At 43.8% G+C, this 57,671-nt stretch carries 56 protein-coding genes (2 of these 56 cut by a window edge); 25 read left to right on the plus strand and 31 right to left on the minus strand.

Annotated features, from left to right (window positions below; translation table 11 throughout):
- Positions 1 to 529, plus strand: the 3' end of a protein-coding gene (locus BMX56_RS00265) for a serine hydrolase domain-containing protein (RefSeq protein WP_177183672.1). 533 nt of this gene lie to the left of the window's left edge; only the last 529 of its 1,062 coding nucleotides appear in the window; the start codon falls outside the window, past its left edge; its stop codon occupies positions 527 to 529.
- Between the two features lie 23 nt (positions 530 to 552).
- Here the strand turns inward: BMX56_RS00265 and BMX56_RS00270 are convergent, their stop codons facing one another.
- The 7 genes from BMX56_RS00270 to BMX56_RS00300 are packed head-to-tail and all read right to left on the minus strand — an operon-like array spanning position 553 to position 6,554.
- Positions 553 to 1,326, minus strand: a complete 774-nt coding sequence (locus BMX56_RS00270; RefSeq protein ID WP_090638026.1) for a polysaccharide deacetylase family protein — start codon at positions 1,324 to 1,326, stop codon at positions 553 to 555.
- Positions 1,320 to 2,363 (minus strand): beta-ketoacyl synthase chain length factor, encoded by a 1,044-nt coding sequence (locus tag BMX56_RS00275; protein ID WP_090638030.1) that lies wholly within the window; start codon positions 2,361 to 2,363, stop codon positions 1,320 to 1,322. The genes BMX56_RS00270 and BMX56_RS00275 overlap by 7 nt, the downstream gene beginning before the upstream one ends.
- Position 2,364: 1 nt before the next feature.
- Positions 2,365 to 3,570, minus strand: coding sequence for a beta-ketoacyl-[acyl-carrier-protein] synthase family protein (locus BMX56_RS00280; RefSeq protein WP_090638034.1), 1,206 nt, complete (start codon positions 3,568 to 3,570; stop codon positions 2,365 to 2,367).
- Between the two features lie 22 nt (positions 3,571 to 3,592).
- Positions 3,593 to 4,213 (minus strand): beta-ketoacyl synthase N-terminal-like domain-containing protein, encoded by a 621-nt coding sequence (locus tag BMX56_RS00285; RefSeq protein WP_090638038.1) that lies wholly within the window; start codon positions 4,211 to 4,213, stop codon positions 3,593 to 3,595.
- Between the two features lie 42 nt (positions 4,214 to 4,255).
- Complete coding sequence (locus tag BMX56_RS00290; RefSeq protein WP_090638048.1) at positions 4,256 to 5,386, minus strand: beta-ketoacyl synthase N-terminal-like domain-containing protein; 1,131 nt, start codon at positions 5,384 to 5,386, stop codon at positions 4,256 to 4,258.
- Positions 5,387 to 5,417: 31 nt separating this feature from the next.
- On the minus strand, positions 5,418 to 6,296 hold the full coding sequence (locus BMX56_RS00295; RefSeq protein ID WP_090638052.1) for an LpxL/LpxP family acyltransferase: 879 nt from the start codon (positions 6,294 to 6,296) through the stop codon (positions 5,418 to 5,420).
- The gene (locus BMX56_RS00300; RefSeq protein ID WP_090638057.1) at positions 6,297 to 6,554 is read right to left on the minus strand and encodes an acyl carrier protein; all 258 of its coding nucleotides are present in this window, start codon (positions 6,552 to 6,554) and stop codon (positions 6,297 to 6,299) included. It lies immediately after the preceding gene.
- 565 nt (positions 6,555 to 7,119) lie between these two features.
- Here BMX56_RS00300 and acpS point away from each other — a divergent pair.
- Both acpS and BMX56_RS00310 read left to right on the plus strand, forming a co-directional pair.
- Positions 7,120 to 7,494 carry a holo-ACP synthase gene (gene acpS / locus BMX56_RS00305; protein ID WP_090638061.1) on the plus strand — a complete coding sequence of 125 codons (375 nt, stop codon included), beginning with the start codon at positions 7,120 to 7,122 and terminating at the stop codon, positions 7,492 to 7,494.
- A complete protein-coding gene (locus BMX56_RS00310) occupies positions 7,491 to 8,780 on the plus strand; it encodes a flexirubin biosynthesis putative acyl-CoA ligase FlxY (protein ID WP_255369732.1) in 1,290 nt (429 codons plus the stop codon). Before acpS ends, BMX56_RS00310 begins: the two co-directional genes overlap by 4 nt.
- Here BMX56_RS00310 and BMX56_RS00315 read toward each other — a convergent pair.
- The 13 genes from BMX56_RS00315 to hutH all read right to left on the minus strand — a co-directional run bounded on the left by BMX56_RS00315 (position 8,761) and on the right by hutH (position 19,465).
- Positions 8,761 to 10,221 carry a cation:proton antiporter domain-containing protein gene (locus tag BMX56_RS00315; protein WP_090638068.1) on the minus strand — a complete coding sequence of 487 codons (1,461 nt, stop codon included), beginning with the start codon at positions 10,219 to 10,221 and terminating at the stop codon, positions 8,761 to 8,763. The genes BMX56_RS00310 and BMX56_RS00315 overlap by 20 nt on opposite strands.
- Positions 10,218 to 10,583: an ApeI family dehydratase gene (locus tag BMX56_RS00320; RefSeq protein ID WP_090638072.1), complete on the minus strand. Its 366-nt coding sequence runs from the start codon at positions 10,581 to 10,583 to the stop codon at positions 10,218 to 10,220. Before BMX56_RS00320 ends, BMX56_RS00315 begins: the two co-directional genes overlap by 4 nt.
- Positions 10,584 to 10,729: 146 nt before the next feature.
- A complete protein-coding gene (locus BMX56_RS00325) occupies positions 10,730 to 11,362 on the minus strand; it encodes a flexirubin biosynthesis protein LolB2 (protein ID WP_090638076.1) in 633 nt (210 codons plus the stop codon).
- Positions 11,325 to 11,966 (minus strand): flexirubin biosynthesis/transport protein LolA2, encoded by a 642-nt coding sequence (locus BMX56_RS00330; RefSeq protein ID WP_218152356.1) that lies wholly within the window; start codon positions 11,964 to 11,966, stop codon positions 11,325 to 11,327. The genes BMX56_RS00325 and BMX56_RS00330 overlap by 38 nt, the downstream gene beginning before the upstream one ends.
- Positions 11,967 to 12,100: 134 nt before the next feature.
- On the minus strand, positions 12,101 to 12,358 hold the full coding sequence (locus BMX56_RS00335) for a phosphopantetheine-binding protein (RefSeq protein WP_090638092.1): 258 nt from the start codon (positions 12,356 to 12,358) through the stop codon (positions 12,101 to 12,103).
- Positions 12,359 to 12,365: 7 nt separating this feature from the next.
- The gene (locus BMX56_RS00340) at positions 12,366 to 13,616 is read right to left on the minus strand and encodes an NAD(P)/FAD-dependent oxidoreductase (protein WP_090638095.1); all 1,251 of its coding nucleotides are present in this window, start codon (positions 13,614 to 13,616) and stop codon (positions 12,366 to 12,368) included.
- A gap of 196 nt (positions 13,617 to 13,812) precedes the next feature.
- A complete protein-coding gene (locus BMX56_RS00345; protein WP_218152357.1) occupies positions 13,813 to 14,238 on the minus strand; it encodes an acyl-CoA thioesterase in 426 nt (141 codons plus the stop codon).
- Between the two features lie 101 nt (positions 14,239 to 14,339).
- On the minus strand, positions 14,340 to 15,002 hold the full coding sequence (locus BMX56_RS00350) for a hypothetical protein (RefSeq protein WP_090638102.1): 663 nt from the start codon (positions 15,000 to 15,002) through the stop codon (positions 14,340 to 14,342).
- A gap of 17 nt (positions 15,003 to 15,019) precedes the next feature.
- Positions 15,020 to 15,442, minus strand: a complete 423-nt coding sequence (locus tag BMX56_RS00355) for a hotdog family protein (RefSeq protein ID WP_090638107.1) — start codon at positions 15,440 to 15,442, stop codon at positions 15,020 to 15,022.
- Positions 15,443 to 15,527: 85 nt separating this feature from the next.
- Complete coding sequence (locus BMX56_RS00360; protein ID WP_090638111.1) at positions 15,528 to 15,785, minus strand: phosphopantetheine-binding protein; 258 nt, start codon at positions 15,783 to 15,785, stop codon at positions 15,528 to 15,530.
- Between the two features lie 20 nt (positions 15,786 to 15,805).
- Positions 15,806 to 17,023: a beta-ketoacyl-[acyl-carrier-protein] synthase family protein gene (locus tag BMX56_RS00365; RefSeq protein WP_090638116.1), complete on the minus strand. Its 1,218-nt coding sequence runs from the start codon at positions 17,021 to 17,023 to the stop codon at positions 15,806 to 15,808.
- Positions 17,024 to 17,124: 101 nt separating this feature from the next.
- Positions 17,125 to 17,853: a flexirubin biosynthesis SDR family reductase FlxB gene (gene fabG, locus BMX56_RS00370; protein ID WP_090638121.1), complete on the minus strand. Its 729-nt coding sequence runs from the start codon at positions 17,851 to 17,853 to the stop codon at positions 17,125 to 17,127.
- A gap of 43 nt (positions 17,854 to 17,896) precedes the next feature.
- Entirely contained in the window at positions 17,897 to 19,465 is a 1,569-nt protein-coding gene (gene hutH / locus BMX56_RS00375) for a flexirubin biosynthesis tyrosine ammonia-lyase FlxA (RefSeq protein WP_090638125.1), read from the minus strand.
- Between the two features lie 381 nt (positions 19,466 to 19,846).
- Between hutH and BMX56_RS00380 the strand changes: the two genes are divergently transcribed.
- Positions 19,847 to 21,199 (plus strand): BamA/TamA family outer membrane protein, encoded by a 1,353-nt coding sequence (locus tag BMX56_RS00380; protein WP_090638128.1) that lies wholly within the window; start codon positions 19,847 to 19,849, stop codon positions 21,197 to 21,199.
- A 538-nt stretch (positions 21,200 to 21,737) separates the two neighbouring features.
- Here the strand turns inward: BMX56_RS00380 and BMX56_RS00385 are convergent.
- Positions 21,738 to 22,874 (minus strand): acyltransferase family protein, encoded by a 1,137-nt coding sequence (locus tag BMX56_RS00385; RefSeq protein WP_090641526.1) that lies wholly within the window; start codon positions 22,872 to 22,874, stop codon positions 21,738 to 21,740.
- Positions 22,875 to 23,093: 219 nt separating this feature from the next.
- On the opposite strand from BMX56_RS00385, the gene BMX56_RS00390 reads away from it, so the two are divergent.
- Positions 23,094 to 23,546 (plus strand): 3-oxoacyl-ACP synthase, encoded by a 453-nt coding sequence (locus BMX56_RS00390; RefSeq protein WP_090638133.1) that lies wholly within the window; start codon positions 23,094 to 23,096, stop codon positions 23,544 to 23,546.
- Positions 23,547 to 24,095: 549 nt separating this feature from the next.
- Complete coding sequence (locus tag BMX56_RS00395; RefSeq protein WP_090638138.1) at positions 24,096 to 24,479, plus strand: RNA recognition motif domain-containing protein; 384 nt, start codon at positions 24,096 to 24,098, stop codon at positions 24,477 to 24,479.
- Between the two features lie 141 nt (positions 24,480 to 24,620).
- Here the strand turns inward: BMX56_RS00395 and BMX56_RS00400 are convergent, their stop codons facing one another.
- Positions 24,621 to 25,841: a GAF domain-containing sensor histidine kinase gene (locus tag BMX56_RS00400; RefSeq protein WP_090638143.1), complete on the minus strand. Its 1,221-nt coding sequence runs from the start codon at positions 25,839 to 25,841 to the stop codon at positions 24,621 to 24,623.
- 164 nt (positions 25,842 to 26,005) lie between these two features.
- Between BMX56_RS00400 and BMX56_RS00405 the strand changes: the two genes are divergently transcribed.
- The 12 genes from BMX56_RS00405 (at position 26,006) to BMX56_RS00460 (ending at position 39,758) form a co-directional block, all read left to right on the plus strand.
- Positions 26,006 to 26,650 carry a (2Fe-2S)-binding protein gene (locus BMX56_RS00405; protein ID WP_090638148.1) on the plus strand — a complete coding sequence of 215 codons (645 nt, stop codon included), beginning with the start codon at positions 26,006 to 26,008 and terminating at the stop codon, positions 26,648 to 26,650.
- On the plus strand, positions 26,647 to 27,627 hold the full coding sequence (locus BMX56_RS00410) for an FAD binding domain-containing protein (RefSeq protein WP_090638152.1): 981 nt from the start codon (positions 26,647 to 26,649) through the stop codon (positions 27,625 to 27,627). Before BMX56_RS00405 ends, BMX56_RS00410 begins: the two co-directional genes overlap by 4 nt.
- 7 nt (positions 27,628 to 27,634) lie before the next feature.
- Positions 27,635 to 29,785 carry a xanthine dehydrogenase family protein molybdopterin-binding subunit gene (locus tag BMX56_RS00415; protein WP_090638157.1) on the plus strand — a complete coding sequence of 717 codons (2,151 nt, stop codon included), beginning with the start codon at positions 27,635 to 27,637 and terminating at the stop codon, positions 29,783 to 29,785.
- A gap of 138 nt (positions 29,786 to 29,923) precedes the next feature.
- Positions 29,924 to 30,772: a dienelactone hydrolase family protein gene (locus tag BMX56_RS00420; protein WP_090638162.1), complete on the plus strand. Its 849-nt coding sequence runs from the start codon at positions 29,924 to 29,926 to the stop codon at positions 30,770 to 30,772.
- Between the two features lie 82 nt (positions 30,773 to 30,854).
- Positions 30,855 to 31,829 carry a lysylphosphatidylglycerol synthase domain-containing protein gene (locus BMX56_RS00425; protein ID WP_090638165.1) on the plus strand — a complete coding sequence of 325 codons (975 nt, stop codon included), beginning with the start codon at positions 30,855 to 30,857 and terminating at the stop codon, positions 31,827 to 31,829.
- 85 nt (positions 31,830 to 31,914) lie between these two features.
- Complete coding sequence (locus BMX56_RS00430; protein ID WP_255369733.1) at positions 31,915 to 32,946, plus strand: glycosyltransferase family 2 protein; 1,032 nt, start codon at positions 31,915 to 31,917, stop codon at positions 32,944 to 32,946.
- Between the two features lie 267 nt (positions 32,947 to 33,213).
- Positions 33,214 to 34,413 (plus strand): ABC transporter permease, encoded by a 1,200-nt coding sequence (locus BMX56_RS00435; protein ID WP_255369734.1) that lies wholly within the window; start codon positions 33,214 to 33,216, stop codon positions 34,411 to 34,413.
- 38 nt (positions 34,414 to 34,451) lie between these two features.
- Positions 34,452 to 35,690: a PP2C family protein-serine/threonine phosphatase gene (locus tag BMX56_RS00440; protein ID WP_090638168.1), complete on the plus strand. Its 1,239-nt coding sequence runs from the start codon at positions 34,452 to 34,454 to the stop codon at positions 35,688 to 35,690.
- Positions 35,691 to 35,881: 191 nt separating this feature from the next.
- Entirely contained in the window at positions 35,882 to 36,478 is a 597-nt protein-coding gene (locus tag BMX56_RS00445) for a ribonuclease HII (protein ID WP_090638172.1), read from the plus strand.
- A gap of 69 nt (positions 36,479 to 36,547) precedes the next feature.
- Entirely contained in the window at positions 36,548 to 37,765 is a 1,218-nt protein-coding gene (locus BMX56_RS00450) for a glycosyltransferase family 4 protein (RefSeq protein ID WP_090638176.1), read from the plus strand.
- 101 nt (positions 37,766 to 37,866) lie between these two features.
- Positions 37,867 to 38,952 (plus strand): glycine cleavage system aminomethyltransferase GcvT, encoded by a 1,086-nt coding sequence (gene gcvT / locus BMX56_RS00455; protein ID WP_090638179.1) that lies wholly within the window; start codon positions 37,867 to 37,869, stop codon positions 38,950 to 38,952.
- 50 nt (positions 38,953 to 39,002) lie between these two features.
- Positions 39,003 to 39,758 (plus strand): 2-phosphosulfolactate phosphatase, encoded by a 756-nt coding sequence (locus tag BMX56_RS00460; RefSeq protein WP_090638183.1) that lies wholly within the window; start codon positions 39,003 to 39,005, stop codon positions 39,756 to 39,758.
- A 24-nt stretch (positions 39,759 to 39,782) separates the two neighbouring features.
- Here BMX56_RS00460 and BMX56_RS00465 read toward each other — a convergent pair whose 3' ends face one another.
- The 4 genes from BMX56_RS00465 to dtd all read right to left on the minus strand — a co-directional run bounded on the left by BMX56_RS00465 (position 39,783) and on the right by dtd (position 42,237).
- On the minus strand, positions 39,783 to 40,661 hold the full coding sequence (locus tag BMX56_RS00465) for a DUF4349 domain-containing protein (protein WP_090638187.1): 879 nt from the start codon (positions 40,659 to 40,661) through the stop codon (positions 39,783 to 39,785).
- A 119-nt stretch (positions 40,662 to 40,780) separates the two neighbouring features.
- Entirely contained in the window at positions 40,781 to 41,107 is a 327-nt protein-coding gene (locus tag BMX56_RS00470) for a nucleotide pyrophosphohydrolase (protein WP_090638190.1), read from the minus strand.
- Between the two features lie 130 nt (positions 41,108 to 41,237).
- Entirely contained in the window at positions 41,238 to 41,612 is a 375-nt protein-coding gene (locus BMX56_RS00475) for a GxxExxY protein (RefSeq protein ID WP_090638194.1), read from the minus strand.
- Between the two features lie 166 nt (positions 41,613 to 41,778).
- Positions 41,779 to 42,237: a D-aminoacyl-tRNA deacylase gene (gene dtd / locus BMX56_RS00480; protein ID WP_090638198.1), complete on the minus strand. Its 459-nt coding sequence runs from the start codon at positions 42,235 to 42,237 to the stop codon at positions 41,779 to 41,781.
- Positions 42,238 to 42,524: 287 nt separating this feature from the next.
- Here dtd and BMX56_RS00485 point away from each other — a divergent pair, with 287 nt between their 5' ends.
- Positions 42,525 to 43,763 carry a cystathionine gamma-synthase family protein gene (locus BMX56_RS00485; RefSeq protein WP_090638205.1) on the plus strand — a complete coding sequence of 413 codons (1,239 nt, stop codon included), beginning with the start codon at positions 42,525 to 42,527 and terminating at the stop codon, positions 43,761 to 43,763.
- Between the two features lie 90 nt (positions 43,764 to 43,853).
- Positions 43,854 to 45,059, plus strand: a complete 1,206-nt coding sequence (locus BMX56_RS00490) for a serine hydrolase domain-containing protein (RefSeq protein WP_090638209.1) — start codon at positions 43,854 to 43,856, stop codon at positions 45,057 to 45,059.
- 41 nt (positions 45,060 to 45,100) lie between these two features.
- On the opposite strand, the gene rsgA is transcribed toward BMX56_RS00490, so the two are convergent.
- Positions 45,101 to 46,021 carry a ribosome small subunit-dependent GTPase A gene (gene rsgA, locus BMX56_RS00495; protein WP_090638213.1) on the minus strand — a complete coding sequence of 307 codons (921 nt, stop codon included), beginning with the start codon at positions 46,019 to 46,021 and terminating at the stop codon, positions 45,101 to 45,103.
- Between the two features lie 620 nt (positions 46,022 to 46,641).
- On the opposite strand from rsgA, the gene thrA reads away from it, so the two are divergent.
- The 5 genes from thrA to BMX56_RS00520 all read left to right on the plus strand — a co-directional run bounded on the left by thrA (position 46,642) and on the right by BMX56_RS00520 (position 52,692).
- Complete coding sequence (gene thrA / locus BMX56_RS00500; protein WP_090638217.1) at positions 46,642 to 49,092, plus strand: bifunctional aspartate kinase/homoserine dehydrogenase I; 2,451 nt, start codon at positions 46,642 to 46,644, stop codon at positions 49,090 to 49,092.
- Positions 49,093 to 49,152: 60 nt separating this feature from the next.
- Positions 49,153 to 50,142: a homoserine kinase gene (locus tag BMX56_RS00505; protein WP_090638220.1), complete on the plus strand. Its 990-nt coding sequence runs from the start codon at positions 49,153 to 49,155 to the stop codon at positions 50,140 to 50,142.
- A gap of 180 nt (positions 50,143 to 50,322) precedes the next feature.
- Entirely contained in the window at positions 50,323 to 51,633 is a 1,311-nt protein-coding gene (thrC, locus tag BMX56_RS00510; protein ID WP_090641534.1) for a threonine synthase, read from the plus strand.
- A 100-nt stretch (positions 51,634 to 51,733) separates the two neighbouring features.
- Positions 51,734 to 52,090: a hypothetical protein gene (locus BMX56_RS00515; protein WP_090638224.1), complete on the plus strand. Its 357-nt coding sequence runs from the start codon at positions 51,734 to 51,736 to the stop codon at positions 52,088 to 52,090.
- Positions 52,087 to 52,692, plus strand: coding sequence for an HAD family hydrolase (locus BMX56_RS00520; RefSeq protein ID WP_090638228.1), 606 nt, complete (start codon positions 52,087 to 52,089; stop codon positions 52,690 to 52,692). The genes BMX56_RS00515 and BMX56_RS00520 overlap by 4 nt, the downstream gene beginning before the upstream one ends.
- A gap of 26 nt (positions 52,693 to 52,718) precedes the next feature.
- Here BMX56_RS00520 and BMX56_RS00525 read toward each other — a convergent pair whose 3' ends face one another.
- The 4 genes from BMX56_RS00525 to bshA all read right to left on the minus strand — a co-directional run.
- A complete protein-coding gene (locus BMX56_RS00525) occupies positions 52,719 to 54,104 on the minus strand; it encodes a LutB/LldF family L-lactate oxidation iron-sulfur protein (RefSeq protein ID WP_090638233.1) in 1,386 nt (461 codons plus the stop codon).
- Positions 54,105 to 54,287: 183 nt separating this feature from the next.
- A complete protein-coding gene (locus BMX56_RS00530) occupies positions 54,288 to 55,835 on the minus strand; it encodes a M28 family peptidase (RefSeq protein WP_090638237.1) in 1,548 nt (515 codons plus the stop codon).
- Between the two features lie 157 nt (positions 55,836 to 55,992).
- Positions 55,993 to 56,427: a ribose 5-phosphate isomerase B gene (gene rpiB, locus BMX56_RS00535; RefSeq protein ID WP_090638242.1), complete on the minus strand. Its 435-nt coding sequence runs from the start codon at positions 56,425 to 56,427 to the stop codon at positions 55,993 to 55,995.
- 266 nt (positions 56,428 to 56,693) lie between these two features.
- A protein-coding gene (gene bshA / locus BMX56_RS00545; protein WP_090638252.1) for an N-acetyl-alpha-D-glucosaminyl L-malate synthase BshA crosses the window boundary here: on the minus strand, positions 56,694 to 57,671 show its 3' portion. 165 nt of this gene lie beyond the right edge of the window; the window shows 978 of its 1,143 coding nt (coding positions 166-1,143); its start codon lies beyond the right edge, outside the window; it ends in the stop codon at positions 56,694 to 56,696.

Genomic DNA, 57,671 nt, shown 5'->3' on the forward strand with positions numbered 1-57,671 from the left:
CATTAGTGGTATTATCAGCAATGCCTCCCATATGCCTGTTATGGCCTTTGCTAAAAAATATTTGTTTGATCCGTTGGGGATTACCAACTACCACTGGACAGTTGATCCTGCCGGGCACGGCGCCACTGCCGGATCCTTTTTCCTGTTGCCAAAGGATATGATTAAAATGGGGCTGTTGGTAAAAAACAATGGCGTTTGGCAGGGTAAACGGATAGTATCGGCACAATGGCTCAGGGCGTCAACCACAGCCACTATTTCAATTCCCGATTTTTCGTTTGTTAAATTGAGCAGGAATAAAATGGCCACTCCGCAGCCTGCTTGTTACGGCTATTACTGGTACAATGAGAAGGTAAAAACCCAGGGTTATACAGAAGACGTTGTTTTTGCCTCGGGCAATGGCGGCCAGTACATTATGATTATTAAAGATTTAGATTTGGTAGTTGTATTTACCCAGGGCAATTACAATAACTGGAAGGCCAAACGGGCTTTTGATTTGTTGGTAAAGTATATAATTCCGGGGTGTAAGTGAGTTTTTAACTAATAAATTCGAGATTACTGGTAGGCCGGGAGCCCAAGCATCTTATCAACCCGAACAACCCGGTAACCCTTCGCCTTTACCTCCCCCAAAAAGTTTGGCAACATAGCCACCGTAACCGGGCATCTGTCGTGAAATAAAAGGATTGCTCCCGGTTTCATTTGGAGGGTTACTTTTTGCAAAAGCGCATCAGCATCGGTAGCCATAGTATCATATGACCGAACACTCCAGCCTATGGGCAAATAGCCGCCTTTAATAATCGCGTTTTTTAGGTTGGGGTTCATCACCCCGTAAGGCGGCCGGAAGAGTTTTGTTTTTTTACTGATGACTTTATCTAATTCGTTGTCCAGCTGCTGCATCTCGGTAAGCATTTTTTTTGAGGGGAAGAGATCGAACAAGGCAGCGTGTGTATAACTATGGTTGCCGATGATATGGCCTTCGGCATCCAGTTGCCTGATGATGGTTTCATTGCCGGCAATACGTTCGCCAATGCAAAAAAAAGCGGCTTCAACGTTGGCATCTTTCAAAATTTGTAAAACCTGCGGAGTCCCTTCTGATACCGGACCATCGTCAAAAGTTATGGCTATTACTTTGTCGGTTGTTTTTGCCGCGCAGTATATCGGCATAAAAAAACCGGAGCTTACAAAATAGCAACCATAGGCAACAATAAGCGAGTATATAAATATGATTGCCCCGTATGCCAGCCAGCTTACACCATATGTTTTGTCGGCCCAGATGGTAAAACCCAACAGGATTAGGAACGCGATATTGGTGTTTCTGAATGTTAGCACGCTGATAGCAACATTAACGAATGACTGGTGTTTTGGTAATGGTTATAAACCAATATTTTTTTAATCGGGGTAATGGGTTCCGACCCCGGAATAGTATTTGTTTTGACAATTTGTGCAGCATACCACAACGCGAAGGCCGATGATGTGGGGTACTCGCCACATAGGTGTTTATACCTGGCAACATTACAGTAGTTAAATAACGATCCCTCCAGGTAGTCGTAAACTTCATCATTGTGAGCATCCCCGTTATCACCTGCTAACACCAGGCTGATATCATACATGCTGAGGTCCTGTGCTGCCAGGAAAGATTCAATTTGCTGTTCAACAGCTGCATGACTGCCGGGTTTATAAAACGTGGCTACTGCGTCCAGCTTAGCCAGGTCGTTTCCCGATGCTTCATTGGTTAACAGGAAAAATGCCGCACCTTCACCTGCAATGGTGCCTTTTGAATCGGCATTATAAAGGTTAGTATTGGAGATGGCGCCCCGTTTATACAGGCCAAGCCTGCTCAGTATGCTGTGGCTGATATCGGTTATCTCGTCAATACCGCCTACCAGTACGTTTTGGGCTTCGCCTTCCTGCAATAGCATCTGCGCGTCGAGCAGGGAGCTCTCAAACGATGAGCCACCATTTACAAACGTGTTGTTGTAATTGTTACAATGCAGCAGCAAAGCCACCTGCGCGCCAATGGTATTATGGGTTGATTGGATAAATGATGTTGGAGTAAGCAGTTCTTCGTCGCGCTCAACCATTTTACTTAAAAATACGCCGGTATCTTCCAGGCAACCATAGGCTGTACCTGTAATAATGGCATCGGGATTGGTTACGCCTCCATCCTGCAAACAGGCCATGGCAGATGCCACGCCCATTTTAATAACCCGGCTCATGCGGCGGATAAGCTTTGGATCGATGAGCTCTTTATAATCGGGCGTAACACAGTTGAGCCGGTTACCTTCATAAATCACTATTTCGTCAAGGAACGGGACCTTTCCGAATGTTTTTTGGGGCGATATGTTTGCTGTTGAACGTATATACATATCAGGCCGGTAGTTTTGAAAATATTAATGACGAACAGTTACCCCCAAAACCAAAGGAGTTGGAAAGCACGTGCTTTAAATCTGCGTGTTGTGTAAAACTTGTTTCGGGCGCAAAAGGATGATCAGGAATCTGTGTCTCAAATCGCAGGTTGGGGTAAATAAATCCCTGTTGCGCCGAGAGCACCGAAAACACAGCTTCGATACCCGCGCTTGCACCCAGCGTATGCCCGGTGAATGATTTGGTCGAACTCATTTTAGGGAAGTGCGGATCGAATAATCGTTTAATCGCCGTTCCCTCGGAGTTGTCATTGTTTTGGGTACCGGTACCGTGCAGGTTAATGTAGCCGATATCCTCCGGCTTTAACCCGCTCATTTTTAAAGCGCCCTCCATCGCCATGTATGAGCCTGTGCCATCGGGCGATGAAGCCGTTTGATGGTAAGCGTCGTTGGCGTTGCAATAGCCGCTCAGCGTGCAGTAAGGGGCTTTTTGAAGCCCTGTCGCAACCCGTTCAGATACCAAAGTAATGTACCCGGCACCCTCGCCAAGGTTTAAGCCACGGCGGTTGGCGTCAAAAGGCTGGCAATATTGGGTATCCAATATCATGAGCGTATTAAAGCCGTTTAGCGTAAAGCGGGTAAGCGCATCGGTGCCACCGGCTATAACCACATCAAGTATGTTGTTTTTGATGAGCCTTGCGCCGTACATAATGGCATTGGCTGATGATGAGCAGGCTGTACTGATGGTACTTATATAATTTTTTATCCCCAATTCATCGGCTACCAATTCGGTTACCTTGCCGCATTCGTGGTTAACCACATTACGCAATTTACCTTTTGCCGGGTTGGCCATAAATTCTACAAAAAAATCTTCTGTTTTATCCATACCGCCTACCGTGTTGGCCGATATAAAACCAGTGCGTAGCGAGGCGAAATTTTGGATGCCTGCATCATTTTTTGCCTCCCTTGCGGCAATTAGGCTTAGCATGGCTGTGCGGCTTATACCGGGCTTAAAGCCGGATAGTTGTGCCAGTTCATCATTGTTCAATTTAACCTCGGCAACCGGAAAGGTGTCTCGATGTGCGGTTTGCAGGTATTTAATTTTATCAATACCTGCGCGGCTGTTCTGGAGCGCATTAAGGCATTCGGCGGTATTGTTGCCAATACCCGAAATTACACCTACACCCGCTACAAAAACAGTTTTGCTCATTACTATATCATTTGCCGGCTATTTAGCCGGCAGGGTAAATGTTATTTAAATTTTCTGCACTAAACGGCTCCGACGTTGGGCTTGCATTCTTTTCTGCCAGGTATAAAACAGCTTTGTAATCTTCCTTCAGCACATCAACCCAGCCGCAAATGCAGGCTTGCAATATATTATTATTTAATAAATATGCCACGTACTGCTGTATAAATGCGGCATCAAAAGTTTCAAAGACAAAAAAAGCATTCTCCCCCTTAAACTTGTTTTTAATGCTGATCTCGCCGATAACAATATTGGGCAAAGTATACACAAACAAGGCGGGGCTGGCAATAGTTTTGGCCTGATCGTAATATTTAATGTCGGCATCCAGGCTGGAGTTGGAATTTGCTAAAACGATACCAACTTCCTGCTCTTTATATTTTTTACTGATATCGTTATCCTTCAGCAATACTTGCGATGCCAGCAAACCCAATTTGGACAGGTTATCCATTTTATAAAACTTGGGGTACTTAACCTCCAGAAATTGGTAGGCCGAAAGCAGGAATGCCCCGACATCACCCCCCTGATTTTCAAAAACAGGTTTGCCATTGCTGTAAACAACATTATTGCTGATGATGCAGTGCGATGTAATATGTAGTGCTTCTGTCAATCTTATATCTGTTATTTGCTTTTAGCTTTCCGCCTTATGCTTTCAGCTTTTTCGCAGTACAATTGCCGCGTTACAGCCTCCAAAACCAGATGCTGTTTTTAAGCAAGCGGTCAAAGGTATAGTTTGTATCTCTTTTGCCACGTTAAGTGGTTGGGTAACTCCCAACTCATGAAATCCCCTGGTGGGGATAATAATGTTGTGCTTTAATGAATGAGTTGCTATTATCGCCTCGATAAGTCCCGAAGCGCCAAGGGTGTGCCCGTAATATCCTTTTAAGCTGTTCACAGGAATATCCTGCATGCCCGCCAGGTTAATGGCTTTGGCCTCCATCTCATCATTATAAACGGTAGCAGTACCATGGGCCGATATAAAATCGATGGCTTCCGATTCAACTCCTGCGCTTTTCAATGCCGAGTTAATGGCATCAAAAAGTTCTTCACCGGTTTTTGACGGGCCCGAAATATGGTTGGCATCGTTACTAACCGAACCGCCCGCCAGTTGAATGTTTTCTGCTTTTTGTTGATTTGATGATAGGATAACCGTGGCGGCACCCTCGCCTAAATTAATGCCATCGCGGTTTAAATCAAAGGGTTTGCAAGGTTGAGCGCTGATAGCCTGAAATGACTGGAAGCCCGATAGCACAAACCTGGTGATCACATCGCCGCCAACCACAACGGCATTATCGTACTGCCCGGCCTGGATCAGGCGCATCCCGGTAATCATAGCCATTAAGCCCGAGATACAGGCATGCGAAACTATCAGCGGCTTATTTACGAAACCAAATTTTTCGGAAACTAATCTGGCCGATGTTGGCAATGCAATGCGTTGGTTTAGGTCCGGGTTACCGGCATCCGTTTCCAGCATGCTGATATTGCCTTTGGTGGTGGAGATAATGAGAACTGTTTTTTTATCTGTGCTATTTATGCCACTATTTTTTAAAGCATCGGTAACAGATGCTATCAGCAACTGTTCAAATTTGGTGTATTCGCCGGCTTCGGCTAACAGCGGATGCTCATCGCTAAACAATGATGCATAGAAAGGAACCGCCGATTTATCGCCCGCCGAGTGTTCTTTAACTCCCGAAATGTTTTGGGTAAGCTTGTCAAAATTTTCTGCAGAGGTATTGCCTATAGGCGACAAGATATTATCGGCAACAATAAAAACGGACTTCATCTCTTACAAACACTTCCTCTCATTACTTGTTTTATTGCCAAAAGTTATAATAATTATACCATTGCCCGGGATACTTTTTCACGTATTTTTCCATCTCGCCCACAAAATCATTGGTCATTTGCGCTATCCCGGCTTCTTTGCCCAAATGTAAATATTCCTTAACTGCGCTGGCGTAAAAATGATAGTGAAACTTAGTTTCTTTCATGGCAAAAACATAGGCAACCGGAACCCTGAATTTTTGCGCCAGGATAAATGGCCCTAACGGGAATTTGGCATCCTCGCCCAAAAAGTTTTTGGTAATGGTTTTATTGCCCTCCAGGTACCTGTCGGCATGCATGCACACCAATTCGTTATTCTGAAAAGCTTCGTTGATTTTGAAAATATGCGATATATCGTCCTTAATTACAATAATATTAACGCTTAGTTTGCCGGTAACCCTTTCCATAAAGGCTTTTATCTGCTGGTCTTCGCCATCAAACATCACAATGTTAATGCGGGTGTTGATATGCTTCAGCAAATCGCCGGCTATTTCCCAGCTGCCAATGTGTGCGCTTAAAAGCAGGCCGCCTTTGCCCATGGCCGCAATTTGGTTCAGGTTACTACGGCCGTCAAACTCAAAGGTAAATTTGTTGCGGATACCCGACATGACCACTACCTTATCAATAATGCTTTGGCCAAAAACATAATAGTTTTGGTAAACCATCCAAAGCGATTTAATGCGGTTGTAACTCAACCGGCTATGAAAATAGTAATAAATGCTTTTTGACGATTGGTAAGAGAAAACTACGTAGTAAAACGATACAAACCGTAGCAAAAAATAAGCGGGACTAACCCCGCCATATTTTAAAATAGCCAGAAATACCGAATAGCCCCAGGGCTTGCCTTTTGATTTTCCTTTCCAGGACGACATTTAAACAAGCTCCTTCGGCTGTACTTTAGTTGCTACGTAATCGTAAAAATCCTGGAAGGTAACAATGCCGGTAAAATCTTCGGGCTGCACCTTAAACGCAAAATTGGTTTCAATAACAACCACCAGGTCGATATAGTCAAGGCTATCCAAACCAAGTGTATCTTTTAAAACGGCATCGGGTGTAATGGTATCAGCATCTACCTCAAATTCTTCAGACAGGAAGGAATTTATTTTTGCAATGATCTCTTCAGTTTGCATAATGGTTTAAATTAATTAGCTAACATTTTGGATGAATCAGGGCGACACCCAAATGCTACGTAATAGGTTGTAAAAGTTTTTAAATATGTTATTTATTTAGTGTACACGGATATACCTGTTAAAGGGCATTTCAAAAATAAAACAATTGTTGGTGTTTATAAAGAACGATTTAGGTTGTTACATTCGCTGTTGCTTTGGCTTAACCGGTGGCTTTAAACCTATTCCTGCACTGTATACATCACCCGCCCCCACCAATCCCTATATTTAGGAAAAAATAATAACGTTTAATTAATAAAATTAATTAAATAATTTTACAAAAATACAAAATAATAAAAACATTTACTCATCTTTTGTGTATCGGAACAATAAAATATTTTAAATGCCCGAACAGTTGACCAGTCACGCTATATATCGTAAATCCATAAATTTCATCAATTTTAAAGCGATTGCCCGGGCCTTCTTAAATATATAACCCAAATCACAAACCAAATATTATTTTTGTAGATGACGAGCGAACCTGCAAAAAGGTTACGGCGTTTAAAAACAACTTAAACAAAACTGATTGATGGTTGCCGGTGTTGGGATAGATATGATAGAGATTGACCGTGTGGCTGTCAAAATTGAAAAGGGCAGCGGCTTTCGCGAACTGGTGTTTTCGGAAAGGGAAATAGCTTATTGCGAACGTAAGGCTGATAAGTACCAGCACTATGCAGCGCGTTTTGCAGCCAAAGAGGCGTTTTTTAAAGCATTGGGCACCGGCTGGTTAAACGGCACAGCCTTTAACGAAGTGGAGATTAGCAACAATACCGATGGAAAACCCGAGCTTACGCTGATTGGCCAAACCTGCGAATTATTAAGGGAGCAAGGCCCAATGAAAATTTCCGTATCATTAACGCATCTTAAAACCATCGCATCGGCCATTGTAATTATCGAAAAGTGACAGATCAACCCACATTTATATCGCAGGAACAAATAGTGACCATGCAGGAACAAAAACTGCAGGATTTACTGGCCTATCTTAATGTTCATTCGCCTTTTTATAAGGAGTTGTTTGATGCAAATAATATCAACATTGATGATATTAAAACGCTGGATGACCTGAAACTGATCCCGACGACCGTAAAGGAAGACCTGCAAAAGCGTAATGACGATTTTATGTGCGTTAGCCGCGACCAGATCATCGAATACAGCTCAACATCAGGCACATTAGGCAGCCCGGTTACTATTGCCCTTACCGAAAATGACCTTTTACGGCTTACCTATAATGAATATAGCTCATTTACCTGTGCCGATGGCAAGCCCGACGACGTATACCAGCTGATGCTCACGCTCGACAGGCAGTTTATGGCCGGCTTAGCTTACTACTCGGGTATTCGCAAAATAGGTGCAGGTATTATTCGCCTGGGCCCTGGTGTGCCATCATTACAATGGGAAACCATTTTAAGGCTTAAGCCTACCGCTATTGTTGCTGTGCCATCGTTTATTTACAAGCTGATCCAATACGCCCAGGAACATGGTATCGATATCAATTCAAGTTCGGTAAAAAAGGCGGTTTGTATTGGCGAGAATATCCGTAACACCGATTTTTCGCTCAATATCCTTGGCAAAAAAATTACTGATGCCTGGGATATCAAACTATACTCTACGTATGCATCAACCGAAATGCAAACGGCGTTCACCGAGTGCGGGTATGGTAAAGGCGGCCATCATCAGCCCGAATTATTGATTGTAGAACTGCTTGATGAAAATAACCAACAGGTTGCCCCCGGCGAACCCGGAGAAGTAACCATTACCACGCTGGGCGTTGAAGGCATGCCTTTGTTGCGCTATAAAACCGGCGATATTTGCCTGTATGATGATAAGCCGTGTGAATGCGGGCGAACTACCTTACGTTTATCGCCAATTATAGGCCGTAAAAAGCAGATGATCAAATTCAAAGGCACCACGCTTTACCCACCATCGCTTTTTGATTTGCTGAATGGGATGGAAGAAATATTGGATTTTGTTGCCGAGGTTTACTCCAACGAAATTGGTATGGACGAAGTGCTGCTGCACATCCTGCCGTTAAACTATACCGATGAGTGCGACCGGAAGATACGGGCCAATTTACAGGCCCGGTTAAGGGTAAGCCCGCATGTTACCTACGTGCAGTACGACGAAATTCAGAAGATGCAGTACAAAGAATCGGGCCGCAAACCGTTTAAATTTATCGATCGCCGGAAATAAAGGCACCTTCGGGCAATTCAGCAGGCAGTTCATCTTCCGATGGCGATTTGCCGAAGATCTTATCCAGCAGGTTTAATATTGGTACGGTCATAAATGTAGTTACCAGGGCCATAATCACCAATATGGCAAATACTTCTTTGTTTAGTACGCCCAGGTCGTAGCCAATATTAAGCACAATTAGCTCAACAAGGCCACGGGTATTCATTAAGGCACCTATGGATAGGCTATCTTTCCAGCTCTGCCCCACAAATTTGGCTGCCGACGCGCTGCCCACAAATTTGCCGGTAACGGCAACTAATATAGTTATACCACAAATACCCCAGAGGTACGCATCGTTTAGCAAGCCAATTTGTGTACGCAGCCCGGTAAAAACAAAAAACAAAGGCAGTAATAAAAACAAGGCTACATCCTTTATGCGCTCTACAAACACCCCGCGAAAGGTAATATTATCGGGCATTACAATGCCGGCCATAAAAGCGCCAAACAGCGCGTGGATGCCTATACTTTCCGTGGCGTATGATGAAATAATGAGCGTTAAAAAAAACATAGCCACCGGCATACCCACATAACCCGGCCTGATGTTGCGGCTGTAGATGCGCTTTAAAAGCGGTTTTACACCCTTCAGCATAATCAATACATAGGCAATGGCCATTAGGGCTGTATAAACAAAACTCATTACCGAACCAGCCTTAACTACGGCAATCACAACCGTAAGCAGGCACCAGGCGGTGATATCATCGGCAGCGGCGCAGGTGATAACCAATGCGCCAAGGCGTGTTTTGTTAATACCCCGCTCCTGGCAAATGCGCGCGAGTACCGGGAACGCCGTAATGCTCATAGAGATGCCCATAAACAAACCAAACGAAAAAAACGGAACGCCGGTGGGGGCCAGCGAACGATAGATAAAATAGGCCAGCCCGATGCCCAATGTGAACGGAATAATAATACTGGCATGGCTAATGACAACGGCATCCTTGCTTTTGCTTTTAATAGCACGCAAATCAAGCTCCATACCTATCACAAACATGAAAATGATGAGGCCAATCTGGCTCAGAAACTGCAGGGAGCTTAACGAAGCTGCCGGGAAAACAGCATGCGAAAATGCCGGGAAAAACCGGCCCACCAACGATGGGCCTAACGCTATGCCTGCAAAAATTTCGCCGATAACGCGGGGCTGCCCCATTTTTTTGCACAGCCATCCTGCTATATTGCCTGCTATTATGATAACGGCTATTTGTGCCAGTAACGTAGCCAGCGGCCCGGTTAAGTTTTTAATTAAGCCATCGGCAAACTGATGTGCCGAACTTTTGCTGCTTGCCGCCAGTTTTACAATGTGGCGGCCTTTTTCAAGTTCGCTGCCGGCTGTTAATGCCAGGTAAATTAAAAAGGAAAACCCGCCAATAAGGAGGATGTAAAAAAATATATTCCTGAATTTCTTCATTTTTTAAATACCCCTTTAAATTTAAAAAAAGTGGAAGCCTCATGCTGAATGGTAGCATCTACCTTTAACGTATCATCATCGGTAGTGGTATAGGTTACCTGCATATCGGCTGTGCTGTTTACCTGCGGGTTTAATATGGCCAAAAACTTCATATCGCCCGCTTTAAGCAGTTTTGTTTTGGCGCCTACAATATGTTCCAGCACCTCCTTTACCATCTGCATCATACAAACCCCCGGCACAACCGGCTGACCAGGAAAATGCCCGTCAAAAATCTGGTGACCCGCATTCAGGGTGATGATAGTTTTTGAGGTATTACCATCGGTGTTTGGCGCGGTAAACTGAAAAAAGGATTCCTGGAGCATATGTTTTTAGCTTAAAGCTGAAGGCGGAAAGCCGAAAGCTGTTAACTTCCGGGCAAGGGCTTTCAACTCCTTATATTATCAATGTTTTAACTAAAGCTTTCGGCTTTAAGCCTTCAGCTTTGGGCCTTCAGCCTTAGGCTTTCAGCTTATCGTTCTATTTTTTTTAAACCGATGGTAAATTTAAAATTTTTATGGTCGATACCTATAGTATCGGGTACGCCATTTTTGTAATTGGCCATGGTAGCAACCGCAACTGGTTTCCTTTTGGATGATTTTTCCATTCGTAAAAGGGCGTCGCCGGCCATATTGGTAATATAATAGTTGGCGCCTTTTTCCTGCGGAAGCACATAATATAAATGCGAGTTATCCTTAAGCATATAACGCTCATGGCTGCCCTCCTGGCGCATCAGTATCAAATCAAAATCCTTTCGCAATGTTTTAATTACCGGGCCTTTATCCATTTGCGGAATGATGGAGTATACTTTAAAGCTGCCATCTTTAAGAAATGCGAAGTCAAAAAATTTTACGCCCATCTCGCTCGAGAATACAATGCGGGTACTGCTATCGGGCATCACCTTCATCAGCAGCAGGCCGCTTAAATGATGGGTTGTCACGTTGATTTCGGCGTTATACAGCACAACCGAAAATTTGGGGCGAAACCGGTAGATATGATCGAAATTACCGATAGCCGGCTTCAGGTTTTTATAAACCGAAGTGCAGCCGGCCAGTGCAACGAGGCAACTACTTAGCAGCAAAAAGCGCGTCAGGCAGGTTTGCATTAATCTCTTTATTTATAAAGTGGATGGTAGTATTATCGCCGGATGGCTCCTGCATATCAATATTGCTTACCGAGTTGTCTTTTTTATCAACCGAGATATTGATCGACTTAAAAAAATCTTTTATCCCTTTTGATAGCGGTGCCAGCTCGACCAGGTAGCTCCCCTTGTTTTCAAACACCTTTACTTTAAAATCGGGGTTGCTGAGGATTGATCCCTGCACACAATCGATAATGATCTTATTAATTTGCTGGAAGAGTTTGTTGGATTTGGTATTGATTTTATTTTCCTTTTGCTCATCCTTTACCAAAATATTGTCTTTGTTGATGATCATCAGGTATTTGGATGGTTGCGTATATTCCATCCGCACCATGTTATCCTTTTTAAACCAGAATTTCCCTTTGGATGTAATCTTTTCTGACAGCATGCTCAGATTTTTCTCCTGCACAAAATCGCTTTTAATGCTGGTGGTTTTTTGAGCGGTAGCCGTAAACTGGGCTTTAAATGCCGATAGATCGGTAAGCTGGGTATATCCTGCATGCTGCGCACTGGCAGTAAATGCGGCGGCGAGCATGGCTACAGTAAGTAATAGTTTATGAGTTTTCATTATATAGACACGAATTACACGAATGGAACGGATTTAGGCGGATCATTATTATTTAATTATTTAGCAGAATAGTGACCGCACCAATTCGTGAAATTCGCTTTAATTGTCGCCGCCCTGCAAATATTCGTGTTTATTTATGCTGCCTGGTTAGCTGTAATGTACTCGGCCATGGTACGTACCGATTGAAATACTTTCGGCCCGTCTTCGGCTTTTGAAAGCTTAATTTTATAGATGGTTTGCATCAAAACTATCAGCTCCAAAACATCTATCGAATCCAATCCTAACCCATCGGCAAACAACGATTCATCATCGCCGATATCGCCTGGCTTAAGATCTTGCAGGTTTAACTGGTCTATGATCTGTTCTTTCAGATCATTCATTAATTTGTCCATTTTATAACTATACAGGCGAGTTAATTTGGTCGCCTAACTTAATAATTCGTGCTAATTTTTTTATTGCCGTATCATGATGTTTAACATACGGGTTCTCCTGGTCCCACACATATCCTGCCAAAACAGAACAGATCTGGTTTTTAATCTCGGGAACAAAAGTACCCGAAAAAAAGATGGTATCAAGCGTTCCTTCGTACCAGGCATTTACATATGAGCGGAAAACATCTACGCCCTGCATTACCTTTTCTGTATACTCCTTTTCCCAGTCAATGTCTTCGCCGTTTAGCTTGCGGATAACCAATTTTGCTGCATTTTGACTGGATACAGTTGCCAGTGTAACACCCGATGAAAAGATGGGATCTAAAAACTCGGTAACATTGCCTGTAAGCACAAAGCCTTCGCCGTGAAAAGTATTGGTGGTGCTGCTCCAGGCCTGTAATATCCTTGGTTCAAAAACAAATTCAACATCTTTAAAGCGCTCGCTCAGGTAAGGCTCCGCTGCAATCAGGCTGCGCAGTTTAGCTTCGTCATCAGCGCCTTCATAACTTGCAAAAAAATCCGGATCGCCTACAAAACCCAATGAGGTTACGCCACTGGAAAATGGAATGATCCAAACCCAAACGCCGGGTTTGTGTACCACGATGGTAATTCGGTTGGGCTCTTCAAACAGGTTGCGCTTTACATCTACCGTATGTGTAAATAAAGCTTTGCGCTGCGGCAGGCCCGATGGTTTATCAAGGTTAAACAACTTAGGGATAACCCGGCCGTAACCACTGCCGTCGATAATAAACCGGGCCTCGATTTGTGTTTGGTTGCCTTCAATATCTTCGACTGTTGTTATTGAATCAGATCCGTTAAATTTGATATCGGTAACCGTGGTTTCATATTGCACGGGGATACCCATTGTTTCGCAGGTATCGGCCAGGGTTTTATCAAACTCAGCGCGCGGCACCTGCCATGTCCAGTTCCAGCCATCAGTAAACTGATCAGAAAAGAAGTAATCGCATATAACGCCATTTTTTACAAACTTGGCGCCAAATTTTTTCTGAAATCCTTTTGCCTCCACTGCTTCAACAAAGCCGGCATCGGTTAATGCTTCCATACAGCGGGGCAACAGGCTTTCGCCAATTACAAAACGCGGAAATTTTTGCTTTTCAACAATTTTAACTTTAAACCCTGCTTTATTCACAATAGAAGCAGCCACCGTACCCGCCGGGCCGGCGCCAATTACCAACACGTCAACTTTTTCTGTATTCATCAATTTAACTCTTTTGTGTTCATTGTCAGTAAGCTTGCAGGCTGTCAATTAAACCCTAAAGCATTTATAATATCATTAAGTAATCGCCATTATCAAATTATAAGCACCGGAAGGCCTAAGTCTTTTGATTTGTCATTTTCGACTTACAACTTAACACTTTCCGTTATTTCATGTTTGCCCCAACGTTACCAATTAATTAAACAAACCCATATTTCTTTTTCCATTCTTCAAAAAACACCGGGTTGGTTAACTGAAGCATAAAATTATCGCGTTGTAAAAACACCTGTACGGTTGAGCCGGTAACCACAACCTCGCCGGTTGCAGCGTTTAACAGGCGGTAGTTAAAATTTAACCGCGCTGCTTCGCTTGGTATATATTCGGTTTCAATAATTACCCTGTCGCCGTAGCGCAAAACCTGTTTGTATTTGCAATCGATGCTTACAATAGGGGTTACGTATTGGTTATTGTAAACTGTAAGGTAGTCAATACCGTATGCTTTCCCAAAAGCTTCCCTGCCATCTTCAAAATAGCGTACATAGTGCCCGTGCCACACAATGCCCAGCGAATCAACCTCGCTAAACTTCACACTTATCTCGGTGGCATTTATCAGTGTTTTTTGCAATTCTTCGTTCTGTTTACCGCCAATACATTTATGCCGGCGTCATTTTTGTAAAGGATGCATCTATGCGGGTAAAGGCACAGATGCATCCCTGTTAGTACTTTTTATTTCCAGCTGTTATAATCAGATTTTACATCTTTCATTACGTTTAAAAACGCTTTTGCCCAGTAGTTTCTAAGGCCAAAACCGCCTGGTTTGCCTTCGTAATATTTGGTAAGCAAAACCGTTTTTGTTTTCATATCAACAAAGGTTATCCAAACACCGGCCTTATCAAGGCCTTTGTTCATGCCGCTTACAAAAAAGATATAGCCAATACCTTCCTTGCTCTGGAAATCATAATTTTTTACAATAGCCGTAATTTTTGCTTCATCCAATAATTTAAAATCGCTTGGATTATCGGTATAAAGTTTATCAAACTTTGCTTTGGCGTTTGAAGACTTAGCTACATCAAGGGCATAGTCAACAGAACTGTGGTGAATTGATTCGGCCACATCATATTTCTTTTGCTCGGTAACAAAAAGGCGGTTCCATCCTACGGTATAGTCGTCTCTGAATTCTTCGGGCGTTATATCATCTTTTCTTCCAATGCCCATTACCTTGGCTTCAGCCGTACCTATAAATTTTGTTTGTGTAAAATCAAGTCCTAACCAGGTAATTTTAGCACTGCCCGAAAAAATATCGGCTTTTGTGCTTTGCGCTACAGCAGGCAGGCTGCTTACAACTGTTAGTAAAAAGGCTATTAGCCAGGTGTTTTTTGTAGGTTTCATTTTGTAGATTAATTTATTTATTGTTGAATTATAAATACTTTCATCTGGCACTGCGCCAACGTTTCATCCCCACACTTCACCTTTCCCGATATCAGCGTTACATCAAATATTTGATTATCAATGATAATTTCCGTTTCTAAGATATCATTAATTTTAGGCAAAGAAAACACTTCCAGGTTTTTAATAGCGCCAATATAGCCTATGGCATCAGCCTTTTGGCTGTTTTGGGCCAGGTACCCGGCACGGGCGGCCGCTGTTTGGGCTATGTTTTCTACCAGTCCGCCTGTACTAAATTCACCGTCTTCAACCAATACATTATCTGCTTTTATACAAAATTGGCTGCGGCTGCTTTTTTCATCCGTCCAGGTCAAATGATCTATCATCACAAAAGGGAATTTTTGCGGGATAAGGTCGGGGGTATTGGCAGGTGGTGTAAACATATCAGCAGGTTTAATAGGTTTTAACAGTGGTTCAGGTAAAATCAGTAAAACATTTTGTAGATAGGGCCAGGTATTGCCCCATTATTTATACCAATTCCCCGGCGTTCACCCGGGTATTAACATACTCATAAAAATCCTGGAAGCTGACTATGCCAACAAAATCTTCGGGCTGCACCTTGAAGTTAAAATTGCTTTCAATTACAACAACCAGGTCAATATAATCCAGGCTATCCAGCTCAAGGGTATCTTTTAAAACGGCTTCGGGGGTTATTTTGGCCACATCAATCTCAAATTCTTCGGCCAGGAATTCGTTTGTTTTCTCTATAATTTGTGCAAAATCCATAAGGTGGGTTAGGTAAGGGTTTAATATTTTTTAATAATCAGCGACGAATTTGTTCCGCCAAAACCAAAAGAGTTCGACAAAAATACGTCGAAATCCCGTTCGATGGTGGTAGTAGCGATGTTTAACCTGGCCGAATCCTCGTCGGGGGTTTCGAAGTTAATGTTTGGCGCGATAAACGAATTTTGCATCATCAGCATCGAGTATACAATTTCGCTTGCGCCGGCCATCCAGCATTCGTGGCCTGTCATGGATTTGGTTGAGCTTACCAGCGGCTTGCTCGAACCGAAAACCTCGTGAATGGCTTTAGCCTCGCTGGCATCACCCGCGGGGGTTGATGTGGCATGGGCGTTTATGTAATCAATATCGGCAGCGGTCATGCCGGCGTCTTTCAACGCCATAGCCAATGAGCGTACCGGTCCGCCAACGGTTGGGTTGGATATGTGGCCGCCGTTTGACGAAAATCCGTAGCCAATAACCTCGCCTAAAATAGTGGCGCCGCGGCGTTGTGCCGATTCTAAACTTTCTAAAATTACGGTAGCCGCCCCTCCGCTTGGCACCAGGCCATCGCGGCTTTTATCAAAGGGGCGCGATGCTTTGGTCGGCGTATTTTCTAATGTGGAGAATGCCGAAAGCGCATCAAAACTGCCCATCGAAAAATGGTTAAGCTCCTGGGCGCCACCGCAGATAATGCCTTCCTGTAAACCACTTTTGATAAGGTGATAGCCTAAGCCAATAGCGTGCGAGCCGCTTGCGCAGGCTGCACTTACAGTAAGGTTGATGCCTTTTAATTTGAATATAGTAGCCAGGTTCATGCTGACGGTGGAGTTCATGGTTTGGAAAACCGCTCCTGAGCCTACCAGCATGGTGTCTTTTTTTACGCGGATGATATCGGTACAATCAATAACCGGCTTGGCCGAGCTATCGTTGCCGTAAAGGATGCCTATTTCGTTTTGATCAAGGTAATCCATATCGATGCCTGCCTGGGCCAGTGCCTCAATGGTGGCCATATAAGCATACTCACCCTGTTCTGGCAGCATAATACGCGAACGCCTGTCGAGTTTTTCTTTTAAGTTGGGCCTTTCTACAAAGCCGGTTAAGCCCGACCGGTAACCAAACTCCTTGCGCATAGAATCGAGCAGGATCCCCGATTTGCCGTGGAAAAGCGAGTCTCTTACCTCGTCCTGGGTTTTCCCAATGCACGAGTAAATCCCCATCCCTGTAATCACAACTCTATTCATAACGCAATACCGGCTTAGTCATTTAACAATTCCCTTAAAACTAAATAAATTTATTTAATCCCGAAATATTAATGTATTTGTTTATATGAACAAATGGTTAATTATGAATAAAGGCCGCCGTTAACAGAAATTACCTCGGCCGTAATATATGATGCCTCGGGCGATGCTAAAAAGCCCACTACGCTGGCCACTTCTTCGGGGGTGCCAAAGCGTTTAATAGGTATCATGGATTTAAGCTCCTTTTCATCCAGGCCTTCGGTCATATCGGTTTTAATAAAGCCGGGCGCAACTGCATTAACAGTAACGCCGCGGCGTGCAATTTCCTGCGCCAGGGCCTTGGTTGCCCCAATTACACCAGCCTTTGCTGCCGAGTAATTAACCTGGCCGGGCAAGCCTTTTAAGCCCGATAAAGATACTACGTTGATAATGCGGCCATATTTTTTAACCAGCATACCGTTTAAAACTGCCTGGGTTACATAAAAGAAACCGCCTAAACTGGTATTTAATACACTGTCCCACTGTTCGTCTTTCATCCACATCATCAGGGTATCATCCTTAATGCCGGCATTATTTACCAGCACTTCAATATATTTTTCGGTATTGGCTTCAACCCAGCCGCCCAATACAGCGCGGATATCTTCTTTGTTGGCTACGTCAAATTTCATAACCTCGCCATCACCGCCGTTTTCTTTAATTGCAGCTAAGGTATTGTCGGCTTCCGCCTGGTTACTTTTGTAATTAATAAGCACGTAGTAGCCCATAGTGGCCAGTTTATAGCAAACGGCACGGCCTATTCCTCTTGATCCGCCTGTTACTAATGCACATTTCATCGTCCTGGTGTATTAAATTGTTACGTAAAGAATATGCCTGCAATTATAAAATGTGGGAGTTTCTCTTTTTAATCAGGTGTACGTGCTCGGCTTTTTCAAAGTATTGCTTCACGTTCACCATATCCTTATACTTTGGCTTATCCTCAATAAATTTAGGAAATATAGCGCGCAGATCAGTATAAACGATGTGGGTTGTCGGCGACAGCTTTTCGCTGCAATCCAGGTGATCAATAGCTTGTAAAATAGCCATCATTTGTATGGCCAGCACTTCAAAAGTATTATCTATAACGCGTTTGGTCATTAATGCCGCGTTGCAACCCATGCTTACAATATCCTGGTTATCATTGTTATTAGGGATACTGTGCAGGTACATGGGGTACGATAGGGTTTGGTTCTCGGCAGTGGTTGATGTAGCCGTAAACTGCATACCCTGCATCCCGAAGTTAAAGCCCAGCACACCCAGGTTAACAAAAGGCGGAAATTTGTGGTTCAGCTTCTCGTTAAGCAGGTAGTTTAACTGCCTTTCGGAAAGCATACACAGTTTGGTAATAGCTATTTTTAGTTTGTCCATAGCCAGGGAAACATAATCGCCATGGAAATTACCGCCGTGGAAAATGTTTTTGGCTTCGTGGTCAATAACCGGGTTGTCATTTACCGAGTTCAGTTCGTCGGTAACAACGCGTTCAACCTCAAAAATGGTATCATAAACAGGGCCCAAAACCTGGGTTACGCAGCGCAGGGAATAGTATTCCTGAACCTTATCCAAAAACACTTCCTGATTAAGATTATCCGGATTATACAGGTGTTCGGAACGGTCGCGAATCATTTTGCTGCCGGTAAGCACATCGCGCATAATGGCAGCCACTTCGTTTTGGCCGCGGTGGTGTTTTACCACGTTTAGCTCGTAAGAGTAATGGTCATCAAAAGCCTGCACCACTTCGTTTATCATGGACGATAGTACGATTGACCACTCCAGCAGTTTTTTGGCCTGGATGATGTTTACCATACCAATACCCGTCATGGCCGATGTGCCATTGATAATGGCCAAACCTTCGCGGATTTTTATAGATAAAGGCTCGATGCCCAGTTCTTTAAATAATTCGGCAGTGTCGTGTTGCTCTCCTTTATAGCTTGATTCGCCTTCGCCTATCAATACTAAAGCTAGGTGGGCCAATTGCACCAAATCGCCGGATGCGCCTACGCCGCCATGTTCAAAAACATTGGGGGCAACATCTTTATTAATTAATTGGGTAAGCAGTTCGGGCAAATCGGTATGCACGCCCGAACGGGCCTGCATAAAGCTGTTCAACCTGGCAATCATCAGGGCTTTAACCAGCAGGGGTTGCATTAAATTGCCGCCACCCGAGGCATGGCTTCGGATAAGGTTATACTGCAGCTGCAACAGGTTTTCTTCGCTTACCTTATACTGGGCCATCGGGCCAAAGCCGGTGTTGATGCCGTAAATGAGCTTGTTTGAAGAGAAACCCTGCAAAAACTGGTAATTAACCTCCACATTCTTAACAACCGATGTATCCAAGCCAACTTCCTCGCCATCAAACAGGATCTTAGAAAAATCATCGGCAGTAAGGTACCGCGCCCCTATATGTATCATGAACTAAAATTATTTTATTATTAAAAAGAGAAATTCATTAAAAAATCACACAAAAAACGTCCGAAAATAGGATAAATATTTCAGATATGATACAATTTGACGTCTTTATTCCCGGTTTACAATAGGCAAATAATGTATGTATAAGTTATTAAGCCGCTTGTTCAAAATACGCAGACGCATATCAATAAAAAACGTTACAGGAATATTGTAGTGAGGTATTATGACAGGAAAAGTAACAACCGACAGGGAATAAAATCCCTGTGGATAAGCGTTGCCGGCTTAAAACATAAAACATTTCGGTGCTTTTCAGGTTTAAAAAACTGGCCCTGCATTTAAGGGCCAACATAAATAGTTGGAATTTAAATATTTATTATCCTGATAGTGCAGCAAAGGAACAGAAGTAGCCGGATTTATATATTAACGAAGATTTTATTATGGCCCGTATTGGTAACCATACAAAGCTACGCTTACGGGCAGGAAGTAGTACCTCACGACACCTTGAAAACGGATTCGATAAAACACCATGCCGATTCGGTGAAGTTTCAGAAAAAAGCCAATGATGTTTCAAAACAGTATGATTTTGGCAACCTGGTAACAGATATTCTTCACCCAAAGAAGAAACCCGATTCGGTTTTCAAAAAGCCTTCGGGCATAACCGTTATCCCTAATATTGCATCTAACCCCAGCATCGGGTTTCAGCTGGGTATAAAAGCCGTAGCCGGCCGCAAATTGGGTAACGACCCCAATACATTATTATCGGTTGCAGCAACTTCGGTATCCTATACTACAAAAGGCATTCTTTATTTTTATATTAACCATAACATTTACACACCCGGCAACAAGTGGAATTTTCAGGGTAATATAGTGGCGGCCAAAAGTGTTACACCCGATTTTGGTTTGGGAATAGGCCTGCCGGATCCCGGTGGCAGCGCGGCCGACCAGGCGCTTGTTAACGCTGGCCGCAAAGGCCGCGCATATCATTCGATATATTTAAACCTGAGGGAAAAGGTATATAAGGAAGTAGAAAAAAACCTGTTTGTGGGTGCCGGGGTATCGTTTGATATCCGTACCAAAATTCAGGACAAGGCAGATACCACCAACCATTTAACCCCCTATAATATTTATAGTGATGAGCACGGATTTAAACGGGACAGTTACCGGGCCGATGGTTTGCTTTTTAACGTACAATACACCACCCGCGATAATCAAAACCGTGCTTACAAGGGAATTTATGCCGATGCCGGGTTCCGGGTTAACCAAACCTGGATGGGCAGTACCAAAAGCGCTGTTCAGTTTACCACCGATTTCAGGAAGTATTTTAGCCTGTCGTCAGAAAACCCGGAGCATGTTATTGCAATCTGGAACTGGGGATCGTACCTCATTACAGGCGATATTCCGTACCTTGAACTGCCAGGCACAGCTAAAGACGGTAGCTTTAGGAGCGGCAGAGGCTATACTACCGGTTATTTTAAAGGCACCCGGTTTAACTACAGCGAGGTGGAATACCGCTTTCCTATCCTCAAAAATAAATTCATCAGCGGGGTAGCTTTCTTTAGCGAACAAACCGCCAATGACGAAGCCGGAACAAAGCTGTTCCAAAAATTTCAGCCAGGTGGCGGTGGTGGCTTGCGGGTGCTGTTTAACAAAGTTACCCGCACCAATTTATGCCTTGATTATGCCTTTGGCAAGTTTGGCTCGAAAGGTTTCTTTTTGGGTTTGAACGAGGCTTTTTAAAAGAGTATCGCGTTTGATTTGAGTAGAGTGTGCTTTGTCGACCAAGTGCTGTCTGAAAATAAAAAAAGATCACTATCGCTTCGTACGCACGCATCATGTATGGGAATTTACAGAACGTTCGGTTGAACGCTGGCTAAGACTCACCCGGTCGAGGCTACGCCCGACCACCCTCTCTTCACCTGCGGTGGAAAGAGGGTTTTTATATTTAATTATTTTATAATCAGTTATTTAAAAATATAAATTTCCAAAACCCTCTTTCCGGCGAAGCCGAAGAGAGGGTCGCCGGCGTAGCCTGGCGGGGTGAGTCTTCGCCGACATACGGAATACGTTGTTGTCCCTTCATTAAAAGCATAAAAACATTAGTAAACCAAATTTAGACAGATGCTCAGAGGCAAAGAAAAAAAGTCGCGTTGTTTCTTGCCGTCTTTGTACAAAATGTTTTTTTAATTTGAATTACAAAAATTAACTGTTGGTAGTGTACCACCCCGTACCGGTACACACACTTTGTTGATGATACAAAATATAAAGCCCGGTTTTGTTATGCGGCCTTCTTTACCAAAAAACGTTTCCTTAGCCATTCGCGAACAGGCTCGTCATACAGTTTAAGGCAGGCATAAGCAATGGCAATACTGCTAACCAACACCAGGGTACCAATGCAAAGGCTGTAGCCCATGGGCACTTTATTATCAATAACCCATGCGGTGTACCAATAAATTAGCGGGTAGTGGGTAATATAGATAGGGTAGGATATATCGCCAAAAAACTTACATACTTTGTTGGCAGTTTTGCCGGTCAGCTCGCCGCCGGCCCCTATAGCAACAATCAGCGGGAACATGACGATGATAACAAATGCTTCGTATAAGCCGTTCATCCAAAGATGATCGGGGCCGCCAATCCTGGGGATAGCCAGTACAATAAAAACAAGTATGCTGCATACCGCAAAAGCGCTTTTAATATGGATAAGTTTTCCTAAGCGCGAAAGCAGGACACCGGCAAAAAACGGGTAAAGCAACCGGATAAAGCCTATACTCAGCTGTTGTTTATTGATACTCCAGCCGCCTATAACATCGCCCTGTGGCCCCGTTACCAGGTAGTTGATAAGCAAGCCGGCAAATATGGCCACAAATATAGCAAGCACCGTTTTTGAAAAGTGGCGCACAATTACCGCGTACAAAATGTTAGCTATATACTCAAAAAACAGCGACCAGGCCGGGCCATCCAGCGGATGCATTTCCTGCCAGCCGCGTATATCCATAGATATGGGTATCGGGATAAGCGTAAAGCCTATCACCATAACCAGCAGCATTTTCCAAACAGGTGTTGCGCTGATAAGCGGGAACACCGTGGGCGATGCCTGTAAATAAAAAAATATGGCCCCAATGATGCTGCCCATAATAACCATTGGCTGTAAGCGTACCAGCCTGCGTTTATAAAACTCCCATTGGCCCATTTTGCCCCAACGATCATCATATGCGTAGGCCACCACGAAGCCTGAAAGCAGGAAAAAGAAATCGACAGCCAGGTAGCCGTGATTAATGATCTGGGCGAAGCGGCTGCCGCCATTATTGGCCTCCAAAACGTGGAAGGCTACTACCAGCAAGGCGGCTACGCCACGCAGACCGTCTAAAATTTTATAATGACTTTTTGATTCAAGGTACGCAGGAGTTTGGTTCATTGATTTAAATTGGCTAAAGGCTTTGTTGAGTGAGCCATAAAAATGGTTTATTTTATTGAAAAAACAAGGGCTGAAATACAATAATAGATTTTATTGCATAATGTAATGCCGGTTACATTGCATAACCCGAAACTGCGGGTGTTATTTTACCCGGCTATCAGCCAACATTTATTACTTTATTTGCATTTTACAAAATGCAGCTATTGTTGAGCGCAAAAAATGAACAATCTGAAAAAGGAATTATATGACCTGTGTGTAGCCAACGTTCGCAGGAGCATGGATGCCGCCGAACTGGCTATCAGCGAAGCGCAAAAATCATCAAACGACGATACTAAGAGCAGCGCCGGCGATAAATACGAAACCGGGCGCGAAATGGCGCAGCAGGAAACCAACCGCAACCTGGCCCAGCTTAACGAAGCCAATAAATTACTGGTTGCTTTAAACCGCATAGGTACCACCGGCACATCGGCCATAGCCGAAGCAGGCAGCGTAATTATCACCAATAATGGCAATTTTTATTTGGCTATAAGCGCGGGGGCGTTATCGCTTCATGGCAAAAGCTATTTCGCCGTATCGCCCGGTTCGCCGGTGGGCATGAAACTGAGCGGGGCAAAAACGGGCGACAGCTTTACGCTGAACGGGAAAACGTATGTGGTAGAATTGGTATATTGATATTAAAACGATGGTAGAAGAGGCATGATACCAGACTTGCCTGCCGGAGCCATGTTAATAACTATTAAGCAATGTTGCATTGCGGTATTTGTAATGTATCCGGGGGAAGGCGCGCCCGTTTGTAAAGTGAGCCGGTAAGCGTTGCCCCGCTGTTTTGGTAAAACATTTAAAACCAAATAATATGCGCAGCCACGGCGGCGATGTCACATGACAAATATGCACAAGGGTAATTTTCAAGCTGTTGATAAGGTATTTGCAGTGAATTTATCAAATTTTATCGGCGCGGGGCTTTTTTAATAATAAACGATATTACTTTTATAAACTATGCCATATAAATAAGGCCTTATTTAATATCCGGCCCGGGCAAATTATATTTTAACGGTTAAAAAGTGCTGTTTTTAACCTAAAATCAATAAAAATCAACTTTTTTTTAAAATAAAACCATCCATTCATAAAATCATGCAGTAATCATCAAATATCTATTACTATATTTGATGTTAACAAAACTGGGCAAACAAAACAACCTTGCCTTTTATAAATTAAAGATTGATGAACATATTTGTAGGAAGCCTTCCTTTTCAATTAGAGGAAGCCGATTTAAAAGAGCTTTTTGAAGCGTACGGTGAAGTAAGCACTGTAAAAATTATTATTGACCGTGAATCTGGCAGAAGCAAAGGTTTCGGATTTGTTGAAATGCCTGATGATGAAGCTGCACAATTAGCAATCACCGGTTTAAACGGATCAGATGTTAGAGGCAGATCAATTGCTGTTAGCCAGGCTGAAGACAAAAAACCACGCGACAACCGTGGCGGCGGTGGTTATGGTGGCAACCGTGGCGGCGGTGGCGGCTATGGCGGCGGCGGTAACCGTGGCGGTGGCGGCGGTGGTTATTCAAAAGATAGCCGTGGCGGCGGCGGTGGCAGCCGTTGGTAAATTATAAATAAACAAAGTGCCGGGTATTGGTACCCGGCACTTTGCTGTTAATAATACATCTACTTACTGTACTTTGTGGGATTGGTTTAGCAGGTTTTTTTACCTGCTGTGATAGTTCTATATCAAAAAACCATGCTTATGTTATTTTTCCGGCGATGATGCCTGTGGTAGCTTTACCTCAAATGTGGCGCCCTGTCCCGGAACCGAAAATATATTAAACGTTCCCTTAAGGCTTTCAACCAGGTGCTTTACAAGCGCCAGGCCAAACCCATACCCATTTTCGCCGCCGGTACCATTTGTTGATGTAGCGTTGCCCTGCAATATATTGGCTATTCCATCGGCATCCAGCCCAACACCCGAATCGGTTACTTTTATCTGCAATACGTTTTCGTTTCTTTTTTCAATCAAATCCAGGTCAACAGTAACAGTGCCATTATTCGGGGTGAATTTGATAGCGTTCGAGATCAGGTTCCCGGTTATCTGCAGTAATTTATTTTTTGAAAAGGGAATGGTTTCTGATGCCGATGAGGTATTCACTGTAAACGTTATATGCTTGTTCATGGCCTGCGGCACATATAGTTTTTCCAGCTTGTCTTTAAATACCACCTGGTTAAATTCGTTTCCCTTTAATTCGGGCGCTTTCTTCTCTTTTTTATCCGCACTCAAAATTTCATCTGCAAGCTCCAGTATAGATCGGCCGCTTCTGTGTATCAGGTTCATAAACTCCAATATCTCGTCCATCTGGTTTTCATCGCCCTGTTCACGAATAAGCTGTGCCAGGCCAATAATGCCGCTTAATGGCCCGCGAATATCGTGCGCTACTTTTTTCTGGGTTTGTTTTGCTTCAGATAAATTGTTCCGCAGGTCATCAATTACTTTGATGTATTTAAGCCTGTTCACAATTTCACCGGCAATTATCTTCAACAACTCTATCTTTTCGGGGTTAAGTGTCTTTGGCGAATGCGCATCAACCACGCATAAGGCGCCAATGTTATGATTATCTACATTAAGTGGAATGCCGTAGTAATAGCGCAGGTGAGGCCCGCCGGTAACGTAGGGCCTGTCTTTAAACCGCTCGTCGGCGCTCAGGTCGGCAATTTCCATATTTTCGTCGCTCATTAATACGTATTGACAAACAGATTCCTCGCGCGGCATTTGCTCCAGGTCCATGTTATGGGTCGAGATGGTCCATTGGGTATATGAATCGATGAGGTTAACCAACGACATTTCGGTGCCGGCAACTTTTGCGGCAAGTTTGGTTAAATCTTTAAAACTATCGGCATGGGCGCAATAGTCCAAATCAAATTCCGACAGGGTCATTACCCTGTCCATTTCATTTTCGGGGATTGGGGGAGTAAACATACAATCAATTAGTTACGGCTTTATACGGCAATATGCCCTCAATTGTTTTATAATAATACCCAATACGTGACCATGCACAAAATACAGATGTTGTAAAACATTGATTGCAGTTGCAGCATTTTATTAAAAATATGTAATTTAACATTCCTAAAAGCCGATTATTTATGGAAAGCAAAAAACCTTGTACCGGGGCTGATGAAGACCTGGATGTGAAGGATAGTTCGCGCAGGAATTTCCTGAAACAATCAACCCTGCTAACCGCCGTAGCCCTTACACCGGGCACTGCCATAAAAGCTGCGGCCAGCCATGTAGATGAGCAAATTGCCGCGGTTTTTGAAAAAATGCCTTTAAAAATGCAGGTAAACGGCAGGCAGCAAAACCTATCCGTTGAGCCACGATCAACCCTGCTGGATATTTTGCGCGAGCAACTCGACCTGACCGGCACTAAAAAAGGTTGCGACCATGGCCAATGCGGTGCCTGTACTGTTCATGTAGACGGGCAACGGGTAAACTCCTGCCTTACCCTGGGCATCATGATGAACGGTAAAAAAATTACCACCATTGAAGGCCTTGCTAATGGCGATAAGCTGCACCCTATGCAGGAGGCTTTTATAAAGCACGATGGTTTCCAGTGCGGGTATTGTACACCGGGGCAAATCATGTCGGCTGTAGCCTGTATCCGCGAGGGGCACGCCAACTCTGAACACGAAATACGCGAATATATGAGCGGCAATATTTGCCGCTGCGGCGCTTACCCTAATATAGTAAACGCCATACAGGAAGTAAAAGACGGGGGGATGGCCGTATGAAACAGTTTCAATACGTTAGGCCGGCAACACAGCAAGCAGTTTTAGATGCTGTGGGCAAACCCGGCAGCAAGATTATAGCGGGTGGTACAAACCTGGTAGACCTGATGAAACGGGGCGTTACTGCTCCGGATAAACTGGTTGATATAAACCAGCTACCGTTAAAAAATATTGGTATTACTAAAAACGGACTTCACATTGGCGCCCTTGCACTCAACAGTGCGGTATCTGAAAATAATTTGGTAGTCCAAAACCAACCGCTTTTGGCCATGGCGCTTAAAGCGGGGGCATCGCCGCAACTGCGCAATATGGCAACGGTTGGCGGTAACATGATGCAGCGCACCCGTTGCGGGTATTTTTATGATACAACCATGCCTTGTAATAAACGTGTGCCGGGTACCGGCTGCGGGGCAATGGAAGGCATTAACCGGATGCACGCTATTTTTGGTGCAAGCCCACAATGCATAGCTGTACACCCCAGCGATATGTGCGTTGCCCTTGCTGCACTGGATGCGACAGTAGTTATAGCCGGAAAAAAAGGCGAGCGCCGCCTGCCTTTTACCGAATTCCATCGCCTGCCGGGAGATCATCCTGAACTGGATAACCGTTTGGCCAAAGATGAACTGATTGTTGGGGTAGAAATACCGGATAATAACTTTGCCAAAAACAGCTACTATTTAAAAATCCGCGACAGGCAATCATATGCCTTCGCGCTGGTTTCTGTAGCAGTAGCGCTTGAAATAGATAACGGGCTGATAAAAAATGTCCGGCTGGCTATGGGCGGCGTAGCGCATAAACCCTGGCGGCTTTTTGAGGCTGAGAAATCACTTGTTGGCAAACCCGCAACCGAAGAGAGTTTTGCCCACGCGGCGCAGCTGGCTATGCAAGGGGCAAAAGGTTACGGCAATAATTCATTCAAATTAAAATTGGCGCCGGCTACTATTACCGAGGCTTTAAAACATGCAGCAGGCTTAGTTTAACATCACCATGAAAACAGCGACAATCAAAACGATGCCCTCATCGACAGAAGGCATGGGCCGGGTAGACGGAAGACTAAAAGTAACCGGTGCAGCAAAATACTCGGCCGAATATGCACCGGCGGGTTTAGCTTATGGGGTACTGGTAGGCAGTGCCATTACCAAAGGCAGCATTACTGCCATTGATACCAAAGCGGCTTTGAAAGCGCCCGGCGTATTAGCCATACTTTCCCATTTAAATGCTCCGAAAGTACCTGGCGACCAGCCCGAAAAGGACAAGAAAGCGGGCGGTAAGGGTGCGTTAAAGATTTTTTATGACGATAAAATATATTACAACGGGCAGCCCGTTGCCGTAGTAGTTGCAGATACCTTTGAGCGCGCGCTGTTTGCAGCATCATTGGTAAAAGCAACATACCAGGCCGAAAAGCATATCACCAGCCTGCCTGATAACATAGAAAAAGGATTTCCTCCACATGGCGAAGGTGCTTACAAGCGTGGTGCCGAAGATGCCTGGAAAACTGCCCCGTTTAAACTGGAGCAGGAATATATTGTGCCTACGGTAACCCATAACCCTATGGAGCTGCATGCTATTATTGCCCGTTGGGATGCGGATGATAAATTAAGCGTTTGGGATAAAACCCAGGGCGTTAAAGATACCCAGCAAGATCTGGCTCGCCTGTTTAAACTCCCCAAAGAAAATGTGCAGGTGCACTCGGAATTTGTTGGCGGGGCATTTGGCAGCGCTTTGCGTACCTGGCCGCATGAAGTGGCCGCCATACTTGCTGCTAAAGTGGTAAAAAGGCCTGTAAAGGTGGTTTTAAGCCGTGCAGATATGTTTACATCAGTAGGTTACCGCCCGTTTACCTGGCAAAAGATTGGCATAGGCGCTACAGCCGATGGCAAGCTTACCGGTATTACCCATGAAGCCGCCGGGCAAACTTCATCGTACGAAAATTTTACCGAAGGGCCTACCGGCGTAAGCCAGAATTTATACGCCTGCCCCAATGTAAATACCAAATACAACATTGTTCCGCTTGATATTGCAACACCCACATGGATGCGCGGCCCTGGCGAAGCCACCGGCTCTTTCGCGCTGGAGTCGGCACTGGATGAGCTATCTTACCAGCTGAAAATAGATCCTGTTGAATTGCGGATCCGCAATTACGCCGAGAAAGACCCTGATAGCGGCAAGCCATTCTCAAGCAAGTTTTTGAAAGATGCGTACGAACTGGGGGCCGATCACATAGGATGGAAAAATCGTAAGCAAGAACCAGGTATGGTAAAAGAGCATGGCTGGTATGTTGGCTATGGCATGGGCGGCGGCATGTTTGGAGCCTATAGGGATAGGGCAACAATAAAAGCTACTATGAAAGCCAACGGGACCTTATTGCTGCAAAGCGCAGTAAGCGATATTGGCCCCGGTACAGGTACCGCCATGGTGCTTATAGCAGCAGAGCAAATGAACATGCCAGCCGAAAAGATAAAATTTGAGTTGGGCGATTCATCATTACCCAACGCGCCCACGCAGGGAGGATCGGCCACAACGGCCAGTGTTGGCTCGGCAGTATATAAAGCCTGCGCCGATTTGAAAGAGAAGTTTCAAAAACTGATTGGCAATGGCGGCACCGATAACCCCGATTATGCAAAAATATTAAAGGAACACAACCTGGCTTCGCTGGACGTTATTACGGAGACGGATGGGGGTAACGGAATGCAAACATATGCCATGAACTCCTGGTCGGTACATTTTGTAAAAGTTTTGGTGAACGCTGCAACCGGTGTTGTTAAAATTGACAAGGTTGCTTGCGTATCCGATTGCGGCCGCATTATCAGCCCTAAAACGGCTCGTAGCCAGGTAATAGGCGGTGCTATTGGAGGGATTGGGATGGCTTTGATGGAGGAATCGGTTATTGATCACCGGTATGGCCGGTATATCAACAATAACTTTGCCGATTATCACGTGCCTGTAAATGCCGATATCCCGCAGATAGATGCCCTGTTTGTAAACAAACCCGACCCCATCATTAACCCGATGGGCGCCAAAGGCATGGCCGAGATAGCCCTCATAGGCATGGCCGCCGCGGTAGCCAATGCAGTATACAACGCCAGCGGAAAACGGGTACGGGAGCTTCCGATAACTCCGGACAAAGTGATGGGATAGCGAGCCCCATTTAACGTTCCCGGGAATGGAGGGCTCAAAAGCCCGGTCCCGTTTTAGCAGGGATATTTAAAAATGAGTTGGCAACGCAAATCAATTAGCCAACGTAACTGTTATTGAAAATAACTCAAAACTCAACCCATGAAAAAATTAGCCTTATTTACGTTATTAATCGCTTTTGGCTCACTCACCTTTGCGCAAAACAAAAAGGTGGTTTGCTGTGCCAACCCTTCATCAACCCAGCGCTTTGCCATGCTGGCCTCAAACCCAATGTTCCGGATGGCACATTTAAAACCGCTGCCTATCCGTTTTCAAAGCAGCATAGGTACAAATATTACCTATAAAACACCCGATGGCAAAACAGCCACAGCTTATGTGCTGAAAGCCCAAAAGCCTACTAATAACTATATACTGGTGATTCATGAATGGTGGGGGCTGAACGATTATGTAAAACGCGAATCGGAGAAAATTTATAATGATTTGGGCAATGTAAACATCATCGATCTTGACCTTTATGACGGCAAAGTAGCCACCGACCCTAAAGACGCCGGTAAATTAATGCAGGCCGTTGTTGAAGATAGGGCCAAAGCCATCATCAACGGCGCTATTGCTTATGCGGGTGCTAAAGCACATATTGCTACCATTGGATGGTGCTTTGGTGGCGGCTGGAGCCTGCAAACCGGCTTGCTTGCAGGCAAACAACTGGTTGGCAGTGTTATGTACTATGGCATGCCCGAGCAGGATGTGGCTAAACTGAAAACGCTAAACGCCGATGTGCTGGCCAATTTTGCTAATAAAGACCAATGGATAAACCCTAAAGTAGTGGCTAAGTTTAATGATGATATGAAAGCTGCAGGCAAAAAACTGTACCTGCACCAGTATGATGCCGACCATGGTTTTGCCAACCCAAGCAACCCGGCCTATAACAGCGATGCAACTAAAGATGCCTATGCCAATACCATTGCGTTTTTTAAAGCAAGGTTAAAATAAACAAAAATGCTAAAGTTGCGTTATTGGGTGGCGAGTTAATCCTTGCTTCATTTTTTCGTAACATTGCATAAATTTTAACTACTTGACCACTTCTACCAAGAAAATAGTTTCCTATCTGCTTAAAGCCGGCATAGTTATAGTAGCTGCATTGTTTATTTACAGGCAGTTTTCTAAAAAAAACAATGACCTGAAGGAGTTTGAACTATTAGTTTCAAGCATTAGCGCTACCAGGGTGATAGTAACTATGTCGGTAGTATCATTGTTGATGTTTGTTAACTGGTTCCTTGAAGCTTTAAAATGGCGCTACGTGAGCAAAGCCCTCATCAACATTACCCTTTGGGAAGCTGTTGAAGCTGTTTTTTGTGGCCTTACCTGGGCCGTTACCACACCAAACCGTATTGGCGAATATGGTGGCCGTGTTATGTTTTTGCCAAACCGCAAGCGTATCCCCGGTATTTTCGCCATGGCTGTGGGCTCCTTTAGCCAGGCGCTGATAACCAATGTGCTGGGCATTGTCTCTATGGTGTGGTTTATTGCAAACTTTATTCATGAAAAAACCTGGGGCTATGCGGGGTTTGCTGTCATTTCAGCCGTTGTGGTTTTGGTCCAGCTCATCATTTACTTTCATATCAAATGGATAGTTAATGTTCTTGACAGGATTGCATTTATCAGAAAATTCCATCGCTTTTTTGAGGTTTTAGGCCGGTATAAAACACATGAACTGATCAGGATCATGTGCTTTAGTTTGTTAAGGTATATTACTTTCACCACGCAGTATTACCTCATTTTTCAGATGGTGGTGCCGCAAATGCAGGTTGGGCCCATGCTACTGGTGTTAATGTTATTTTTCTTTATAACATCTGCCTTACCATCGCTTGATCTTTTTGATATCGGCGTGCGCGGGTTTACCGCCGCCCACCTTTTTGTGTACATAACCGATCAAAAGCTGGCCGTTATTTCCTGTGTTTCATCAATATGGCTTATAAATTTATTTATTCCTGCTATTTTAGGTTCTTTATTTGTTTTTAAAATCAAATTCTTTGATCGCAACGCTTAGTATAATCTCGTTATTGTTTACAGCCTTTTACCTGCTGTTTTTAGTTTATATCATAAAGGGGTGGTTTAATATAAAACCCCCAACAGTGGTAAACAAAACATCTTTTAATACCCGGGTTACTATACTTATAGCGGCCCGTAACGAAGCCGAAATTATCCATTTAACCATAGGCGATATTTTGGCCCAGGATTACCCCAGGCATTTGCTTGAGGTAATTATTGTTGACGATCACTCTACAGATAACACTGCTGCAATTATCGGAAGTTTTGCAGACCAGGGCATTACACTGTTAAAACTCAATGAAAACCAGCCATTAAACTCCTATAAAAAAAAGGCCATAACCGAGGCAATCCAATTATCAACCGGCGAACTAATGGTAGCCACCGATGCCGATTGCCGGATGAACAGCAAGTGGATATCAACCATAGTAACTTACTACGAAACCGAAAACCCGGTGCTTATTTCGGCTCCCGTGACATTTTTCCAGGAGAAATCGGTATTTGAGCTGATGCAAACGCTGGAGTTCTCGTTTTTAATTGGTATTGGAGCGGCATTTATTGGTAACGGAAGGGCATCAACCTGTAATGGCGCCAACATGGCCTACCGTAAAGATGTATTTAACGAAGTAGGAGGGTTTAAAGGTATCGATCAGCTGGCATCGGGCGATGATGAATTATTATTGCAAAAAGTGGCGGTACGCTACCCCGGCCGCATTGGTTTTATAAAACAAACAGACGCCATAGTATATACTCATGCCAAGCCCAATTTAAAAGAATTTATGCAGCAGCGTAAGCGTTGGGCATCAAAATTTACTTTATATAAGGATAAAAAGATTGTTCTTGTCGCTCTTATCTTCTGGCTTTTTAATATCTCCCTGCTATTGAATTTTTTCCTGGGATTGTTTTTTGCCGATATTTTCAAGCTTTTTTTGGCGCAGTTTTTACTTAAATATTTTTTTGAGGCTATTTACCTGATTCCTGTTACCTCGTTTTTTAAGCGCAGCTACCTGGTTAGCCTGCTTATAATTACCATACCGGTACACGTTGTTTACCTGGCCTATATGGGTTTAATAGGCAGCAATAAAAAGTACCAATGGAAAGGGCGGGAGGTTAAGTAGGTTCCAATGTAATTAAGATAGGAAAAGCAGCAATAAAAATAATATCGAACACGGAATTTCGAATATCCAACACCGAAGTTTTTCCTTCATTATTCGAAATGGAATATCCGGTATTTAATAAGAGATTAATACCGCTCGCGCCAAGTTAACTTATCACTCAAAACTCAGAACTCACCACTCCTTTTTAATATCAATGTAATTTGTACTCATGCCGATTGCTTATTGTATCTATTTAAGCGATATTTAGCCAAACGGAACTATTAACTATTGGCCCAGCTTACCCCCTCTAAACGTACCTGGAACGCATTTAAGCGTAATAAAATTGCCATGGCCGGGCTTGTTTTTATTACGATAACCCTGTTAGTGGCCATATTGGGGTATTTAATAATGCCCGATAACACCCCGCAGGCCAACAACATGACTATACAATTGAGCATTAAAAAGCCTGGCGCCAAATTCATGATGTTGCTTATGCGTAAAAGCGAACAGGTAGATACGATAAGCTTTTTTAACAGGATGCTTTTTGGGCAGCCATCTTTTTACAGGGAAGTGCCTATTACTGGGTATTATTTTAAACAGGATTCCATCCACGTAAGCGAATATATTGGCAATGAGGATAAGCCCGATCAAAAAGCCTATAATATTTTTGAAGTGGTAACGGGTATTAAACCACGATATCATTTTAATAAAGTGCTGCTAAACCCAACGCTCAGCTGCGAAAAGACGGCGGAGATATACAAGAATTTTACTGATAAAATTAAAGGCGAACAAATAATTACCAGGACCTTTTGGCTGGGTACCGACGTTTACGGGCGCGACCTGTTGAGCCGATTGTTGCTGGGTACACGAATTTCATTGGCAGTAGGGCTAATGTCGGTGATAATCAGCATGTTTTTAGGGGTCGCCGTTGGTTCTGTAGCGGGGTATTTTGGCGGGTGGATTGACGGCGCTTTAAGCTGGATAATGAACATATTATGGTCGTTGCCTGCGTTGCTGCTGGTTATTGCCATATCATTTGCATTGGGCAAAGGGCTTTGGCAAATATTTATTGCAGTAGGCTTATCCATGTGGGTTGAGGTAGCCCGGCTGGTACGCGGCCAGGTAATGAGCCTGAAACAGGTTGAATATGTAGAAGCAGCCCGCGCCCTTGGCTTTAATAACAGGCGCATTATTACCAAACATATTTTGCCCAACATAACGGGGCCTATCCTGGTGCTGGCATCGTCAAACTTCGCATCGGCTATTTTGTTAGAAGCAGGGCTTAGCTTCCTGGGTTTTGGGGCCCAGCCACCGATGCCTACCTGGGGTGGCATGATTAAGGAGCACTATGGCTACATCGTTATGGATTCGGCCTTTCTGGCTATTACTCCCGGCCTGGCTATTATGTTGTTAGTGTATGCTTTTAACCTGGTTACAGTAGGTTTACGTGATGCTTTCGATATAAAATCACAAAGTACGCGCATTTGAAAATATTTTTTTTACTTTAGTCATGCGACTAAAAACAAATGCAATACAAAGACGATAGTTCTGGCGAAGACGAATTAATAAGGCTGTTGCTTAAACGGCAATCCGAGTTGAATTCCTTATTGGAGATCACCAGGGCCATTAATAAGAATACTTCCACCCCCATACTTATACAAATGCTGGAGGTTATTCTGCAAAATTACCTGCAGGTTGGCAAGCTTCGTTTTCTGATAGAAAAGGAAAATAAGTTTATATGCATCTCTAAATACGGCGGCGAAATGGAATCGGCCATGGCATTAAGCAGGGCTTGTGATAAATTAAGCAAAGTTAAATCGCCTGTCGCGATAGCCGATCACCAGGATGTTACCCTGCGCAAGTACAATTATTTTATTCCCATATACCACAAAAGTAAGGCCCTGGCTTATGCGCTTATCGGCGATTTTGATACATCGGGCGAGATGCTAAGCAACGATCTTAACTTTATCCAGACGCTGATGAATGTGATCATAGTAGCGCTGGAGAATAAGAAATTATTTAAAGAGCGTTTACAATCAGAACGTTTTCAGCGCGAAATGGAGCTTGCCGTTGAAGTGCAGAATATGCTGATACCGCTCAGGATTCATAAAGATAATGCAGTAGAAGTTGGCGCCAAATACCTGCCCCATCAAAATATCGGGGGCGATTACTTTGACTTTATCCGCCTTAATGAGAGCGAGTTTTTATGGTGTATTGCCGATGTATCGGGTAAAGGAATATCGGCGGCATTGCTGATGGCAAATTTTCAGGCCAGCCTGCACGCCTGGGCCGCGGTGGAAGACGACCTGACCAACATTATTGACCGCCTTAATAAAATAGTGCTTAACAACACCAAGGGCGAACGGTTTATTACCCTGTTCCTGGCGCGTTATAACCAAAAGAAACGCAAACTGAATTATATAAATGCAGGGCATAACCCGACCATCCTTTTTGCTGACGGGGAAGCTATACCACTAAAATTGGGAACGACGATGATTGGCGTTTTTGAAGACCTGCCTTTTTTAAACGAAGGGGAGGTTGATATTGAACCAGGCAGTCTTATTGTAAACTATACCGATGGTTTGATGGACTTTGAATCAACCAGTACTAAGGTATGGAATGAAGATAAACTGCTTTCGTTTGTAAAAGCCCACGGTAACCTATCGCCCGATAATTTTAACGATTTGTTGTTAGACCACCTGAGCCTTGGACATAAAAGCAAACCGATAGACGATATCACCCTGCTTACGCTGAAGATATTTTAGATACACGAATAGGCGCGAATTGCAGCGAATTTAATACACACGAATTTCACGAATCGAGGCGAATTTAATACACACGAATAGGCGCGAATTGAACACGAATTTCACGAATTCCGGTCTAATGGTGTTAATGAACTATTCTTCGGTCTTGATACTTGATACTAACTACTTGATACTTATTCTATCTTTGTAACATGTTAGCAGCAAGGTACCAGTACGAATTAATTGAGGCGGGATGTGATGAAGCTGGTCGCGGTTGCCTTGCGGGGCCCGTGTTTGCCGCAGCGGTTATTCTTCCTCATGATTTTGATCACGATTTACTGAACGATTCCAAGCAGCTATCCGAAGAAATACGGTATCGGTTACGGGCAGAGATTGAAGAAAGGGCTATTGCCTATGCTGTGGCATCGGTTGATAATTTTGAGATTGACGAGATCAACATTCTAAACGCATCTTTCCTGGCTATGCATCGCGCTATTGAAAAACTTCAAATAGCGCCACAGTTTTTAATTATCGACGGTAACCGGTTTAAAAAATATCCAAACGTTCCGCATGAATGCATTATTCAGGGCGATGGTAAATATTTCAGTATTGCGGCAGCATCAATATTGGCCAAAACCTATCGTGATGATTATATGTTGAAAATTGCGGCCGAACATCCCGAATACGACTGGCACACCAATAAAGGCTATCCAACAATAAAACACCGCGAAACCGTTATGAAAATTGGGTTTACGCCATACCATCGTAAAACTTTCAGGGTGACCGACCCGCAGCTAAGTATTTTTTAAAGATACTTTGGTTAGATGTTTTGATAACCCCTTTCTGGTTGGTATTTTTGTGACAAACCCATCAATCATTTGAAGATCCTTATTTTAACACATCGTGTGCCATTTCCGCAAAATGGCGGATATGCTATTGTGGTGTGCAATACCATAAAAGGATTAATTGCATTGGGGCATGATGTGTCGCTGGTGGCATTAAATGCGCAAAAGTATAACAGCAGTTATCACGAAAAGGACGAGCTGGAAGATAAAATAAATTACACCTCGTTTAAAATCAACATCAACATATCTATGGTTGATGCTGCCGTGAACCTGTTTCGCAAAAAATCAAACAATGTTGATAGGTATTACGATGCCGAGTTTGAAAAGCTGCTTATCCGTGAGCTGAAGCAAAATGCGTATGATATTATCCAGTTTGAGGGTTTGTTTGTTACCCCCTACCTGACAGCTGTCCGCAAGGTATCAAAAGCCAAACTTATTTACCGGTCGCATAATATTGAACACCAGGTTTATGAAAGGCTTGCGCATCAAAAGAGCGACCTGCTGAAAAGGGGATATTTGCGCATGGTTGCCCGGCGGATTAAAGATTACGAATTACAACAGCTTAATAAGTTTGATGCAATAGCGGTATTTACCGCTGAGGATAAAAAAACCGTGCTGTCATATGGCGCTACCATTCCGGTAGAGATTTTCCCTGTTGGAATTGACCTTACCCGCTACCGGCCCGACTTTAGTAAAACAGAATTCCCGAGTTTGTTTTTCCTGGGTTCGCTGGATTGGCTGCCTAACCGCGAAGGGATAGAATGGTTTATTAATAATTTTCATAAAGACCTGACAGAAGGGGACCTGCGTGTTAAATTTTACGTGGCCGGGCATAATATTCCCGAGCGTTTTGACGACTACGAGGTAATGGGTAAAATATTTATCCAGGGCGAAGTTGATGACGCCTTTGATTTTGTAAACAGTAAAGCCATTATGATTGTGCCGCTTTTATCAAGCGGTGGTATGCGGGTAAAAATTGTTGAGGGAATGGCTATGCAAAAATGTATCATATCTACCGCCCTGGGGGCCGAAGGTATAAACTTTAGCAACGGCACCAATATTATGATAGCCAATGATCAGCGGGAGTTTTACCATGCTATTGAACGTTGTATATCCGATGAAGAGTTTTGCAAAAACGTAGGTCTTAATGCACGTAAATTGGTTGAGCAGCAGCACGATGTGAATAAAGTAGCAAAAGATTTGGTTGAATTTTATAAAAGGCTGAGCGCTCCGCCCGTACTCTCTGCATAAGCAGCAGCTTAAAAAGTATCATTAGCCCTGGCGCGGGCATTACAAATGGGGCTCATTTTCTCTTCAAAATAATTACCTTTGCGGCTGATTGAACTGACCGCATGAAGAATACTGCTTTAACCGATGTACATATAAAAGCTGGTGCCAAAATGGTGCCTTTTGCCGGCTACAATATGCCCGTGCAATACGTGGGTATTAACGCCGAACACGAAACCGTACGCAAGGCGGTAGGTGTGTTTGATGTAAGCCATATGGGCGAATTTATTTTAAAAGGCGACAATGCGCTTGACCTTATCCAACGGGTTACAAGTAACGATGCTGCCAAATTATACGATGGCAAAGTGCAATACTCCTGCCTGCCAAACGAGGATGGTGGCATTGTTGACGATTTGTTGGTTTACCGTATTGACGAGAAAACCTACATGCTGGTAGTTAACGCATCAAATATTGATAAAGACTGGGACTGGATCTCCAAATACAATACCAGGGGTGTTGATATGAAAAACATATCTGACCGTACATCATTGCTGGCCATCCAGGGGCCCAAAGCTGCTGAAGCACTACAAAGCCTTACCGATGTTGACCTGGTATCCATGGAATACTACACCTTTAAAAAAGGAACTTTTGCAGGTGTTGACAATGTGCTTATTTCGGCTACAGGTTACACCGGCGCAGGCGGGTTTGAAATTTATTTTGATAACCAGTACGCAGAACAAATCTGGAATGCAATTTTTAAAGCCGGGGAGCCATTTGGTATAAAGCCAATTGGCCTGGGGGCCCGCGATACCTTGCGTTTAGAAATGGGCTTTTGCCTGTACGGGAACGATATTGACGATACCACATCGCCATTAGAGGCCGGCCTTGGCTGGGTAACCAAATTCAACAAGGAATTTACCAATGCCGAGGCTTTGCAGCAACAAAAACAAGCAGGCGTAAGCAAAAAGCTGGTTGGTTTTGAAATGATAGACCGCGGTATCCCGCGCCATGATTACCCCATTGTTGATGCCGATGGCAATAACGTAGGCAAAGTAACATCGGGCACACAATCGCCATCGCTGCAAAAAGCCATTGGTATGGGTTATGTTGACAATGCTTTCGCTAAAGAAGGTACAGAGATATTCATCAGCATCCGCGATAATAAAATCAAGGCTAAAATTGTAAAGCCGCCCTTTTATAAAGCCCCCTAACCCCCTGAAGGGGGAACGAGAGTTTGCAACTCGAAATTATTATTAAACAAATGTCTGAAAATACCGATCACAAAACTCCCCCTTCAGGGGGCCGGGGGGCACACGTTTGCCTTACCCCAGCTTTGCTGCCACTTTTTAATGTGGAAGAATACATTGTAGTGGTTATTGATATTTTCAGGGCAACATCATCTATATGTTATGGTATTGAAAACGGTGCTGAGGCTATTATCCCGGTATCACAGGTTGAGGAGTGTTCCGCGTATAGAGAGAAAGGGCTGGATTACCTTTTGGCAGCAGAGCGCGACGGGAAAGTAGTTGAGGGTTTTGATTTTGGGAATTCGCCATTTTCATACACTGCCGAAAAGGTGGCCGGTAAAACAGTGGTGCTTACCACCACAAACGGCACCCACGCGCTGCATTTATCCCGCGCAGCTAAAAAAATTGTGATAGGATCGTTCCTAAACCTTACTGCGTTAAGCAACTGGCTTAAAACGCAAAACGAAAACGTGCTGCTGGTATGTGCCGGGTGGAAAAACAATTTTAACCTGGAGGATACCCTTTTTGCCGGCGCTGTAATTGATCAGTTAAAAACCGATGGCTATGTTTTGGACGATGCCGCGCTGGCCGCCAATGATTTGTACCAGTTGGGTAAGCATGATATTAACGATTACCTTAAAAAGACATCCCACGGCGAGCGGCTTAAAAAATTAGGCATCCAAAAGGACATCGATTTTTGTTTGCAGGTAGATATTACTACGGCTATCCCGGTTTTGGATGGGGAGCGGCTGGTTAAATTACAGCAATAAAATTAGCAGGCTATCAGCGCGCTTTTATTCAGCATCCTTCTCCAGTTTTCTTTTTCTTGCCCATCTTCTGAACCACCAAAACCCTATTAATACTATAACCAAAACCGGCCAAAGTGTTATTACGGTAAAAAACAAGTCTTGTACAATATCCCAGCTTTGGGTTATTGCCTGCTTAAACCGGTAGCTAAAGCCATTTTCGTTAGTTGTACGTTCGCCATGTTTATTGTAAAAGGTGATATCGAGCGAACTGAAAGCAACCTGGCGGGTCATATAATTTAGCTGCCCCTGGGTCGATTCAATATCCGTGCGTATTTCGGCTATCTTGTCCTCTATCTCCAATAAGTCGCTTGTTTTTGTAGCCCTTCTTAGCAAGTCTAGGTATCTGCTTTCCAGTAACTGTTTGTTTTTTAGCCGGGTTGCTATGTCGATAAAATCCGAAGTAACATCTTTCCTGCGGATGTTTTTAGTGTCGATGCTATCCCCGCTTGCTTGCAACGCATCCAGGAACCTGTCGAAATTTTTTGAGGGTACGCGAACCTTTAAATCAAACTCTTTCTGGCTGTTGTCGCCGCCGTTGGTTTCTGTTTCTTCGGCTACATAACCGCCAAGGCTTTGTAATGAATTTACTATTTTTTGTTTTGCAGCGTTAAGGTTGCCGGTATGGAAACGGATCTCGCCTTCCTTAATGATCTTTTTTGAAGTATCTATCGTTTCTTTTTGAGGTGATACGGTTTTATCTGCGGTTGATTTAGCTAAAGAATTTGCGCTGCCAATACTTTTTTCTTCTACCATCGGCGGCGGTGCCAGCATAACATCCGCAACCTGCACTTTTGATGCTTCATTTTTATTTCTGCATGCACAGAGCGCAAACAATAAGGTAAATGCGATAATATAATTTTTCATAATAAGGAAGCTTGGGTTTGAGATTTAACGACAATTTCCTTATTAAAGTATTTAAAATTCAGGATTTGACAAATTTAATTCCGTTAAATAGTAAAAATAAATATATAATTCGGCAATCGCTATTTTAACTTCTCGTTATTCTTATGCCGGTCGGCGTCACGGATGCTTTTCTTTTCCATATTCTTTTCCAGTGCATCCGTGAGGTCGATACCGGTTTGGTTAGCCAGGCATATCAGCACAAAAAGCACATCCGCCATTTCATCTGCCAGGTTAACCTCTGTATCCGATTTTTTAAATGATTGTTCGCCATACTGCCTCGCCATAATGCGGGCTACTTCGCCCACCTCCTCCATCAAAATGGCAGTATTGGTTAACTCATTAAAATACCGGATGCCCGTGGTATTTATCCACTTATCTACCAGATGCTGCGCTTCTTTAATTTCCATAACACGAATTTAAATAAACACGAATTTCACGAATTAAATCGAATTGTCGCGGAGGTTATGAAACACGAATTTCACGAATGTGGCGAATTACCCCGAATGCTTTTGGGCGAATTTTTTCGAATAGGAATAATTATATGATTACTCTTTGATATTCTACCGAGGGCGCGCCGAAATTTATTACAATACCTAATCTCAGGCCCGAGGCTTTTAAATAGTTAAGTGTTTGTTTAATATAGGGATCGCCAATATAATTTCCCGTTTTTATTTCAAGAATGATCGTGTTATATAATACAAAATCTGCAACAAAAAAGTGTTTGAGTTTTTGCTCTTTGTAGAAAATGGAATATGGTTTCTCTTTCTCGAATGGAAGACCTAACCGTTTAAACTCAAACTCCAGGGCATCTTTATAAACAACCTCCTTAAAGCCATGCCCCAATATCTTATGAACTTCAAAACAAGCGCCAATTATTTTGTAGGATTCCTCTTTGAATAAAATATCAGTCATAAAAATGAAAAGGACACGATTTTACTATTATACACGATTTTCACTAATTGAATCTAATTTTCACTAACCCGGCGATAAATAAATCCGTGAAATTCGCCTAAATCTGTGAAAATTCGTGTTTATTCCATTCGTGAAATTCGATAAAATTAGAAAAATTGGTGTGCAATTAATGATTGTCTCTGTCCCTGGTATCCATCACAATGGTTACCGGGCCATCATTCAATAAACTAATTTTCATATCGGCTCCAAAAATGCCGGTAGCTATTTTTTTACCGGTGATTGTTTGCAACGTTTTGATCATTTGCTCGTACATCGGTATTGCCTTATCGGGTTTTGCCGCCCGGATAAATGATGGCCGGTTTCCCTTTTTTGTTTGGGCAAATAAGGTGAATTGCGATATCAGCAATATGTCGCCATTGATATCGGCGAGTGCTTTATTCATCAGGCCGTTCTCATCGCCAAAAACGCGCATGCCTGCAATTTTATTGGCCAGCCAGTTCAGGTCCTCCTCGGTGTCGGCGTCTTCAATTCCCAGCAATACCAAGAAGCCGGCACCAATTTGCCCGGTTATTTCACCATCAACTTTGCAACTTGCTTCGGTTACCCGTTGTAATACTGCTCTCATATGCACACGAATTTCACGAATTGAATCGAATTTCACGAATTAACTGCGAATAAAACCTGTCAGCTCATTTTACCGGAAACCCTGCAACCCACATCCATACGAATTCGCCCGATCGTAAGGTTCGTGTTAGTAAAATTCTTCTCCAATCAGATTTGTGTCAATTCGCCACCGTCTGTGAAATTCGTGTTAATAAGATTCGTGTCAATTCGATTCAATTCGTGAAATTCGTGTGCATAAAAATCCTTAAGTTCGCAACCGCTATTATTTTTTTTACTGATAGGTTCACAATGACTACTAAAAGAGGCTTTACAACTACCCTATTACATGCCGACCGCCTGGGCAAGCCAGAGCATGGGTCTTTACATAAACCAATCCATACTTCGGTTACTTACGGGCACGAGGATGTGCAGGATTTGGTTGATATTTTTCAGAACAAAAAGAAAGGTTACGCTTATTCACGCCAGGGAAACCCTACGGTTACCGCATTGGAGTATAAAGTAACCCAAATGGAAAAGGGTTTATCTTCTATCGCGTTCTCTACCGGAATGGCGGCTATTTCGGCCACCATTATGGCATTGATAAAACATACAGATCATATAGTAGCCAGTTCGTTTTTATTTGGCAACAGCCGCAGTATTTTTCAAACGTATATCGACCTAGGTTTGGATATTACCTTTGTTGACGCTACAGATGTTGAAAACGTTCGCGCCGAAATAAAAGAAAATACCAAACTGGTTTTTGTTGAAACCATTGCCAACCCGGCCACCCAAATTGCAGATTTGGAGGGCATTGGTACACTTTGCAGCGAAAAAGGAATTTTATATGTGGTAGATAACACCATGACGTCGCCATACCTGTTTAATCCAATTGACGTAAAGGCAGGCCTGGTCATCAACTCGCTAACTAAATACATTGGCGGTCACGGCAATGCGTTAGGTGGCAGTGTTACCGATACGGGCTTGTTTAACTGGAGTATATATCCCAATATTTCGCCTGTTTTTAAAGCCCAGGTGAAACCCGAAACATTAGGATTGACACAAATCCGCAAAAGAGGGCTGCGCGACGCAGGCGGCACCTTATCGCCCGAGGCGGCGCATTCTATATCTGTAGGTTCGGAAACGTTGGCTCTTCGGTTAGAGCGTGCCTGCAACAATGCGTTTGCCCTGGCTACCTATTTTGAAAGCCATCCAAAAATTAAAAAAGTATTTTATCCGGGCCTGGAAAATCACCCCCAGCATGAGCGCGCCGGTAAGTTATTTGCCAAATTTGGCGGACTGATGAGCATCGAACTGGACGACAGTATTGATTGCCTTGCATTTTTAAATAAATTGCAGCTGGTAGTAAAATCAAGCAACCTGGGCGATACCCGTACCCTGGCTATCCCGGTAGCCCAAACCATATTTTTTGAGCTTGGTGCCGAGCGCCGTGCCGAAATGGGCATCCCCGAAAGCATGATCCGATTATCGGTAGGTATCGAAGATTTGGACGATTTGGTGGAAGATTTTAAGGCGGCTTTGGAGGGATAAGTCCAGAAAAAAGTGCGGATAAGATTCTTAATGACTTAATAAAATTTCATTCCTTTTCATTGATTGTTGCTTTTAAGGCGGGGGCATATTATGATCAGAAAAATTGTTATCAATAGTTTAATTATCTGTGTTACACTCGGGGTAACCCTTAATAAAGTCAACGCCCAATTTAAAGCCGATTCGCTTACTTACAACTTAAAAGCTGCTTTTTTAAAAGACAGCCTGCCAGGTCTAAGCGTTGTTTTGGTTAATGCACATAAAGTGATTTATCAAAAAAACTTTGGCTACGCCGATGTGGGCGGCAAAGTTCCTTATACTACAAGCACCGTTCAAAATATAGGGTCGGTTAGTAAAACGGTGATAGCAGTTGCCTTGATGAAGGCTATCGAACTTAAATACTTTACGCTCGAAACTGATATCAATGAAATTTTACCTTTTAAAGTGGTTAACCCCAACCAGCCGGATAGTAAAATAACCATAAGGGAATTAGCCAACCATACGTCGGGGATTATTGATAACCCCGAAATTTACTCCAACTCCTACAAATTCTATCCTAAGCTACGTTCGTACGATAGCACAGCTTTCGGCCTGCTGCAGCAATTAGGTTTTGGAGGCAAGGTGAAGGATACCACCATGAAAAGCTTTTTTTATAACTACCTGGCGCAGGATGGTAAGTATTATAGCAAGGCAAACTTTGGCCAGGGGCTGGCTGGTGGCGCCTCGACTTATAGTAACGTTGGGTCGGCATTGGTAGCTTACCTCATCGAAATTAAGTCGGGATTATCTTATGCCGATTTTACCAGTAAATATATTTTAGCTCCGCTAAAAATGGCGCATTCGGGGTGGTCGGTAAGTTCAGTAAATTTAAAAGACCTTGCCCGGCTTTATTACGATCAAAGCCGGTGTTTTCCCCTGTATGATCTGCTTACCTATCCCGATGGCGGACTAAAAACATCAGCCGCCGATTTAAGCAAATACCTGATGGCGATGATCAACGGATACCACGGCGACAAAACTTTATTGGATCCTGTTTCTTTTAAAACTATGTTCGCGCCCCAATTCTCCAAAGAACATCCACCCAAAAACATCAATTTAACCTACAGAAATAAAGGCATCTTTTGGAATTTGTATACCAACGGAACTATTGGCCATGATGGTGACGATCCCGGCGTTGGCACATTTCTGTTCTTTAATCCAGGCACGGGTATAGGCGGCTTGTTTTTAACCAATAAATATTTACCTAATAAACAATTGATAGTTGATATCCTTGTTAAAGCAGCGAGCTGTAAGCCGTAACTTTTGTCTCGACTCTTGATTCTAACGTCTTGACTCTTCTTTTAAGCCCTCGTATCATTCCCATTATAAATGCTCAAATAGCTTTCATAGCGTGATAGTTCAATATCGCTCTCTTCCAAAGCTTCCAGCACAGCGCAGCCGGGTTCATTAATATGGCGGCAATTGTTAAAGCGGCATTGGTTCATGCGGGAACGCATCTCCGGGAAAAAGTGACTTAGTTCGTTTTTTTCTATGTCGATAACACCTAATTCGCGGATGCCGGGGGTGTCGATAATAAAGCCGCCCTGGGGCAGTTCAAACATTTCGGCAAAAGTGGTGGTGTGCATGCCTTTGTCGCTCCACTCAGATACCATGTGGGTACGCAGGTCAAGGTTGGGTAACAGGGCATTAATCAGGCTTGATTTACCTACGCCGGAGTGGCCCGAAAACAGGGTTACCTTATCTTTTAAAAGTTCCTGTACTTTGTCAATGTTGGTGCCCTCCAATGCCGATACTTCAAAGCAGGGGTATCCAATTTTTTCGTAAACGGCTTTCAGGTCGGCAAGTATCTCAAGGCCTTCGTCGCTAAACAAATCTACTTTGTTAAATATCAATCGGGCGGGGATATCATAAGCCTCGGCAGTAACCAAAAAACGGTCGATAAAACCCAATGAAGTGCGTGGCGAGGCCAAAGTAACAACCAATAAGGCCTGATCGAGGTTGGCAGCAATAATCTGGGCCTGCTTGCTCAGGTTAATAGCTTTGCGGATAATATAGTTTTTACGCTGGTGCAGTTTGGTAATTACCCCGCTTTCCTGATCGGGTTCCATTTCAAACTCCACTACATCGCCCACGGCCACGGGGTTGGTTGTGGTGATGCCTTGCATCCTGAATTTTCCTTTTATCCGGCAATCAATCCGTTGGCCATCGGGTGTTTGCACCTGGTACCAGCTTCCAGTTGATTTTATGAGTAATCCCTGCATAGTAATTAAGGTTCAAAAGTAACAAATACTATGCTTATATCACCATTAATGCCATAATGCTGCGGGGTAAATGCATCTAAATAGTTAACGGCGAAAAGCTGTTATTTAAGAATAAGCTTATGATGTGGGGAAATGAGTAATCAAGCGATACCTTGTTTTTGTTGCCCGATCCTGGTTAAATGACAGAGGTACCCAAGTGACTTGTATTGGCCAACACCAGGCACAAATATTTGGACGCGGCTAAATTGCGCAATCAGTTTAGTGTTAACCATGGTAAAATATAAAACATTGATTGTCAACCGCTTGTAAGTATTTTACCTGAAATATGTTAAGTTATGTTAACCCAATTAAATGCGTTTGTCCTGCATAATGCTGTTAATGAGGCATGAGTTTTTAAAAAAGTAAAATAAAGCTTGCTTATTATAAAAATATCTATTTACTTTGTCGACATTATAAGTATGACAATTAACAACACCATTATTACAACAATTATTACCACCGGCATAAAACTCGGAGGAAGATAATCGTATGGTGTAAAACATAAACAAAAGAAACCAAATGAAGCCTTCCTCCAAAAACGAGGAAGGCTTTTTTATTATTTATATTGCTAAAAACACACAATGAAAGTTTTAAAATTCGGCGGCACATCCGTAGGTTCCGCCGCAAGTATCCAAACGCTTTTAAACATATTAAAAGGCGAAGTAAAAAATGAAGTTAAGCCGGTTGTTGTATTATCGGCGATGGGCGGGGTAACCAACCTGCTGGCCTCGATGGCCGAAGATGCCGCCAATGGTAAAGAGTTTACCGCTCAACTGGCCGAACTGGAAAGACGTCACTTTGATGTAGTAAAAACACTGCTCGATGTGCAAAACCAAAACCCGGCCTTCACCCGCTTAAAAATTCACTTTAACCAGTTAGAGGAATTACTGCAGGGCGTACTAACCCTGCGCGAGCTTACCCCCAAAACCCGCGACCAGGTGCTTAGCTTTGGCGAACGCTGCTCGACCATTATGGTGAGTAAAATTGCCGCCCAGCATTTTAAAGATGTATTGTATGTTGATGCTGCAGATGTAATTAAAACCGACAGCGCTTTTGGCAATGCCAAGGTAAATACAGAGCTGACAGAGCTGCTTATTAAAACGTTACACCAGGAAAATAAAGATAAAATATTGTTTGTTACCGGTTTTATTGCAGGCAACGATGCCGGCCAAACAACCACATTAGGCCGCGGCGGCTCTGATTACACAGCTGCTATTTTCGGCGCGGCGCTTAACGCCAAAGAGATCCAGATATGGACGGATGTAAACGGTATGATGACCGCTGATCCGCGCATGGTTAAAAAAGCATTTTCATTAACCGAGCTTACCTATACCGAAGCCATGGAGCTTTCTTACTTCGGTGCCAAAGTGATCTATCCGCCAACTATGATCCCCGCTTTCCTGAAAAAGATACCTATTGTTATCAAAAACACTTTCGAGCCGGAATTTGAAGGTACCGTGATCCGTCATGATTGTAAGGCGTCAAGCCTGCCTATCAAGGGCATTTCGTCTATAAACAATATCAGTATCCTTAATTTAGAGGGTAGCGGCATGGTTGGTAAATCGGGTTTTAGCGGTCGTTTATTCTCGTTGTTGGCCCGGGAGCAAATCAATATCATCTTGATTACCCAATCGTCGTCAGAGCACAGTATCACCTTTGCGGTACAACCACAGGATACCGAAAAGGCCAAACAACTGATAGAACAGGAGTTTGAACTGGAGCTGCTGGCCAAAAAGCTGGAACACCTGGTTATCGAAAAAAATCTGGCCATACTGGCTGTTGTGGGCGAAAATATGAAACAGACGCCGGGCATGTCGGGTAAGTTGTTCCATGCACTGGGTCGTAACGGAGTTAACGTGAGGGCTATAGCTCAGGGTTCGTCAGAGTACAATATCTCGGTAATCATTTCGGCCCAGGATCTTTCAAAGGCACTAAACGCAGTGCATGATGCTTTCTTTGTACAACTAACCAAAACGCTTCATGCTTTCTGTTTAGGTACAGGCAACATTGGTAAAACCTTGTTTGCCCAGCTAAATGCCCATACCGATTATCTGAAAGATAATAACGGCATCCAGGTAAAAGTTGCCGGCATCAGCAATACCCGTAAAATGACTTTTAACAGCGATGGTATCTCTTTAGATACCTGGCAAAATGACATAGAGGCATCACCATACAGCGCCGATTTGAAAGAGTTTATTGCCAGGATGAAGGCCATGAACCTGCCCAACTGTGTGTTTATTGACAATACCGCCAGTCCTAAGCCAATTGAGTTTTACGAGGATGTTTTTAAAGCCAATATCTCGGTAATTACCTGTAATAAAATAGGTAACTCGGGCAGTTACGAGCAATACCGTACTTTTAAAGATACCGCCCGCCGCCATGGGGTCGATTTCTTTTACGAAACCAACGTAGGTGCAGGCCTGCCTATCATCAACACACTAAAAAACCTGATGAACAGCGGCGATAGGGTACAACGTATTGAAGCTATTTTATCAGGAACCATATCGTTCATCTTTAATAACTTTAAGGGCGATGCCAACTTTCACGATGTGGTGAAAGAGGCACAGGAAAAAGGATATACCGAACCAGATCCGCGCGACGATTTGAGCGGGAAGGATTTTATGCGCAAAATGCTCATCCTTGCCCGCGATGCAGGTTATGCGATGGAAGAAGCCGACGTTGATATTGAAAGCGTATTGCCGAAAGCCAGCCTTGAAGCAAAATCGGTAGATGATTTTTATGCTACCCTTAAAACAGAAGACGCCCACTTTGCAAAACTTAAAGAACAGGCCGAAAAAGACGGTAAAGTACTGCGCTACATTGGCAAGCTGGAAAATGGTAAAGTAACCATCACCCTGCAAATGGTTGATGAAAACCATCCGTTTTACATGTTATCGGGCAGCGATAATATCATATCGTTTACTACCGATAGGTACAAAGAACGCCCGCTGGTAGTAAAAGGCCCCGGAGCAGGCGCAGAAGTAACCGCTGCAGGTGTATTTGCTGATTTGATAAATTTGGGAGCGAATTAAAGCACAGTCCCTTAAGCCCCCTAACCCCCTGAAGGGGGAACTATAGTTTGATAAATTTATATGGAAGATAATAAGACATTCGAAACAACTAAACCCTCTTTGGCTCCCCCTTCAGGGGGCGGGGGGGGCGTACACGTTTTTGCCCCGGCAACGGTTGCCAACGTAGTTTGCGGCTTTGATGTGCTGGGCTTTGCCGTTAACGAGCCCGGTGACGAAGTGATTATGCGGATGACCAATAAGCCAGGCATCACTATAAGCAAAATTACCGGCGATGACGGTAGGTTGCCGATGAATCCTGCAAAAAACACAGTGAGTGTGAGCGTTCAGCATTATTTGCAAAGCGTTGGCCGTACCGATGTTGGATTGGATATTGAACTGCATAAAAAAATGCCGATAGGTAGCGGCTTGGGTTCAAGCTCGGCCAGTACGGTTGCCGGTTTGTTTGCTATTAAAACCTTGTTAGGCGATGATAGCGATCCTGCAAAATTGCTGCCATTCGCTATGAAGGGCGAAGAGATGGCTTGCGGCCATGGCCATGCAGATAATGTTGCCCCGGCATTGTTGGGCGGTTTTGTACTTATCCGCAGTTACGAACCTTTGGATGTAGTGCGTTTGCCGCATCCGGCAGGCTTGTGGTGTGCCATTGTGTTCCCTGATGTAGATGTACCAACAAGAGAAGCCCGCCAGATAATCCGCAAAAATATCCAGATGAAAGATGCCGTAACCCAATGGGGTAATATTGCAGGGCTGGTAAGCGGCTTGTTTATGAATGATATTGACCTGATGGGCCGCAGTATGAAGGATGTATTGGTTGAACCGGTACGTTCCATGCTGATACCTGATTTTTATAAAATGCGCGAAATGGCGATGGAATTAGGCGCGGTGAGCTTTGGTATCTCCGGCTCTGGCCCCTCTGTTTTTGCCTTCACAAAAGATGAGGATACAGCGCATCGGATAACCCAAAAACTACAAAAACATTTAACCGGTTTAAAAATAGGCTCTAATGGCTACGTATCAACTATAAATGATGCCGGGCCGAGGGTTCTTTAAGTCAAAAGTAAAAATTCAAAAGTCAAAAACTCACCCGTCATTGCGAGGTACGAAGCAATCCCCGAGATGTCGGGCGAATAAGCTTGGTATACAGCCAGTCCTAAAGAGATTGCTTCGTACCTCGCAATGACGGGAGAAAAAAACAAATCCGAAATCGAACATCCGAATTCCCAAATCAAAATGAAACTCTACAGTACCAATAATATTCAATCAGAAGTATCTTTTAAAGATGCAGTTTTTAACAGTATGCCGCAGGATAAAGGTTTATACATGCCCATTAGCATCCCGCGTTTGAGCGACGATTTTATCAATAACCTGGATAAGTATACCCTGCCCGAAATTGCTTTTGAAGTAGCTAAAAACCTTTTAGGCGATGCGATGCCGGCTGATGATTTGAAAGCTTTGATAGATGACGCTATAAACTTTGATGCGCCGGTTGTAAAGCTGGATGATAACGTACACGTGCTGGAACTTTTCCACGGGCCATCACTGGCCTTTAAAGATTTTGGCGCCCGCTTCATGAGCCGTGTAATGAGCTACTTTTTAGAGGAAGGCGAAAAACAGCTGGATGTATTAGTTGCAACAAGCGGCGATACCGGCGGTGCCGTTGCCCTGGGCTTTTTAGGCGTTCCAAATACAAGGGTTACTATTCTTTATCCCAAGGGCAAAGTAAGCGGTGTGCAGGAACAACAATTAACCACAAACGGACAAAATATTCGCGCCCTTGAAGTTGATGGTACGTTTGATGATTGCCAGGCTTTGGTTAAACAAGCGTTTACCGATGCCGAACTGAACGAAAAATTCCGCCTGACATCGGCCAACTCTATTAACATTGCCCGTTTGGTACCGCAAACCTTTTACTACTTTAACGCTTACGCGCAGTTGCTAAGGCAGGGTGTTAAAAAAGTAATCTTCTCGGTACCCAGTGGAAACTTTGGCAATATCGGTGCCGGTTTGTTAGCCTGGAAAATGGGCTTACCTGTTGAAAAGTTTATTGCAGCTACAAACGCTAATGATACCGTCCCCGAATTTTTAAAAACAGGCATTTATCAGCCAAAACCATCGGTGGCAACCTTGTCAAATGCCATGGACGTGGGCAACCCAAGCAATTGGGTGCGCATTGCCGATCTGTTTAAAACAGATATGGATGAGCTGAAGAAATTGGTGATTGGCTTCACTTACAACGATGAGGAAACCATAAAAGCCATCAATTGGGTATTTGATACTTATAATTATGTGGTTTGTCCGCATACCGCTATTGCCTGGCAGGCCTTGACAGATTATCAGCATGATCACGCCAGTGCAGATACCGCAGGCGTATTTTTATCAACCGCTCACCCATGCAAATTTCCAGATGTTTTTAGCGATGAAATAGCTGCTAAAATTGATGTGCCGGCGCAGGTAAAAGAACTGCAATCTAAAACAAAATTGGCTATATCTATTAGCAAGGATTTTGAAGACTTTAAAGGCTATTTGCTGAACGCTAAATAATAAGCGCTTAGACTTCCGATGCTATAAACTTCGGAAGTCTTGTTATTCATTCGTCAATTTTACTATTCGTAGTTATATTTGATCTGTGAAAAATACTTCAATGCGCAACAAAAAAAACATCATTCTTTTTTGTTTGATTACGCTGTCGTTTGCGGCCTGTAAAAGTCATTCTAAATTTAACCGGGACGACTGGAACGACGGCGATGGCCTTACATTTAGCTACCGCGATGGTATGGTTGACGATTTACTGCAAAATTACAAACTCAAAGGGTTAAAATACCAGGAGGTGATCCACCTGTTGCACCGCCCGCAGCAAAGCAATAAAAGCCAGATGATTTACGAAATTGAGGAACTAAGGAAGCCCGGAAAACCACACTATGTTAAACAGCTTGTCCTATCCCTTAAAGATTCAGTGGTAACCGATGCAAAAATTTACGAGCATACTGATAAGAAATGATCAACACCATCATATTCGACCTTGGCGCAGTTTTGATAGACTGGAACCCGCACTACGTTTACAAAACCATATTTGATGACGAGCAGGAAATGCACGATTTTCTGGCCAATGTTTGTACTTCCGACTGGAACGAAGAACAGGATGCCGGCCGCTCGTTACAAGAGGGTACCGATTTGCTGGTAGCCCGGTTTCCGGAGCATGAGGCCAATATCAGGGCGTTTTATGGCCGGTGGATAGAAATGCTGGGTGAACCTTTTCATGGCACCGTCGAGATTTTTAAACAGTTAAAGGAGAGTAATAAATATAAGATTTATGCGCTCACCAATTGGTCGGCAGAGACATTTCCATTTGCACAGGCCCGGTTTGATTTTTTAAACTGGTTTGATGGGGTCGTAGTTTCGGGTACCGAAAAAATGCGTAAACCAACGCCGGAATTTTACCAAATCCTGCTTAATCGTTACCATGTTAACCCCGCCGAAGCTGTATTTATTGACGACAATTACCGCAACGTTGTTGCCGCCGAAAAGATGGGCATAAAGTCCATTCATTTTAAATCAGCAGAAGAGTTATCGGAAGAGCTGAGGGCGATAGCGATTTTATAACATTAAAAAAACAGGCAGTAAATAACTTACTCTTCGCCCTGGTGTTTTTCCTGCCATTGCCTGGTGAACGATTTTTCGGCAACTTCAGGCATTTTCCTTAAATGACCCCAGGTATTTTTAAAGAAAAAACGAAGGAAGAAGTTTTTCATTTTACCGCCAAAAAAATCTGTCATGCTGCGTTTCAGCATTCCTTTTTTCCAGATGGCCCAACCCCAGCGCTCCTTAGTGGTTACTAAGCCACCGTTGACTGCATCGCGGCGGTTAAGCAGCAGCATTTTGTGGATATCTATCTTAACCGGGCAAACCTCGGTGCAACGGCCGCAAAGGCTTGATGCGTAGCTTAGGTGTTTAAACTCCTCCATGCCGTCGGTATGCGGCGTTATAATAGCGCCAATAGGGCCACTGTAAGTAGTATTGTAAGTGTGGCCACCAACATTCTGGTAAACCGGGCATACATTGAGGCAGGCCCCACACCGGATGCAATATAAGCCCTGGCGTTGCTCTTTTTGGGCCAGCAGGTTGGTGCGGCCGTTATCAAGCAGTACCACGTACATTTCTTCGGGCCCATCGGTTTCATTAGCCTGGCGCGGGCCGTTTAATATGGTATTGTAAACGGTAAGGTTTTGCCCCGTGCCGTGCGTTGACAGCATTGGCCAAAATAAGTCAAGATCGGTTATAGAGGGGATAACTTTTTCTATACCCACCACCGCAATATGAATTTTCGGGAATGTGGTACATAAACGGGCATTTCCTTCATTTTCGCTGATGGCCACACTGCCAGTGTCGGCCAGCAGGAAGTTGGCGCCGGTTATGCCAACATCGGCCAGCAGGTATTTGTCCCGCAGTAATTCCCGTGCTTTGAGGGTTAACTCTTCGGCTGTGGCATCTAAAGGAGTACCGAAATGCTGATTGAATAGTTTGGCAATATCCTCCTTGCTCAGGTGCATTGCCGGGGTAACAATATGGTAAGGCGTTTGCCCTAAAAGCTGTACAATGTATTCGCCAAGGTCGGTTTCTAATGATTCAATGTGGTTTTCTTTCAAAAATTCATTCAGATGAATTTCTTCAGTTACCATCGATTTGGATTTTACAACCGTTTTGGCCTTTGCTTTTTGAATGATGTTCAGGATTTCGCGGTTGGCCTCTTCGGCGTCATTAGCCCAGATAACCTTGCCGCCCCTACGCTGGAAATTGGCTTCAAACTCGGGCAAAAATTTGTCCAGGTTTTCCATCACCTTCCACTTGATCACATGGCCCTTTTTCTTGGCGTTATCCAGATTTGCTATGCGCGATATGCCGCTTGCTGCAGCCACGTTGTACTTATCAATGCTGTTATTGATAATACGGCGGTGGTCTGCATCAAATACCTTCTCCGCAGATGCAACCAAAAATTCCTCGGCAGTGCTTCCCATATATGCGAATTTAGGGATTTTAGTGAGAAGTTGGTTTATTGGGTTGAATAAGTTGATTGAGTTGAATAGGTTAACCGGGAATTTGTAAAGGAAATTTTCCGTTAAAACAAAACGAGGCACAAATTTGCACCTCGTTTTGTTTTGAATAGTGGTTTTTCAACCCAATCAACCACTCACCATTCACTATTTAGCTCCATCAACAACCGGTTTTTTATCACGATTGGCTAACTCCCAACCTGTGTAAAATACCAATTGCGCGCGTTTGGCCAGTAGCGGGAAGTTAATTTTACTTACTTCATCGCCTGGCTGATGATAATCAGCATGTACGCCGTTGAAGTAGAAAATAATTGGCACGCCATGTTTTGCAAAGTTGTAATGATCGCTTCGGTAGTAAAAACGGTTAGGATCATTAGGGTCATCATATTTGTAATCCAATTTCAGGTGGGTGTAAGTATTGTTTGCCTTTTCGCCAATATCGTGCAACTCCTTGCTCAACATAGCCGAGCCGATAGAATATACATAATTTGCAGAATCGGATTTGCCGATGTACTCTTCGCCTACGCGGCCAATCATATCAACATTTAAATCGGTAATGGTATTGGCCAACGGATAAATAGGATGATCGGTATAGTATTCAGAGCCTAAAAGACCTTTCTCTTCACCAACATTACCTAAAAATAAAACACTGCGGCGTGGGCCATGGCCATCCTTTTTAGCTTTTGAAAACGCCCGTGCAATTTCAAGAATGCCTGTAGTGCCCGATCCATCGTCATCTGCACCATTATTTACCTTGTCTTTAGCATTTGGATCAGTTTCTAATCCAATGTGGTCATAATGGGCCGAAAATACCAGCACTTCATCTTTTAAATCGGTGCCTGGCATAAACCCTACAACGTCAACGGCTTTAACATCGGTGCGCTCATTTGAAAAATTGGCTGTAAAATCAGCCTTTGCGGTTACAACAGGTGTAGTGGCTGCTGCGGTTTTTAAATCGCCGTAAGTTTTTCCTGTTGATTTCACCAATTCATCAGCTATCGCTGTAGTTACATGAAAAACAGGCACACCGGCGTTGGCTTTGGCTGCGTCTTCTTTAATAGTTAAACGCGGGCTTGCGATGCTTCTGCCAAAACGTTTAAGTAAAGCAGTTAAATCGCCGTTGGCGGCCAAAATAATCGCGGGTTTTTTGCTTTGCAGGTTGGCAAACACTTTTAAACGGGCGGTGGTCATGCGTACGGCCACATTTGGTGTTTTACCTTCTTCGGGTTTGTCCTCGTTTATCCACAACACAACTTTGCCTGCAAGATCGGTTGATCCAATTTCGCTTTCTGTGCCGAAGCCTACAAATACTACTTCGCTGCCGCTTACATTTTTATCGGGCACAGTGCCGTTAGGTATAAAATCCTGCCCTAAAACAAATGGTTTGCCATTAACGGTAAATGCCGATACTTTTAGCGCGCTTTGTACCAGGGGTACGTTAAAGAAATACGATCCGTTTACCGGGGCCTGCAATCCTAATTTTTTAAATTCGCCCGCTATGTAGTTTGCGGCTTTCTCGGCACCAGGCTTGCCGGTTTCCCGGCCTTCAAATTCGTCGGACGCCAGGATACTTAAGTGTTTTTTGGCGTCCTCGGCCGTAATCAGCTTCCCGTACTTCATGGCAGTAGGGTTTTGCTGTGCACAGGCACTTACCGCAATCGCTGCGGAAAACGCCAGTAATGTTACTTTTTTCATGTATAGTAATTAATTAAGTCAGTTTCTTTTTTAGTATCAAGTAGCAAGTATCAAGACTGCTGCACAGGAATGAAAGGAATGAGTTGTAGCCCAGGGTGTTTTCTACCTTTCGCCTTTTACCTTTACCCTTTCGCCTAATTTACCTTTTCGCTTAAAATTAGCAGGAAATTTTCCCTACCCTGGTAGCGTGGCGGCCGCCTTCAAATTCGGTGGTGAAAAATGCTTCAATAATTTTTTTAGCTTCATCAATGCTGATGAAGCGGGCGGGGATACATACAATATTGGTGTTATTGTGACTACGGGCCAGAACAGCAAGTTCTTCGTTCCAGCAGATGGCGGCTCGGATGCCCTGGTGTTTGTTGGCTGTAATGGCTACACCGTTTGCGCTGCCGCAAACCAGGATCCCCAAATCGCATTCGCCACTTTCAACTGCCGATGCTACGGGGTGCGCAAAATCGGGGTAATCAACAGAGGTATTGGAATAGGTGCCAAAATCTTTTAACTGATCAGCCGGAATATCGGCGGATAAAGCTTGTTTATAATCAAAGCCGGCATGATCGGCACCAATAGCAATTTTAAGTCCTTTTTTCATCGTTAATAGTGTTTTTGCAAAGTTGCAATAAATGTGCAAATTTCAAATGCGCGGATATACAGATTATTGGGGGATGTGAGGATTGTTACAAAGCTGCGTTAAATGTGCAGATTAACTTCGTTGAGGGCTTCGCCGTTTCAGGTGTGCAGATTAACTTTATTGGGGGCTGGGCCGTTTTGGATGTAGATCGGTATACCCAGTTGCTATAATTGCGCAATAGTGGTGCAAAGCCCTCTCCATTGGAGAGGGTTGGGTGAGGAAGCTCTTTATATCGCCTTATCCTTGCAGCGTTCTACCACTTCAATGTAGTAATTTTCATAAAGCGGGAGTATGGTGGCCAGGTCGAATTGTTTGGCGCGGGCAAGGGCGTTGTTTTTAAAGGTTTCCAGGCGGGCTTCATCTTCCAGGATGTATATCGCCCGTTCGGCCATACCGTCTACGTCGCCTACATTGTTCAAAAAGCCGGTTTCGCCGTCAACATTCAACTCCGGTAAACCGCCGGCGTTACTGCTGATAACTGGTACCTTACATGCCATGGCCTCCAGTGCTGCCAAACCAAAACTCTCGGATTGTGACGGCATCAGGAATAAATCAGCTACAGATAGAATTTCCTCAATGGCATCCTGCTTGCCTAAAAAGCGTACATTATCGGTAACACCCAGATCGCGGCATAACTGCTCGCAGCCCGAACGTTCGGGACCATCGCCCACCATAAGCAATTTTGAGGGGATGGTTTTAACCACCTGGGCAAATATTTTCACCACATCTTCGGTGCGCTTTACCTTGCGGAAGTTGGAGGTATGCACCAGTATCTTTTCGCCCGAAGGGGCTATTGCCTTTTTAAAGTGGTCTTTTGCTTTAAGGCTAAAACGGTTTAGGTCGATAAAGTTTGGGATTACTTTAATATCATTCTCTATCTCAAAAAACTGATAAGTGTCCTCTCTCAGGTTTTGCGATACGGCTGTTACTCCGTCAGACTTGTTGATGGAGAAGGTAACCACCGGTTTAAAAGTACGGTCTTTGCCAACCAGCGTAATATCGGTACCGTGCAGTGTTGTAACTACGGGTATGTAAATGCCATAAGTGGCCAGGATTTGTTTGGCCATAAACGCAGCCGATGCATGCGGAATAGCGTAGTGCACATGCAGTATATCAAGTTGCTCGTGGCGTACCACATCAACCAAACGACTGGCCAGCGCCAGCTCATACGGCGGAAAATCAAACAGCGGATAATTGCTTACCGA

Origin of the sequence: Mucilaginibacter sp. OK283 (genome assembly GCF_900110415.1) — a bacterium.
In the GTDB taxonomy this organism is placed as follows: Bacteria; Bacteroidota; Bacteroidia; order Sphingobacteriales; family Sphingobacteriaceae; genus Mucilaginibacter.

Coding starts and splice junctions, on each gene's coding strand:
- BMX56_RS00275 (WP_090638030.1), bottom strand. CDS start 2,363: ATGTATATACGTTCAACAGCAAACATATCGCCCCAAAAAACATTCGGA.
- BMX56_RS00280 (WP_090638034.1), bottom strand. CDS start 3,570: ATGAGCAAAACTGTTTTTGTAGCGGGTGTAGGTGTAATTTCGGGTATT.
- BMX56_RS00290 (WP_090638048.1), bottom strand. CDS start 5,386: ATGAAGTCCGTTTTTATTGTTGCCGATAATATCTTGTCGCCTATAGGC.
- BMX56_RS00295 (WP_090638052.1), bottom strand. CDS start 6,296: ATGTCGTCCTGGAAAGGAAAATCAAAAGGCAAGCCCTGGGGCTATTCG.
- BMX56_RS00300 (WP_090638057.1), bottom strand. CDS start 6,554: ATGCAAACTGAAGAGATCATTGCAAAAATAAATTCCTTCCTGTCTGAA.
- acpS (WP_090638061.1), top strand. CDS start 7,120: ATGGTTGCCGGTGTTGGGATAGATATGATAGAGATTGACCGTGTGGCT.
- BMX56_RS00315 (WP_090638068.1), bottom strand. CDS start 10,221: ATGAAGAAATTCAGGAATATATTTTTTTACATCCTCCTTATTGGCGGG.
- BMX56_RS00320 (WP_090638072.1), bottom strand. CDS start 10,583: ATGCTCCAGGAATCCTTTTTTCAGTTTACCGCGCCAAACACCGATGGT.
- BMX56_RS00325 (WP_090638076.1), bottom strand. CDS start 11,362: ATGCAAACCTGCCTGACGCGCTTTTTGCTGCTAAGTAGTTGCCTCGTT.
- BMX56_RS00330 (WP_218152356.1), bottom strand. CDS start 11,966: ATGAAAACTCATAAACTATTACTTACTGTAGCCATGCTCGCCGCCGCA.
- BMX56_RS00335 (WP_090638092.1), bottom strand. CDS start 12,358: ATGGACAAATTAATGAATGATCTGAAAGAACAGATCATAGACCAGTTA.
- BMX56_RS00340 (WP_090638095.1), bottom strand. CDS start 13,616: ATGAATACAGAAAAAGTTGACGTGTTGGTAATTGGCGCCGGCCCGGCG.
- BMX56_RS00350 (WP_090638102.1), bottom strand. CDS start 15,002: ATGAAACCTACAAAAAACACCTGGCTAATAGCCTTTTTACTAACAGTT.
- BMX56_RS00355 (WP_090638107.1), bottom strand. CDS start 15,442: ATGTTTACACCACCTGCCAATACCCCCGACCTTATCCCGCAAAAATTC.
- BMX56_RS00360 (WP_090638111.1), bottom strand. CDS start 15,785: ATGGATTTTGCACAAATTATAGAGAAAACAAACGAATTCCTGGCCGAA.
- BMX56_RS00365 (WP_090638116.1), bottom strand. CDS start 17,023: ATGAATAGAGTTGTGATTACAGGGATGGGGATTTACTCGTGCATTGGG.
- fabG (WP_090638121.1), bottom strand. CDS start 17,853: ATGAAATGTGCATTAGTAACAGGCGGATCAAGAGGAATAGGCCGTGCC.
- hutH (WP_090638125.1), bottom strand. CDS start 19,465: ATGATACATATAGGGGCGCGGTACCTTACTGCCGATGATTTTTCTAAG.
- BMX56_RS00385 (WP_090641526.1), bottom strand. CDS start 22,874: ATGAACCAAACTCCTGCGTACCTTGAATCAAAAAGTCATTATAAAATT.
- BMX56_RS00390 (WP_090638133.1), top strand. CDS start 23,094: ATGAACAATCTGAAAAAGGAATTATATGACCTGTGTGTAGCCAACGTT.
- BMX56_RS00395 (WP_090638138.1), top strand. CDS start 24,096: ATGAACATATTTGTAGGAAGCCTTCCTTTTCAATTAGAGGAAGCCGAT.
- BMX56_RS00400 (WP_090638143.1), bottom strand. CDS start 25,841: ATGTTTACTCCCCCAATCCCCGAAAATGAAATGGACAGGGTAATGACC.
- BMX56_RS00405 (WP_090638148.1), top strand. CDS start 26,006: ATGGAAAGCAAAAAACCTTGTACCGGGGCTGATGAAGACCTGGATGTG.
- BMX56_RS00410 (WP_090638152.1), top strand. CDS start 26,647: ATGAAACAGTTTCAATACGTTAGGCCGGCAACACAGCAAGCAGTTTTA.
- BMX56_RS00415 (WP_090638157.1), top strand. CDS start 27,635: ATGAAAACAGCGACAATCAAAACGATGCCCTCATCGACAGAAGGCATG.
- BMX56_RS00420 (WP_090638162.1), top strand. CDS start 29,924: ATGAAAAAATTAGCCTTATTTACGTTATTAATCGCTTTTGGCTCACTC.
- BMX56_RS00440 (WP_090638168.1), top strand. CDS start 34,452: ATGCAATACAAAGACGATAGTTCTGGCGAAGACGAATTAATAAGGCTG.
- BMX56_RS00445 (WP_090638172.1), top strand. CDS start 35,882: ATGTTAGCAGCAAGGTACCAGTACGAATTAATTGAGGCGGGATGTGAT.
- gcvT (WP_090638179.1), top strand. CDS start 37,867: ATGAAGAATACTGCTTTAACCGATGTACATATAAAAGCTGGTGCCAAA.
- BMX56_RS00460 (WP_090638183.1), top strand. CDS start 39,003: ATGTCTGAAAATACCGATCACAAAACTCCCCCTTCAGGGGGCCGGGGG.
- BMX56_RS00465 (WP_090638187.1), bottom strand. CDS start 40,661: ATGAAAAATTATATTATCGCATTTACCTTATTGTTTGCGCTCTGTGCA.
- BMX56_RS00470 (WP_090638190.1), bottom strand. CDS start 41,107: ATGGAAATTAAAGAAGCGCAGCATCTGGTAGATAAGTGGATAAATACC.
- BMX56_RS00475 (WP_090638194.1), bottom strand. CDS start 41,612: ATGACTGATATTTTATTCAAAGAGGAATCCTACAAAATAATTGGCGCT.
- dtd (WP_090638198.1), bottom strand. CDS start 42,237: ATGAGAGCAGTATTACAACGGGTAACCGAAGCAAGTTGCAAAGTTGAT.
- BMX56_RS00485 (WP_090638205.1), top strand. CDS start 42,525: ATGACTACTAAAAGAGGCTTTACAACTACCCTATTACATGCCGACCGC.
- BMX56_RS00490 (WP_090638209.1), top strand. CDS start 43,854: ATGATCAGAAAAATTGTTATCAATAGTTTAATTATCTGTGTTACACTC.
- rsgA (WP_090638213.1), bottom strand. CDS start 46,021: ATGCAGGGATTACTCATAAAATCAACTGGAAGCTGGTACCAGGTGCAA.
- thrA (WP_090638217.1), top strand. CDS start 46,642: ATGAAAGTTTTAAAATTCGGCGGCACATCCGTAGGTTCCGCCGCAAGT.
- BMX56_RS00505 (WP_090638220.1), top strand. CDS start 49,153: ATGGAAGATAATAAGACATTCGAAACAACTAAACCCTCTTTGGCTCCC.
- thrC (WP_090641534.1), top strand. CDS start 50,323: ATGAAACTCTACAGTACCAATAATATTCAATCAGAAGTATCTTTTAAA.
- BMX56_RS00515 (WP_090638224.1), top strand. CDS start 51,734: ATGCGCAACAAAAAAAACATCATTCTTTTTTGTTTGATTACGCTGTCG.
- BMX56_RS00520 (WP_090638228.1), top strand. CDS start 52,087: ATGATCAACACCATCATATTCGACCTTGGCGCAGTTTTGATAGACTGG.
- BMX56_RS00525 (WP_090638233.1), bottom strand. CDS start 54,104: ATGGGAAGCACTGCCGAGGAATTTTTGGTTGCATCTGCGGAGAAGGTA.
- BMX56_RS00530 (WP_090638237.1), bottom strand. CDS start 55,835: ATGAAAAAAGTAACATTACTGGCGTTTTCCGCAGCGATTGCGGTAAGT.
- rpiB (WP_090638242.1), bottom strand. CDS start 56,427: ATGAAAAAAGGACTTAAAATTGCTATTGGTGCCGATCATGCCGGCTTT.